The sequence below is a fragment of the Tahibacter sp. genome, from assembly GCF_032229445.1.
Lineage (GTDB): Bacteria > Pseudomonadota > Gammaproteobacteria > Xanthomonadales > Rhodanobacteraceae > Tahibacter.
In genome coordinates, this window is the sequence record NZ_JAVTWC010000060.1 from 1 (window position 1) to 57,024 (window position 57,024).

Below are 57,024 nucleotides of genomic sequence, written 5' to 3' on the forward strand. Positions count from 1 at the left end.
GTTCTCGCGGCAGGCCGATGCGGACCTGACGCGCGAGGATGTCGAGACCTTCGATTTCGCCGAGATTCCAGACTCTCTCGTCAGCCAGGGCAACCTGACCGCCTATCCGGCCCTGGTCGACCTCGGCGACAGCGTCGCCCTGCGCGTGTTCGAGCGCCGCGACGAGGCAAGGGCCTCGCATCGCGCCGGCGTGCTGCGCCTGCTGCGCCGCGCGCTCGCGGACAAGATCAAGCAGGCGCGCCGGCAGTTACCGATCAACCACGCGCTGGCGCTGAAATACGCGGGCGTCGCCAGTGTGGAGTCGCTGCGCGAAGACCTCATCGAGGCCGCGCTTCAGGAGCTGTTCGCCGCGCGCCCACTGGATCTGCGCCGGCGCGAGGACTTCGTCCACGCCGAAACCGAACTCGCGCGCCAGCTGTTCCCGACCGCGATGCAGTGGCTGGGTCTGGTCGAGGACGTGCTCGCGGCCTACGTGGAGCTGGCGCCGTGGCTCAAGCCGCCGCTGATGGGCTATGGCAAGGCCAACTACGACGACTTGCGCGAACAGCTCGCCAACCTCGTCTATGCCGGCTTCGCGCGCGACGTGAGCCGCGCGCGTCTCGCGCACTATCCGCGTTATCTCAAGGCGATGCGCTTGCGCGCCGAGCGCCTGCGCGTGGATGCAAGCCGCGATCAGGCGCGCCTCCTCGCATTGCAGGGCTACTGGCGCGAATACCTGAAACTGCGCGCGAGTGCGGAGATCCCTGGGGCGGAGCTCGACGAACTGCGCTGGCTCATCGAGGAGATGCGCGTGTCGTCGTTCGCGCAGGAGCTGAAGACCGCCGAGGCCGTGTCGCCCAAGCGACTGCAGAAAGTCCTGGAAAACCTGAAACGGGAGAAGTAGGAAAGAGAAGGGAAGAGAATCGGGAAACGAGTGGTGGAGCTACCCCGCCCACTCGTTTTTCTCACTCCTGACTTTCTCTATTTCCTGCTTACTTGATGCGCTTGACGCGCAGGCTGCAGCCGCAACCGTCCACGTACATCAGCCAGCTGCCCAGCAGCATGGGTTTGATGCGCACGGCCGGGCTGTTGAGGCCGAGGTCGGTGCGCATGCCGGACTCGGCCTGCTGCCATACCTGGCCGTTGTCGAGCTTGAAGGTGGTCTTGCCGAGCCAGCCGTCGACGGGTCCGTCGATGTGCGCTTCGATGGGTTGGCGGGCCTTATCGTCCGGGTAATATTCGACGACGCCGTTGCGTGTTCCGCCGACCGCGACGGGTGCGCCCGGCGCGAGGCCGTGAATGCGCAGCCAGTCGTTGAGGGATTTGAGTTGTTCGGGACTCAGGCGGTCCAGGCCCGCCTGCTTGAAGTCGGCTCCGCTCATGCGTTCTTCGAGGGTGGAGAACTCAACGGCCTGGGCCATGCCGATGCCCGTGGCAGACAGCGCGACAGCGAGGGCGAAAGCCCGGAACCTGTTCATGAATCACCTCATTGGATGCCGCGGGCGCGCGGCGAAAGCGGCGATTGTAACGAGTGCCACATCAGTTCACCTCAAGCATCGGAATTTGGTCGAAAATCCGGCGCGACGGGTAACTGCTACTTAACATTGGAGCGGTACGGCATACGTATAATCCGCGTCAATACGACAGTCAGGAAGTGCTCAGCTTGCTACGAGCAGCCCGGCTGTAGGCGGGGACAACGGAACTGGTCCAAAGCTGCGTTCATGGGATCGCGTGGTCATCGCGCGCTCCGTTCAGGCAAATCAGTCACTGGTGATGAATACGATGAGGCAATTCCGGATCAACCGAACGAATGCGCTGATGCTGGGCCTGGTCATGGCCGGCGCCTGCGGAGTCAGCTACGGCGCGGATGTGCCTCTGGTGTTCGAGAACGAAGACGTCGCAACGTTCTCCGCGATGCAGATCAACAAGACCCCGTCGGAGTTGTCGACGACGACGACCTTGCGCATGCTGCGTCCCACGCTCTGCGGCCGGGTGAATTCGGCCGCGCCACCGACTGGCTTTGCCAATCGCATTAACCCGACCTTTGCCGGCCATTACGCAGGCGGTGATTTCAAGTTCGGCTTCGTCAATGGCGGCAACCAGATGTCGATCTCCGGAATCGGGTTCTGGAACTACCGACCGAATGGCCTGACGATTCAGGCGGATGCCGAAACTCTGTGCTATGTGCTGACGGCAGACGGTGTGCGCAAGGCCAGCTCGGGGCTGTTCACGGACAATTTCGACGCCGGCAACCTGCCGGACGCGAGCATTACGACTAGCGTTGCCATGTTGCCGTCCTTCGGCAACTCCTATACCTATACCTACTACATCGATGTGCGTATTCCGGCCGAGTTCGCGAGCGTGAGGTACGCCGTACGCGATGGCTTCGACAGCTCTGTGTTCGCGACCGGCTCCGCACGCTATTGCCCGGCCGCGCCGATCGGCACGACGGAGTGTTTGCCGGGTGCGCTGCTTTCCAATAGCGTCGACATCACGTCGACCGTGCCGCCCGGTGGCCTCGCCGTGCGCTACGTGGTGCTGAGGCAGCTCAACGTCGGCGCGGCCCTGCCGGCCGACACGAGTATCCCGGTGACGTACGCGGCGCTGTTCCTGCCGGACGGCGCCGAGAACAATCTCAGCAATAACGTCTCGTCCGGCCGCAATGCCCTGTCCGATCTGGCACCGGTCATCACGGCGGCAAGCAACATGGTGCCGAACCTTGCCGAGGGCACCGGTGCGACGGGCCTGAGTTTCGTGATCACCGACGACACCAATGAAACCGGACTGCCGGCGCTGAACGCGTCCGTTGCGATCGATTTCGACGGCACGCTGGTCAACGCGACGAACGTCAGTTGCGCGCAGATCGACCCGCCGCAGTCCGGCGAGGCTGTCAGGCGCACCTGCCGTTTCGACATACCGGTCTTCGATGCTGATTTCGCGACTGATGCCTCGACGCCGGGCGTGTACGCACCGGGCGTTCACGCCTCGGTGATCATTACGGCGACAGACAGCCGTTCCCAGACATCGACAACGGCGGTTCCATTCCACGTCGTTTCCTCGGACAACGACGCGGCGATCTTCTCGCTGACGTCGCTCGCTGTGCCCGATGCGACCGAGGGCAAGGTGCCGACGATCACTTGCTCGCTGTCTCGGCCCACTTCGGCCCAGTGTATCGGCGTCTTGCCCGATTTCGTTACTGGCCTCCTGCCTGGACCTGTCAACGCGGCTGATGAAATCGCCACTCAGGGTGCCGTTTTGGGAGCGTTCCCAGGCAACAAGTTGAACTGTACGTGGACTTCGCCGTCCATCTTCTCGTTCAACGGGCTGAATAGCCCGGCCTATGTATACAACGGTGCGCGCATCGATCTCGACTATCGGCTCAGCGGCAACCTTGGTTCGGCCGACTGCTGGGTGAGTGCCGTCGACTACGGCTACCCGTCCAACCAGACGGCAGGCTCGACCAATAAGTTGTTCCGCATCGTTGTGGTGGACTGAGGCACTCTGCGGCAGTTTCTGACGGCAACTCACACTTCGACGCCCGGCCCATAGCGATATGGGGCTGGGCGTTTCTTTTTGCGCGGCTACAATCGCGGCGTGAAAACCGCATCAGGTACTCCGGATTTCGACGCATGGCTGTCGGCGCGGCAGCGCGGCGCCCCGGTGTCGCACGAACTCGGCTCGCTCTGCACGCATCTGCGCGCGGCGCTGGACCGGGCTGAAAGCGCCGACGCGACGTCGCGACTCACCACCCTCGTGGCGACGCTGCAACTGCTCGGCAGCCTCGGGCTCGACGACGAGACGCTGAGCGCGACCATCCTTTACGAACTGTCGCGCGACGGCGCGAGCGTGGACGTTCCCATCTCCACCGGCCTGCGGCTGCTGCTCGATGGCCAGGCCGCGGTCGAGAAGGTCTGGACGCTGTACGCCGCCCGTGACACGAAGACCAGCGCGGAAGGCTTACGGCGCTTGCTGCTGGCCGTCGTGCGCGACCTGCGTGTCGTATTCATTCTGCTCGCGCGCCAGCTCGCGCGCCTGCGCGGGGCGGAACAGCTCGACGACGCCCAGCGCGTCGCGCTCGCCCAGATGACCGCCGACATCCATGCGCCGCTCGCCAACCGGCTGGGTATCTGGCAGCTCAAATGGGAACTCGAAGACCTCGCCTTCCGCCTGTCCCAGCCCGATACCTACCAGCGCATCGCGCGGCTGCTCGACGAGCGCCGCGTTGATCGCGAGCTCTACATTGCTGGCGCGGTCGCCCAACTGCGCACTGCGCTGGCCGAAGCCGGCATCGCCGCGGATATCGCGGGCAGGCCCAAGCACATTTATTCCATCTGGAAAAAACTGCAGCGCAAGGACGGCGATTTCGGCGCGCTCTATGACATCCGCGCGGTGCGCCTGCTCGTAAAGGACTTGCCCGCCTGCTACGCGGCGCTGGGCGTCGTGCATACGCTGTGGCCGTACATCCCGGGCGAATTTGACGACTACATCGCGCGGCCCAAGGGCAATCACTACCAGTCGCTGCATACCGCGGTGGTCGGGCCCGACGGCAAGACGCTGGAAGTGCAAATCCGCAGCCACGACATGCACGCGCATGCGGAACTCGGTGTCGCCGCGCACTGGCGCTACAAGGAAGGCGGCGGCGGCGACGCGAGCTTCGAACGCAAGGTCGCGTGGATGCGCCAGCTACTGGAAGCCAAGGACGACAGTGACGACGACGCGGCGCTGCTCGCCGGCCTGCGTACCGACCTGCACGAGGACCGTGTCTACCTGCTGACCCCGCGCGGCGAAGTCATGGACCTGCCGCGCGGCGCGACGGTGCTGGATTTCGCCTATCACGTCCACACCGACGTCGGTCACCGCTGCCGTGGCGCCAAGGTCAACGGGCGCATCGTGCCGCTCGCGTTCCAGCCCGTCAGCGGCGACCGCATCGAAATCCTCACGGCCAAGGAAAAGGCGCCGCGGCGCGACTGGCTCAGCGCGCAGCATGGCTTTCTGACGACGCACCGCGCGCTGGAAAAAGTGCGCGCCTGGTTCAAGCGCGTCGACCTGACCGCCAACCTCAGCGCTGGCCGAGCCATCCTCGACAAGGAACTCAAGCGCGTCGCCCTGAGCAACGTCGAGCTGGACTCGCTGCCGCCGCGCTTCCATCACAAGACGCTCGAAGACTTCCTCGTGGCGCTCGCGCTCGGCGACGTCAGCGCGTCCCAGGTCTCGCGCGCGCTGCACGAGATGATCGCGCCGCCCAAGCCGGCTCCGGCGCCGGCGCTGCGTCCACCCAAGCCCGGCGCCAAGGACGCGCTGACTATCGACGGCGTGGGCAATCTGTTGACCCAGCTCGCACGCTGCTGCCAGCCCTTGCCCGGCGATGCGGTCATGGGCTTCATCACACGCGGTCGCGGCGTCAGCGTGCATCGGGCCGACTGCACCAGCCTCGCGCGCCTGCGCACGCGTGATCCCAGCCGCGTCATCGAAGTCGAATGGGGTAACCGCCGCGAACAGGCCTACGAGGTCGACGTGCTGGTCCGCGGCTACGATCGCAAATGGCTGCACAAGGACATCACCAACGTGATCGCCTCGGCCAACGTGCATCTGCTCGCCGTCAACACGCGCGTGGATCCCGTTTCCGGTCTCGCCACCATGAACTTCGCATTGCGGGTGACGGATTACGGCCAGCTCTCCAGCCTGCTCGGCAAGCTCGCCGCCGTGCCGAATGTGATCGAGGCGCGGCGCATGGCCTGAGCGGTCAGCGCGCAGCCATTGAAGGCCGCGGCGCGCCGGCATAAGCTGCGCGCCCGCGTACAAACCAGTCAACGGAGGCTTTGTGACAGATCGTGTGTCTCGCCCGGCTGGCGGAACCCGCAGCTACAGCTGATTTCCTGCGCGGCCGTTGCGCGCCGCGTGAAATCCCCCGGTTCCCCAGCTGATCGCCCCGGCCGTGCCTGCATTGCAGGTGCGCTTGTCCGTTCGCGACCACGTTCCGCGTGGCGCATCGCTGGTGAGAACCCATGACATCACACGCCGCTTCCCTGGCCGATCTCGGCTGGTCCCCGTTTTTTTCCGCTCAGCTCGACCTCGCCGAATACGAAACCTGCCTTCCTGTCCGCGTGCTGTCCGTACATCGCGGCCGCCTGCTCACGGCGGGCGCCGGCTTCGAGCAGTCCGTTACCCCCTTCGCTGCGGTCGAAGGCGACGAGCAGACACTCGCTACGGTCGGCGACTGGCTGCTGCTCGATGCAGCCAGTCGCCGTCCGCTGCGCCTGTTGCGCCGTAGCAGCTTGTTCCGGCGCCGCGCCGCCGGCAGCGCGGTGCGGCTGCAACTGATCGCGGCGAATGTCGATACCGTGTTCATCGTTTCGTCCTGCAATCAGGACTTCAATCCGGCGCGCCTGGAGCGCTATCTCAGCCTGGCCCGCGAAGCGGCGGTGACGCCGGTGGTCGTGCTGACCAAGGCGGATCTCTGCGCCGAGACCGCCGACTACGCCGCGGCCGCGGCGCGGCTGCTGCCGGGGCTGCTGGTCGAAGTGGTCGATGCGCGCAGCGAACAGGCCGCTGCGACGCTGCTGCCCTGGTGCGGGCGTGGCAGCACCGTGGCTCTGCTCGGATCGTCCGGCGTGGGTAAGTCCACCCTCGTCAATACGCTGGCCGCGGCGGGGCAGGCCACCCAGGGCATTCGCGAAGACGATGCGCGCGGGCGTCATACAACCACCGCGCGTTCGCTGCATCGCCTGGTTTCGGGCGGCTGGCTGGTCGATACCCCCGGCATGCGAGAGCTGCAACTGGCCGAGGTCAGGAGCGGCCTGGCCGATGTGTTCGCCGACATCCTGATGCTGCAGGCCGGCTGCCGCTTCGGCGACTGCGGCCATCACGGTGAACCGGACTGTGCCGTTGCCGAGGCGATCGCATCCGGTGTGCTGGATCCGGCGCGCTTGCGCCGCTGGCGCAAGCTGGTGGCCGAGGAGGCCCATGCCAGCGAAACCCTGCGCGAGCGCCGGGAGCGCGAGCGTGGTTTCGGCCGCATGGCGCGGGATGCCATCGCGGGCAAGCGCGCCCGCCGAGACGGCTGAATGCTCGGTGGCTCTCCCGGCCTCCGCAGCGCGGCGGCCGGGAGTCTCCGGGTAGGTGACGCGCCGTGTTTTCGTCCGTATTGCGGCGCAATCACGGCCTGCACGCTGCGGCAGGCCGGTGAGGGCCACATGCTATGCTGCGGCGCGATGCCGCCCTGTCGCGGCGAAGCCGACGACCCGCCGCGCATGATCGAGATTCCCGGATACCGCGTATTGCGACCGCTAGGACGCGGCGGCATGGCGACGGTATATCTGGCCATGCAGGAATCGGTCGATCGCGAAGTCGCGCTCAAGGTGATGTCGCCAGCGCTCATGGCCGACCCGACCTACGGCGAGCGCTTCCTGCGCGAGGCGCGAATCGCGGCCAAGCTGCATCATCCGCATGTGGTCGGCATCCACGACGTGGGACGTTACGGCGATTCGTTCTACATCGCGATGGAATACATCGCTGGCGGGCCGGTGCTGCATGACGACGGCAAGGCGCGCGACGTGCCGTTCACGCTGCGCGTCGTGCGTGAGATCGCCAAGGCGCTGCACTACGCCAACAGCAAGAGCTTCGTCCATCGTGACGTCAAGCCCGACAACATCCTGCTGCGCGAGGACGGGTCCTCCGCGCTGACCGATTTCGGCATCGCCCGCGCGAACGATTCATCCACGCGCATGACGCGTACCGGCGCGGTTGTCGGCACGCCGCACTACATGAGTCCTGAGCAGGCGCGCGGCCGCAGCCTGGACGGGCGTTCCGACCTCTACGCGCTCGGCATCGTCATGTACGAGCTGCTGGTCGGACGCGTGCCATATCACGCCGAGGACTCGCTCGCCGTCGGCATCATGCACATCACTCAGCCGCTGCCGCAGCTGCCGGCCGAATACAAGGCGCTGCAGCCGCTGCTGGATCTGCTGCTGGCGAAGGAACCGGACCAGCGCTTCCAGGACGGCGCGGCCGTCGCCGCGGCGATCGAGAACATCGAGCGGCGGCTGGAACGCGGCGAGCTGCGCGAACTGCTGCGCGCACGTCCGACCGCCGGACCGACCATGGCCTTGCCCGCGATCACGCCAGCGGATGTCCGTAGCCGGGCCGAGCCGCACTTCGGCCGCATGGACGTCGTCGACGCGGCGCCTCAGCGCGGTCCACGCGCCGGCGAGGCGCGGCGGCCGGCTCATGGCAAGAGCCAGGGCCGTCGTCTCGGACCATGGATCTTCGCCGCAGCCGTCATCGTGCTGCTCGGCGTCGGCGCATTCGCGCTCTGGCGCAACCAGGACAAGCTGCGCGCACTGCTGCCGCGTACCGAACTCAATGACGTGCTTGCGCGCGCCGACAACGCGCTCGTCCTCGGCAGGCTCAGTGGCAGCGCCGACAGTGCGCGCGAGCTGTTCGAATCGGCCCGCGTCATCGATCCCGACAACGACATCGCCCGCGCCGGGCTGCGCCGTGTCGGCGAGGCCCTGGTCGCCGACGCGGTCGCGGCGACGCAGCGGCGAGATTTTGCCGCGGCTCACGCGCGTCTGGCCGATGCACGCGCGCTGCTGGCCGGCGGCGCCGCGGTCGAGCAGGCGGCTGCAGCGCTGCGGCAGGCCGAATCGGCCAATACCGAGATCGGCGGATTGTTCGACCGGGCCGAGGCCGCGCTGGCTGCCGGCAAGCTGCTCGATGCGGACGGCGCGATCGCGTTGTACGAGCGCGTGCTCGCGTCCGAGCCCGGCAACGCGCCGGCCCAGGCTGGACTGCGCAAGGTCGGCGTGGCGCTTGCGGCACAGACGCGGGAATTGTTGACTCAGGGAAAAGTGGACGAAGCGAGCGCACGCATCGAGGCCATTGCACGCGCGCTGCCCAACGATCCGGTGCTGCCGACGCTGCGCGGCGAGCTGACCGCGGCGCGCGCCAGCGCCGGCGCGGCGATCGAGACGCAGGTCAGGCGTGCGCAGGAACTGCTGCGCAGCGGCCGTGTGCACGGCGACGGCGAGGACAACGCGCTGGCCCAGTTCAAGGCCGTGCTCGCGCGCGATCCGACCAATGCGAAAGCGCGCGCGGGGCTGGCACAAATCGCTCAGGCGCTGGTCGTGCAGGCCACCGCCGCGCTGGAGGAAAGCAACGCCACGGTCGCCGAGCGCCTGCTGCGTCAGGCCGAACAGCTCGCTCCGGGTTCGGCCGACATTGCCGCGGCGCGCGGCCAGCTGCGCGAGTTGCGTGAACGTGTGGAAATTGCTGCATCGCGACCCGTGCTGACGCCTGAGCTGCAGCAGAAGCTCGCCGCGCATCTCGCCGCAGCGGAAAAGGCTGCCCAGGCCGGCGACCTGATCCTGCCGCCGGGCAGTTCCGCCTACGACCGCTACCGCGCCGCACTCGCGCTGGACGGCAGCAACGCGCGGGCGCTGGCCGGACTGCAAAGCCTGCCGCAGATTGCGCGCGACCAGTTCAACGTCGCCATCGGCCAGCGCAAGCTCGATCGCGCGCGCGATTTCGTCGACACGCTCGAGCAGCTCGCGCCGACCGATGCGAGCCTGGCCAATTTGCGTGCGCGCCTGGCCGAAGCCCTGCTCGACGAAGCCGAGCTGCGCGCCGGCGAGAACCGCCCGGGCGACGCACGCCGGGCACTCGATGCGGCGCGCGGCCTGAGCCCGGCCAATCCGCGCCTGAGCGTGCTGGAACAGAAACTGCGCGAACTCTCGCGAGGTGCCGAGGGCGGCAGCCGCTGATGGCTCCACTCGCGCGCCGGGCTTCGAAGAGGCGCTGATCATGTGTCTGCTGCTGGTTGCCGTGGACGCGGTACCGGGTCGGCCACTGCTGCTGCTCGGCAATCGCGACGAGTTCCACGCCCGGCCCAGCGCCGCGGCGGCACCGTGGACCGACCTGCCGGGTGTGAATGGAGGCCGCGACCTCCAGGCCGGCGGCAGCTGGCTGGCCGTTCACGACAACGGCCGCATGGCTGCGGTGACGAACATCCGGTTGCTCAACGTACAGCGCGGCACGCGGTCACGCGGCGATCTGGTGCGCGACTTCGTCGCCGGCAGCGCCAGCGCGGCAGACGCAATCGCGGCGGTGCGGCGGGACGTCAGCGACTACGCGCCGTTCAACCTCGTACTCGCCGACCGCGAGCAGGCTTGGTGCCTGGAAAGCCCGCGCGCACTGGCACAGCGGCTGGCACCGGGTGTACATGTGGTCAGCAACGGGCCGTTGGATGCACCCTGGCCGAAGATGCGGCGCCTGCGTGACCGTTTCGTCGCCACGCTCGCGCAACACGGCGACGATGCGGCGCTGCTCGATCTGCTGGCCGATACGTGGCAGCCAGATGATACGGAACTGCCCGATACCGGCATGGACCTCGAGCGCGAGCGTTTCCTCGCGCCGATTTTCGTGCGCGGCGACACCTACGGCACGCGCGCGAGCACCTTGGCGTGGCGCGATGTGCAGGGAGCCGTGCAGTTGGTCGAACGCCGTTTCGGTCCGGGCGGCATCGCCCTGGCCTGACGGGACTGCGCAAAAACGATGCATTGGCTGTGGCCGGCGGCGGCGCAGTCCAGCTCTATCGTCCTGGCATCACGCGCGACGCGCGCTTGCGGTCCGGATCGTCGACAGCGCCGGTCGGCATGCGCTGCACGAGCGGGCGCCAGTGGATTCACGGCGACGTAATCATCGGCCCGCGCTTTCCCGCGACAACCGGAAAAGCGCGGCCGGACCGCGGCGACCGTTGCGGCCGCCGCGGGAAGTACTTACGGCTTGGCCAGCCCGAACGCGTTGAGAATGAACGCGTAGACGTCGGCGGTTTCGGCGATCTGCTTGGCTGTGGGTTTGCCCTGGCCGTGGCCGGCGCGCACGTCGATGCGGATCAGATGCGGCTTGCCCTTGGGATTGGCAGCCTGCAGCGCGGCGGCAAACTTGAAGCTGTGCGCCGGGAACACGCGGTCGTCGTGGTCGCCGGTGGTGATCAGGGTCGCCGGATAGGCCACGCCGGGCTTGATGTTGTGTAGCGGCGAATAGGCGCGCAGCGCGGCGAACTCGTCGGCGTTGAGTACTGAGCCGAAGTCCGACTCCCAGGCCTTGCCGATCGTGAATTCGCGGAAGCGCAGCATGTCGAGCACGCCGACCGCAGGCACGGCGGCGGCGAACAGGTCGGGACGCTGCAGTTCGGCTGCGGCGACGAGCAGGCCGCCGTTGGAGCCGCCACGAATCGCGAGACGCTGCGGCGAAGTATATTTTTCGCTGATCAGGTATTCGGCTGCGGCGATGTAGTCGTCGAAGACGTTCTGCTTCTTCAGCTTCATGCCGGCGTCGTGCCATTCACGGCCATATTCGCCGCCGCCGCGCAGGTTGGCCACGGCATATACGCCGCCCAGGTCGAGCCAGGTCGCGACCGAGGGAGAGAAGGTTGGCACCTGCGAAATGCGGAAGCCGCCGTAGCCGTAGAGGATGGTCGGGTTCGCGCCGTCGAAGGCCAGGTCCTTCTTGCCGGTGATGAACATCGGCACGCGCGTGCCGTCCTTGCTGGTGTAGAACACCTGGCGGGTTTCGTACAGCGACGGATCGAACGCCATGGTCGGCGTGCGCAGCAGGCTGCTCTTGCCCTTGGCGATGTCGTAGCGGTAGATCGAGGTCGGCGTGGTGTAGCTCGCGAAGCTGTAGAACGCCTGCTTGTCGCCGGGGCGGCCCTTGAAGGTGGCGACCATGCCGATGCCGGGCAGTTCGATCTCGCCCTTGGACTTGCCGTCCAGGCCATAGCGGCGCAGGCGCGAGCTCGCGTCATGCAGGTAGTTCAGCACCAGCTGGCCGCCGACCAGATGCGCCGACTGCAGCGAGTCGTCCCGCTGTTCGACGATGGTCTTCCAGTTCTTGCGCGCCGGCTTGCTCACGTCGATCGCGATCACGCGACCGCGTGGCGCGTCGTCGTCGGTACGGAAATAGAACTTGCCGCCGACGTTGCCGATGAATTCGTATTCTGCGGTCCAGTCGCTGATGAGTTCCTTCAGCGTCGCGGCCTTGCCCTTGGCTTTCAGATCGCGATACAGGACCAGGTTCTTGCGTTCCGTGCCCTGGCCTACCGAGACGATCAGATACCGGCCGTCTTCGCTCGCATCGGCGCTGAAGCTGTAGTCGGGCTGGTCCTTGCGTTCGTAGACGAGCTGGTCGTCGCTCTGCGGCGTGCCGAGCTTGTGATAGAACAGCTTCTGGAATTCGTTCTTCGCCTTGAGTGCATTCTCGCCCTGCGGCTCGTCGTAGCGGCTGTACCAGAAGCCCTTGCCGTCGCGGCTCCAGTCGACCGTGGAGAACTTCACCCACTTCAGCACGTCTTCGGTCGGCTCGCCCTTGGCGACGTCGAGCACGCGCCATTCTTCCCAGTCCGAACCGCCGCTCGACAAGCCATAGGCCATGAACTTGCCGTCAGCGCTGAACGCGGTGTCCTTGAGCGCGATGGTGCCGTCGGTCGACAGGCTGTTCGGATCGAGCAGCACGCGGCCTTCGCTCTCGGGCTTGTCGCCGACGTACAGCAGGGACTGATTCTGCAGGCCGTCGTTCTTGAACCAGAACCACTGCTTGCCTTCGCGGACCGGCACGCCCCAGCGGTTGAAATTCCAAATCTCGGTGGCGCGCGCGGCGATGCGTTCGCGGCCGGGGATTTTCTCGAGGTATGCCGTGGTGACTTCGTTCTGCGCCTTGATCCAGGCGCTGGTGTCGGCCGAGTCGAGGTCTTCGAGCCAGCGGTAGGGGTCGGCGATTTCCTGGCCGTGATAGGTATCGACCTGGGTAACTTTCTTGGAAACCGGATAAACGAGGCGGTCGGCGGTCGGTTCCTTCTTGACCGGCTGGCAGGCGACGACCAGCAGCAGGGCAGGAACCAGGATCAAGGGCAGGCGCATGGGCGCAACTCCGAACAGGGGACGGACAAAACCGCGACGATAGGACGCTTGTGGACACTCGTCCAGTAGCTGAACAGAAACTCATGACGGGCTGCGCGGAATCGGGAATTCGGGATCGGGAATCGGAAAGCTGGCTTGGCCGCGGCGCGCTTTGACGATTCCCCATTCCCGATTCCCGGCTCAAGCGGCGGGCAGGGCCAGCACCTGGCCCTTGCCATAGCCTGCCTCATTCAATCTGCCGTCGCGGATCCAGTCGATGAGCAGCCGGAAATAGCCGTCGGCCACGCGCGTCGGCCGGCGCGATCCGTCCGGCAGGGTCTCGAATTCCACAATGCCATGATCGGTGTCGGGATATTCGACCAGGGTCAACCGGCCGGTCTGCTGCGCGGCCGAAAGCAGGCGCCGGCGGGTCTCCTCGGGCGGCGCCTCGCGGTCCGCGCCGGCGAGTATCCACAGCAGCGGCGGCTTGAGTGCATGCAGCACCGGTAGCGGATCGTAGTTCCACGTCGTGCCCTGGTCGTACATCGGTCCGATCCAGCGCAGCGCGAAAGCGGGATACCCGGCAATGTCGCCGGTGAACTCGCCCTTCATGTCCTTCCACCACGGTTCCTGCGCGTAACGGGCCTTGAGCGCATCAAGTCTGTCGTAGCCGGTTTCGAAACCCGACGCGATGATCGCACCGGTCGCGTCCGTCACTTCGCGCGCCTTGGCCAGTACCTCGGGACCGTGGCCCTTCGCGGTGAGGTCGAGCATGACCTGATCACGGTCTTCAGCCAGCGGGCTGTCGGCCAGGCCGTAGCTGACTGCGACGAAGTCCGCGTCGCTGCGCGTGGCGGCCAGCGGCGCAATCCAGCCGGCCTGGCTGCCGCCGCTGAAACCGACGCGGCCGGCGCGCGCTCCGGCGAGACGGTGGGCCTCCCTGAGCGCCGCGACCGCATCGTTCGCGAGCAGGCTGAAATCCTGCGAGTAGCGGCCGGTACTCGTGCCGGTGCCTCGCTTGTCGTAAACGAAGACGCCGATGCCGTGAGCCGGCAGCAGGCGCTGGAAATAGTTGTAGGTCAGCGCGGAATACGCTTCCGAGCCATGCACGAGCACCGCGATCGGTACCGCCCCGTCGCCGCTCGGCAGCACGAGGCGGCCGGCCAGTTCCTCGCCGTCGCCCGTGAAACGCGTATCGGTCACGGTGAAGTTCAGGCGTTCGCCGGCGTGACCGTCGAAGACGAATCGGGGCTCGGCGCAGCTGCCGGCATCGATCGGTTTGGGGTCGGGATCGCTGCCCCAGCCGACGCGCGCCCGCCAGCCGCCCGCTTGGTTGCGGCTGATGCGTCCGGAACTGCCATCGAGCAGACGCCAGCGCAGCGAGTCGCTGTTGGTCAGCGGGGCCAGGTCGACGAGGCGACCGTCGTCGAGCCGGTAGATGCCGACCCGGCAGGCCAGCGCCGGGTCGACCGGCTTGTATGCCGGTTGTGAATACCACCAGCCGCCGGCCGCCGCAGCGGCCACGATGAGGATGCCGATCACTCGCTTCCAGCGCATGGCTGCGGCTCATTTCGGGAAGAAGCGGCCAGTATCCCATTCCCGACAATGGGCTGTGGTGCAGGGCGGCGGGTCGGCAATCTCCGCACAGCGCGACGTAAACCCGCGGCAACGGAGTGGATTCCACAATGTAAAAGTGCGCTGCCGCAACGTCGTTGACTTGGTCCGGGCACGCGCGCACTGTGCCCGGCACAGGGGCAATCGCGTCAGCTTCAGGGAGTCAGCCTATGTACCGATCGCTCAAGAAAACGGTGTTCGCGCTCGTGCTGCTGGGGCCGGCTGTCGCGCTGGCCGACCAGGTGACCTGCGAGTCGACCGATGGCAAGCAGAAAGAATGCGATATGAATACGCGGGGCGACGTGCGCCTCGTACGCCAGCTCAGCAAGTCGGCGTGTACCGAAGGCGTCAGCTGGGGACTCAACCGCCGCTCCATCTGGGTTTCCAATGGTTGCCGCGGTGTGTTCGCCTCGGACGATCGCGGCGGCGACTCGGACGGCCGCTCGCGGGGGCATGACGATTCCCCGCGCGGTGGTGGCCATGGTGGCGGCCGCGACGACGACCGGGACCGTGGCCGCGATGACAACGACGGTGATCGCCGCGGCCGTGATGACGACAGCGACAACCTGCCGCGCGAGGTGACCTGTGAGTCAAACGACAAACGGCAGGTCGAATGCGCGATGAATACGCGCGGCGACGTGCGCGTGGTCCGTCAGCTCAGCAAGACCGCGTGTGTCGAAGGCGTCAGCTGGGGCCTGTCGCGGCATTCGGTCTGGGTCAAGGACGGTTGCCGCGCGGTATTCGGTCTCCGATGATTCTCGCGCCGCGCGTGCGCGGCGTGACGCAATATCTGACGGGCGGGCCGGCCCGGCCGGCATCGCTCATTTCCCGAAACGATGATGCGGAGGTGCGGCATGGGGTATCGACGTGTTGTGCGAGGAATGAGTTCGGCACTGTTGCTGGCCGGGTTGTTTGCGACCACTGCGTACGCCGCGGACACGCCGGGCGACAGCAGGTCGCGGCTGCTGCAGCGCATGGACCGCAGCGGCGACGGCAAGATCAGCTTTGAGGAGTACCGCAACGCGATGCTGCGGCGCTTCGATGCGCGCGACAAGAATCACGACGGCGTGCTCGACGGCGCTGAGTTCCCGAAGGAATGGCTCGCCGGCGCGGCGACCGAGGACGCGCAGCACAAGATCTCGCGCGACGATTTCAGCGACCAGCTCGCGCCGACGTTTGATCGATTCGACGCCGACAAGGACGGACAGCTCGCGGGCGCCGAACTCGATGCGTTCGCCGCCGCCCGCAAAGCCCGCGAGGAGACCAAGCCATGAAACACCTGATCGGAGTGTTGTCCGCTGTGCTGCTGCTGTTCGCGAGCGCGCGCAGTGAGGCGGAAACCGTGCGCTGCGAGTCCACCGGCGGCGACTATCGTTCGTGTTCCATCGACGGCCGCGCTGGCGTGCGCCTGACGCGCCAGCTCAGCTCGCAGGGCTGCTGGCAGGGCGATACCTGGGGTTATGACCTGCATCGCATCTGGGTCGATCGCGGCTGCCGCGCCGAGTTCTCGGTTGGCGGCAGTTCCAGTTCATCGAACAAGGACAACGCGGTTGCCGCGGCCGTCGTGCTCGGCCTGGTCGGCGCCGCGATCATCGCGAACAAGGACCGCGACCGGCGCCGCGACGACCGTTACGACGATCGCTACGGCTACGGCAACGGCGATCCACGCACGACGATCCGCTGCGAATCCAACGGCAATCGCCTGAGCTACTGCGGCCTGCCATATCGCGGACAAGTGGAAGTTTATCGCCAGATCAGTTCCAGCGCTTGCGTCTATGCGCGCTCCTGGGGCGTGGACCGCAACCGGATCTGGGTCAGCAACGGCTGCCGCGCCGACTTCGCGGTGTATTGATCGTGCGTTGCTGATGCATGTTCGCGCAGGCTCGGCGGAGGTTGCCGGGCCTGTGTGCAGCGGGTTGGCCGCATCGCCCGCTATTCGCGGTAGAAGAAATAGCCGTCGCTCACACGGAGTTCCTGGCCGTCGCTCGCGGTCATGCGGCCCTGGAACCTTGCTTCGATCGTGCCGCCGCCGGCCTGCAGTAGTTCGACCTCGACCGTATAGCCGAAAGGTCCGCCGACCAGATAGCGCTGCTCGCTGAGGTTCGCGAGCTGGATCTGGCTGCTGCTGATGCCCTTGAGGCTCAGGGTGCTGCCGCTCGCCGTGTAGCGGCCGGGTCCGGTCACGCCGAACAGATTGAGATTGAACGCCTGTTCGTGTCGGTCCTTGGGTCCCAGCGACGCGGCCATGAGCACCGCACGATCCATGCCGGGGGGATGGAATGCGCCGAAGAAATCGCGATCGGCCTGCCAGGGTTTGCCGTCGAGCGTCAGACGCAGCTGATTGCCTTGCGCCTGCGGAGCGAGGGCTGCGGTGGCGGGTGCGGTCGCGGACGGGATGGCGGCAGACGTTGCGCCGGTGTTCGTGGCCGGCGGTGCCGGTGCAGCGCAGGCGGTCAGCAGCGCGCAGGTATACGCCATGCAGGCTGGCAGTCGGGCAATTCGGAACATGGCGGGGAACTCCAGGGCAGAGGGTAGTGTGCTCACAGGTCGAAGCCGTTGCGGAACAGCAGGTCGTCGACGGGCTTCAGGCGCGCCGCCAGGAACAGCGAGTTGTAGTTGCCGGTGCGGCCCGCGCCAGCGACGTAGTAGCGGCCGCCGCCTTCGCCCAGGGCAATCCCGCCCAGTGTGTTCGGATAGTTCTTGTCGCCGGTGAACAGGCTGAAGCCTTCGAGGCTGTAGCGCAGGCCGGTATCCGCCGACAGCCGCAGCAGCACGCCGGTCTCGAACACGCGCGCGCCGTTTTCGTCGACGAGGAAGCCGGTCGCCGCGATGCCGATTTCGCCGTCCTGCGCCACGAGGCCGGCCGGATCGAGCGCCGCTTCCGGATCGCAGGGGCCGCCGGGCTGCGACACGTCGTCGCCGAACACCGCGCGTCCCACGCTGCCGAAGGCAGATACTGGCATGCCGCTGGCGCCGTCGAACTTGACCACGCCGATGCCCTGGCTGCAGCGTCGGGCAACCGGTCCCATCATCCAGACCGTGTCGAAATTACCGACCGGGCTGCGCCGCACGATCAGGTCGCTCGCGAAGTCGGCCTTGCTCGAATCCTGCTGATCGAATGCGTACTGGCGGATGCCGTTGAAATCGAATGCGGTATCGAGCAGGCCGGAGGGCGTGAACTTGACCGCGACCATGTCGTGGTCCGTCGACGTGGGCGATTCGCGGCGCACGGTGCCGGACAGGTAGATCGGCTTGTTCGATCCGCCGCCGCCGCCCACCGGGAATGCGATGTCGGTCGAAAAATAGTCGCAGTCGGGATAGCTGCATTCGTCCAATGGCAGCACGAACTCGACGCGGCCGTCGCCGCCGCCGAAGCTCGCATCGAGCTGGATCACGTTGCTCGCGTTGACCAGGTACTTTGCGATTGCGCTACGGAAGCCGCTGACCACGCCGAGCACCGCGATCGCAACGGGATTGGCGATCTGGCCGGTCTCGATGACCGACAGCGCGACGCCGTCTTCGTCGACACTGCCGTTGAGGAAATTGATCGCGTTCACGTAACTGCCATCCTCGCGGAAGATCAGCAGCTGCACGTCGTTGTCGATCGGCGTATCACTGAAGCGCGTCCGCACGAGCACGTAGAAAAACCCGCGCGCGTAGTCGAAATCGATGAGCTTGCGGATCGTGCTGAGGCCGGTGGCGCCGGCGGCCAGGTTCGGATAGACCACGTACTGGTTGCCGGCATGGAAGTACGGGCCGCTGCCGCTCCACACCTGGCGCGTACCGCTCGGGCTGTGGCGCACGAGACCTATGTTCCAGTTCGGCGAAGCGACGGGATCGTTGTCGAGCCGCACGAGGCCGGCGGTGACGACATCGCCACCGGGCAGACGCACGATCTTGCTGCCGTAGCGTTCGGCGCCGGTGGTTTCGCCGGTGGTAAACGCGTCGATCGCGTAGTTGCCGTTGAAGGCGGGGTCGAATTCATAGCTGGCCGCCTGGGCGAGCGCCGCGCCGCCCGGAAAGCAGAGCGCGGCGAGGGCCAGCACCGGGATGACCAGTGAGCCAAGGAACGTGCGGGAGCTGCGCATAGAAAGTCCGTGCTGCCACACCGGAAGCGGTGTGCCTGAGCGGGACATACGCCGCATCTGCGCAAAGCTGCCATGACCGTGCGGCGACGGTCACGGTCCGGTGTTGCACGCCGTGGCGCTGCCGTCGGCGGGTGTGTGCTGCGGGTCGGCGAGCGGGGGCGGTCGCCTTCCACATCAGACCCGCTACGTCAGGCTCGCCAGATAGCGCAAGCCGGTGATGCTCGGAAAAAAGCAGTAAATGCTGCCGCGTGTGATGACCATGCGGCTGAAGCCTTTGAGCGTCGTGTTGTTCTTGCCGTTTGCGCCGGGCTTGGCCAGGGTGAAGGAACTGCTCGACGGGTCGTTGACGCCGAGGAACACGTCCTGGCCGCTGATGTTGAACACCGCGTTGCCGGCGTCGGGATTGCCGGGCTGCGTTGCGGATTTGACGAAGGTCGACAGGTTGTTCCACTGCGAGGTCAGGAATTCGAACTGGTTGGTCAGGCTCGCGTTGATGAAGAACCCGACGAGTCCCCGCGGCGTGTCGTCGGGATTGGCCGGATCGTAGGCCGGGCCGTAGGGCATGGCGCGGCGCACGATGCGGTGATGCGTGCTGTCGGTGCCGACGATGGCACCGTTGCGCGGGTTGTTGCGACGGATATGCGATCCGATCGGGCAGGTGAGGCCGAGCGTGTCGTCCCGTGCCGGCACGGCCGTGTCGACATAGTTGAAATCGTTCAGTTGCGTCTTGGGCAGCACGGTGCCCGGCGCGTCGGGTGCGAGTTCCAGTGGATTGCCGTTGCGCCAGCGGCCGCACACTTTCGCCGCGAGCGTTTCGACGTCGATACCGGCCTTGGACGCATATTCGGCCAGGAAGGCGTCGAAACCGGCGACATCCTGCTCGAGCAGGCGGAACGCGGCATAGCTGCTGTTGGTCGACAGCTGCGTTGGCGTGACCCTGTAAGTTCCACCGGACTCGTTGCCGTAGCCGAGCAGGAACTCCCCGGTCTTGACGGCGGGCTGGTCGTCCGGCACCGCGCGCTTGCTTGGCGGTGCGCCGATCACGGTCGGCTGGGCGATGTTGTCGCGATAGCCGAAATGCACTTGGTTGTCGGGCAGCGCCTGCGCGTCCTGCGCAGACAGTTCGGTCAGGGCGCCGGCGAATGCGGCGCGGAGCTGCGCCGAGAGCGCCTCGAGTTCGGCCGGATCGGCATCGATCCACAGGCTCAGCACGACATGTACCTGGCTGCCGTCGTTCATGCCGCCGATCCAGTTCGTCGGTGCGCTGTCGCCGGTGTCGCCGATCGAGTTGGCGGTCGTGGTGCTCGTCGCGCCGCGCTGGAAGGCGCTGTCGAAGGTCTTGAGATCGCTCGCGGCGATGCCGAGTGCCGCAAGTCCGGTGTTGGTGAAGCTGATATTGAGAAAGCGCGTCGCGTGCATCTTCAGGCCGCTGCGCTGCGCCGTCGTGATCTTCGGCAGACCGTTGTTGCCCTCGACGAGATCGGTGATGAAGCGTCGCGTCGCCGCAACGTCGGCGATGCTCAGAATGAAATGGCGCGCGTAGTCGACGCGGTAGCCGCGCAGCAACGTGCCCTGCACGTCGCCGTAGTCGATGGCGGGATCGGTCATGCGGTGTCTCCACGCGCTGGCGCTGCCGGGCAGGCCGCTGGCTATAGGAATCGGGGCGGCGGCTGCGCAGGTGCGCCGCCGCCGGTACGCGTGCGTGGTGCGGGTGGCTCAGGCCGGCGGGAAGGCCGCGAGAATCTGCTGCACGGTGGTATTCGGATACGCCTGGTACAGGCCCGTGTTCGGCTGGTGCTGCGAGGCGTCGTTGAGGGTGATGAACGCCTCGAAGCCGGCCACGTGGTCGGCGACCGGGATCACCGCCGCGCCACCGACGACGAACTGCAGCAGCGCATCGAACACCTTGCCGACCTGCGAGACGAAATCCTGGATATAGGCGGAGAAGTCGCCGTCGTACTCGGTGATGACCGCGATGATGTACTTCGCGTTCGTCTCCGCGCCGGGCTGCAGGTTCGCGGTCGAGGCGTCGAGCAACAGGGTGCGCGCGTAGTGAACGGTGCCGATCGAGGCCAGGGCGCTGTCGAGCTCCGGCTGGTACTGGGCAAGGGTCTCGGCGATGGTCTGGAGGCTGGTGCCCGGAATGACCGGCATGAGAAGAGTGAGCGGATTGGCCATGATGTTGGTTCACATGTCTAGTAGTAGAGAAATAGACATTACGTCGGGCGCTGCATCCGGTCAACCGGTTGCGTGACGTAAGGGCAGGTAACTGCGGCGCTGACGCTGCTCAATTGCCGCTGTCAGAATTGCAAAGCGCAGTTCCGCGGAAAAACTTCGCAGGTGCGAAAAAATTCATGAATGCGCAGGCGGGGCGCATCATGAGGGAATGCGTTTGGCGGGAAGCTGCTGGCGGGAAACTGCTGCTCGCACAGAAGCACCATCCGCACCCGTCCGACTTCAGCAAGTGAGGGTTGGGTGGGGATGGTGCTGCTCGTGCGGTTGCCGCAAGCGCGGCGGTTTGCCGGTCCGGAAGGGATGCGTTGAATGGCATCCGCCCAGACCGCGAGAGTCCGATCAGTTCACGACCAGGCTGGTGTGGTCGGCCTTGCGCCGTTCCTCGATCAGCGGCTTGGCGTGTACGAGGAAGTAGACGTTTTCGGCGATGTTGGTGGCGTGGTCGCCGATGCGCTCGATGTTCTTCGCCATGAACAGCAGATGCGTGCACGGCGTGATGTTGCGCGGGTCTTCCATCATGTAGGTGAGCAGTTCGCGGAACATCGCCGTGTACAGCATGTCCAGCTGCACGTCGCGCTTCCACACTTCGTGCGCCGCCGCCGCGTCGCTGCGGCGGTAGGCGTCGAGCACGTCGCGCAGCATGCCGCCGGCGACCTCGGCCAGATGCGGCAGGCTCGCCGCCGGGCGCATCGGCGCGGTCTGGTTCAGCGCTATCGCGCGCTTGGCCATGTTCGCGGCGTAGTCGCCGATGCGTTCGATGTCGGCGGCGATGCGCAGTGCAGCGAGCACGTCGCGCAGGTCGCGTGCGATCGGCTGGCGCAGCGCGAGCAGGCGCAGCACGTCATGGCTGACGTCGTGCTCCAGCGCGTCGATTGCGTTGTCGCCTTCGACCACGCGCGCGGCGAGTTCGCTGTTGCGTTCCTCGACCGCGGCGGCGGCCATTGCCAGCTGCTCGCCGGCGAGATGGCCCATGCGCGTGATTTCGTCGAGCAGACGCGTGAGTTCCGCGTCGTAGCTCTTGATGATGTGTTCGTGGGTGGAAGAGGTTTCGCTCATGGGTTCGTTCCGTGCGTGCGTGGGCGCGGGCTCAGCCGCACAGGTCAGCCGAAGCGGCCGGTGATGTAGTCTTCGGTCTGTTGCTTGCTCGGGCGCGTGAACATGGTCTCGGTCTCGCCGAATTCGATCAGTTCGCCGAGGTACATGAATGCGGTGAAGTCCGAGCAGCGCGCGGCCTGCTGCATGTTGTGCGTCACGATCGCGATCGTGAAATCCTTTTTCAGCTCTTCCAGCAGCTGTTCGATCTTACCCGTCGCGATGGGATCCAGCGCCGAGGTGGGTTCGTCGAACAGGATCACTTCGGGTTTGAGCGCGATCGCGCGGGCGATGCACAGGCGCTGCTGCTGGCCGCCGGAAAGACCCAGCGCGCTGCCCTTGAGCTTGTCCTTGGCTTCGTCCCAGATCGCCGCCTGGCGCAGCGCCTGTTCGACCCGCATGTCCATGTCGGCGCGGTTGAGCTTTTCGTAGTGCTTGATGCCGTAGGCGATGTTGTCGTAGATCGACATCGGGAACGGCACCGGCTTCTGGAACACCATGCCGACTTTCGAGCGCAACCGGTTCAGCGGATAGCGTGGGTCGAGGATGTTCTCGCCGTCGAGCATCACTTCGCCGCGTGCTTCCAGTTTGGGATAGATGGAATAGATGCGGTTGAAGATGCGCAGCAGCGTGGACTTGCCGCAGCCGGACGGTCCGATGATCGCGGTCACGCGCTTCTCGGGGATATCCATGCGGATGTCCTTCAGCGCATGGAAGCGGTCGTAGTAGAAGTTCAGGTTGCGCGCCGTGATCTTGATGGTGGACGTGGCCTGCTCGCTGGGCGTGGTCACGTTCAATGAGGCGGCAACGGCCAGATTGAGATTAGTCATTGGCGACCCTCCGGCGGGCGATGATGGCGCGGGCGATGAGGCTGGTGCAAAGAACGAAGACGGTGACCATGAACGCGCCGGCCCAGGCCAGCGAATGCCAGGAGTCGTACGGGCTCATGGCGTACTGGAAGACCACGACTGGCACGCTGGCCATCGGGCCGCTCATGTCCGCGCTCCAGAATTGATTGTTGAGCGCGGTGAACAGCAGCGGGGCGGTTTCGCCGCTGATGCGCGCGAGTGCCAGCAGCACGCCCGTAACGATGCCCGGCAGCGCCGAGCGGTACAGCACCTGCACCGTGACTTTCCACTGTGGAATGCCGAGCGACAGCGCCGCTTCGCGCATCTGGCTCGGCACGAGCTTGAGCATCTCGTCGGTGGTACGCACGACCACGGGGAGCACGATCAGCGCGAGCGTGACCGCGCCGGCGAAGCCGGAGAAATGGCCCATAGGCTTGACGATGAGGGTGTAGACGAACAGACCGAGCACGATGGACGGCGCCGACAGCAGGATGTCGTTGACGAAGCGGATCACTTCGCCGAGCACCGAGCGGCGCGCGTATTCCGCGAGGAAAGTGCCGGCCAGGATACCGACCGGTGTGCCCATGAGGATCGCGAGCAGGCTCATGAGCATCGAGCCGAAGAACGCGTTCGCAAGACCGCCGTCGGAGCCGGGCGGCGGCGTCATTTCGTAGAACAGCTCGGGCTTGAGCGCGGCGACGCCGTTGATCAGCGTGGTCCAGAGGATCCAGACCAGCCAGAACAGGCCGAACACCGTCGCGGCGCTGGCCATCACCAGGGCAAGGCCGTTCTTGATCCGGCGACGCCGGTAGAGCTTTTCCGCCATCGCGCTCATTTGTTGCCCTCGTTGCGGTTCAGGCGCATCAGCATCAGTTTCGCGATCGCGAGCACGATGAAGGTCACGATGAAGAGCAGGAAGCCCAGGGCGATCAGTGACGACAGGTAGATGTCGCTGTCGGCTTCGGAGAATTCGTTGGCGATGGTCGCGGCGATCGAGTTGCCGGGCATCAGCAGCGAAGCCGTGAGGTGATGCGCGTTGCCGAGCACGAAGGTCACCGCCATCGTTTCGCCGAGCGCACGGCCCAGGCCGAGGAAGACGCCGCCGATCACGGCCGAACGCGTATACGGCAGCACCACGTTCCAGGACACTTCCCAGGTCGTCGAGCCGAGCGCGTAGGCCGACTCCTTCAGCCGCGTCGGCACCGTCAGGAACACTTCGCGCATGACCGAGGAGATGAACGGGATCACCATGATCGCGAGAACGATGCCGGCAGTCAGCATGCCGATGCCCAGCGGAGGACCCTGGAACAGCGGGCCGAAGATCGGCAGCGGGCCGAGGTACTCGGTGAGGAATGGAATCACCGTTGTCGACATGACCGGCACAAACACGAACAGGCCCCACATGCCGTAGATGATCGACGGAATGCCGGCGAGCAGTTCGATCGCCGAGGCGACCGGCGTGCGCAGCCACGGCGGCGCGACCTCGGTCAGGAACAGGGCGATACCGAAGCTGACCGGCACCGCGATGATCATCGCGATCAGGGCCGTGACGAGCGTGCCGTAGATCGGCACGAGCGCACCGAACTTCTTGCCGACGGCGTCCCAGTCGGTGGTGGTCAGGAAGTCGATTCCAAACGTGGAAAAAGCGAGGCGGCCGCCCCAGAGCATGGAGACGGCCGCTCCGGTCAGGGCGAGCAGCACGAACAGGCCGGCACCGGTGACGAGATAGCGGAAGGTGCGATCGGCGCGGCGATCCGATTCGGCGCGATTTGCGACGTTTCCCAGCCGCGCGTTCAGCGCGTGGTCGGGCAAGGCTTGGTCGATGCTCATGCGTCAGTCACGGGGCTGGCGTTGAGAAACACGGACGGGGCGAAACGCTTGCGCGTTCCGCCCCGCGGCAGGTCGCACTCAGGCTTTGATCTCGGCAGCCCAGTAGGCTTCGATCTGTTTGACCAGCTCATCGGGCAGCGGCACGAAGTCCAGTGCTTCGGCCTGCGCCTTGCCGTTTTCCAGCGCCCACTTGAAGAACGCCAGCGTGTTCTTGCTGCGCGCGGCGTCCTTGGGCTGCTTGTACATCAGGATGAAGTTGGTGGCGGCGATCGGCCACGAACCTTCGCCCGGCGCGTTGGTGATGATCAGGAAGAAGTCTTTCGAGTTCTTCCAGTCGGCGCTGGCGGCAGCGGCCTGGAAGCTCTCGCGGCTCGGCTGCACGAACTTGCCGGCGGCATTCTGCACGGCGGCGTGGGTCATCTTGTTCTGCAGCGCGTAGGCGAGTTCGACGTAGCCGATCGAGCCCGGGATCTGCTTCACGTAGGCAGCGACGCCTTCGTTGCCCTTGCCGCCGACGCCGACCGGCCACTGTACCGAGGTGCCTTCACCGATCTTGGTCTTCCATTCCGGCGAAACCTTCGACAGGTAGTTGACCCAGTTGAACGTGGTGCCGGAACCGTCGGAGCGATGCACCACGGTGATCAGCGCGTCCGGCAGCGCGACGCCGGCATTCACGGCGACGATCTGCGGATCGTTCCACTTGGTGATCTTGCCGAGGAAGATTTCGGCGAGCAGCGGACCGGTGAACTGGATCTTGCCGGGCTCGATGCCCTTGATGTTGATCACCGGCACGACGCCGCCGATCACCGAGGGAAACTGGCCGAGGCCGGCTTCGCTGAGTTCCTTGCTTTCCAGCGGCTTGTCGGACGACCCGAAGTCCACCGTGCCGGCCTTGATCTGGGCGATGCCGCCGCCCGAACCGATCGACTGGTAGTTGATCTTGTTGCCGGTGGCCGTGCTGTAGTCGGCCGACCATTTGGACATGACCGGGTAGACGAAGGTGGCGCCGGCGCCGGTGATGTCGGCGGCCTGGGCGGAGGTGGCACCCGCTGCGATGAGGCTGGCGAGCGCGAGGCGCGTCGTGAAAGTCTTGAACACAGTGAACTCCTTGAGAGCGGCTGAGCTGCAGGTATCGCCGCGCTTTTTACGCGCGCTGTGTTGCAGTCGCGTGGGAGTTTTGTTTCAACTGTGTTACAGCGCGGCCCTGGGCCGGCGGGAACTGCGACCGGATTGGCGCCAACACGGGGTTTGCGCGCGCCGTGGCTGTAATCCGCGTGAAATATTCACGCCGTGCCAGATGCGCCCGGACTCGTGGTCCGGGCGCGGCGCGTCACTTGCCGGTGAACGCCGCCTTGCGCTTCTCCAGGAAGGCCTGCGTGCCCTCGCGCATGTCGGCGGTGGAGCAGCACAGGGCAAAGGCCTGGGTCTCGAATTCGAGCGCCGGATCCATCGCGCAGTCCGCTCCGAGGGTTACCGCGTCGAGGATACCGGCCAGGGCGATGGGTGCGGCAGCGGCGAGCTGGTCGGCGACGGCGGCAATCGTGTCGTCGAGCTGGTCGGCCGGAACGACGCGGTTGAGCACGCCAAGCGCCTGGCCGCGCGCGGCGTCTATGGTCATTCCCAGCAGGCACAGCTCGAGCGCGGCGCTGCGTCCGGCCAGGCGGGTCAGGCGCTGGGTGCCGCCGAAGCCAGGTATCACGCCGAGATTGATTTCCGGCTGGCCGAGCTTTGCCTTTTCGCTGGCGATGCGCAGGTGGCAGCTCATGGCCAACTCCATGCCGCCGCCCAGCGCGAAGCCCTGGATGCGGGCGATTACCGGCTTGGTCGTTCGTTCGATGCCGCGCATGAGGACCTGTCCGGCGCGCGAAAAGGCCTGCGCCTGGACCGGACTCAAGGTGGCGAGTTCGGCGATGTCGGCTCCGGCGACGAAGGCTTTCTCGCCCGCGCCGGCGAGTACGATCACGCGTACCGTTGCATCCTCGCGGGCGCCGCGGAAAGCCGCATCCAGCTCCTGCAAGGTCAGCAGATTCAATGCGTTGAGCTTGTCCGAGCGATTGATCGTGATGCTGCGGACGGCGCCGCGATCGCTGACGAGCAGGTTCTGGTAGTCCATGGGCGGCTCTGCGCAAAAGAAACCATGGTAGCAGCCGCATGCGGGTGCTGTTCAGCTCCGCGGCGGCAGTCTGCCGCGGGCTTCGCGGCCCGGAATTGCCGTCGCCGACCGCATTCGCTGCGGTAGCCGCTGGCCTGACGCTCCGCTATCATGACGAGCTATTTTTTACGGCCGCCGCGCCCTGGGCCGGCCGATTCCGGCAGGATTTCCATTGGAGGTAAGCATGAATTTGCGTTGGTCTGTCGCCGCAGCGGCGCTGCTCGTGACCGGTGCCGTCGTTGCACAGGACACCACAAGTGAGAAAGGCAAACTGAGCTACTCCATCGGCTACCAGATCGGCAACGATTTCGTCGAGCGCAAGATGGATGTGGACATCAACACCATCATCCGCGCGATGCAGGATGGCTACAGCAAGAAGAACCCGGCCGTCTCGCAGGAACAGATGCGCGACGTGCTCGGCAAGATGCAGCAGAAGATGATGACCGAGGCCAAGGCCGAGTTCGACAAGATATCGTCGGAAAACAAGGCCAAGAGCCAGAAGTTCATGGCCGAGAACAAGGCCAAGAAGAACGTCGTCGCGACGCAGTCGGGCCTGCAGTACCGCGTCATCGAAGAAGGTACCGGCGCCCGCGCAAACCTCAACAGCGACGTGACCGTGCACTACCGGGGCTCGTTGGCCTCGGGCCTCGAATTCGACAGCTCCTTCGCTCGCGGCGAGCCGGTGCAGTTCAAGGTCAAGGACGTGATCAAGGGCTGGCAGGAAGCGTTGCCGTTGATGCGCGTCGGCGATCACTGGCAGCTGTTCGTTCCGCCGGAACTCGCCTACGGCGAGCGCGGCCAGCCGCCGCGTATCGGCCCGAACGAAGCGCTGGTGTTCGAGATCAAGCTGGTCGACATCAAGCAGTAAACGAAAAAGCCGCGCGAATGCGCGGCTTTTTCGTTGGGAATCGGGAAGGACAGGGCAGGGTTTCTAGGCCCTGGATTCTTCGCGGGTTCCCGCGAGTTCCTCGAGCGCGATCTCCATCTCGGCCTTGATGCGGTTGATCAGGCGCATGGCTGGCTCGGCGTCGCCCTGATCGGTGCCGATGCCGCTCGCGACAGCGGCTCCGCGGGCGATCGTATCGGCGTCGCCGTCGTCGACAAACTGCGCAAGGTATACATAGCCGCGAGCGAGTCCTTCACGCAGTTCCGGATGGTCGGGTGCCACTTCGTGCAGCAGGAAACGCAGCGCGGCGCGGATGCGGTCTTTCGGATAGGGCAGCAGCGATTGGGGCAGACCGTACACGCCCGGGGAGACGTGGGCGAGCACCTTGCCGTAATCACTGACGACCCGGGTGGCAAGTGCGAGCATGCTCAACCGTTCCGCAGTTCAGGGTTGTTGTAATCTAGCAACGTAATCGCCACATTCCTACGACGATGTTCTCAGTTAACCCTCCTGCCGTGATCCTGACGCCCTGCATCGGTGTGTGCGCACTCGATGCGCGTGGCTATTGCGAAGGCTGCCATCGCACCGGTGCAGAGATCGCCGCGTGGCGTGGACTCAGCGACGCGGAACGCCGTCACCTGATGTTCGACGTGCTGCCGCAACGGGAGCGGCAGCGCTCATGAGCGACTGCGCCACTGCCGGCGCAACGCTGCTTTCCTCCCTGCGCCGGCTCGACGATCCGCCGTCGCTGCCTGGCTGGAACCATGCCGAACTCGCCGATCTGCTCGGCGACACGGTGCGTACGCCGGCTGCGGTGCTAGTGCCGCTCGTACGCCGCGGCGCGATGAGTTCCCTGCTTTTCACGCGACGCAACGAAGGCATGCGCACGCATGCAGGGCAGGTGAGTTTTCCGGGCGGGCGCATCGAACGCGACGACACCGACGCGATCGCCGCGGCGCTACGCGAGACCGAAGAGGAAACCGGCATCGCGCGCAGCCTGGTGCGGCCGCTGGGCTTCCTCGACTGCTTCGAGACCATCAGCGGTTTCGGCGTGACGCCGGTCGTGGCTGAGGTCGCGTCCGACTATGTGCTCGCGCCGGATCCGCGCGAAGTGGCCGAAGTGTTCGAGGTGCCGCTGCCGTTCCTGCTGGATGTGGCCAATCTGCGCCGTAGCGAGATCGACTGGCGCGGACGCCGGCGCGAAATCTACGAATATGACTACGACGGTCGCCGCATCTGGGGTGCGACTGCCGCGATGCTGGTGAATCTGCTGCGCCGGATGGAGGCTTTGCCATGAATTTCACGACACTGATATCGCCGCAGGAACTGGCCGAGTTCTGCGGTTCTCCGGAACTCGTGGTCATAGACTGCCGCTTCGACCTGGCCGACACGCGCAAAGGGGAGAATGCCTGGCGCGCGTCGCATCTGCCGAATGCGCACTACGCGAGCCTGGACCATGATCTTTCGGACCTGTCCAAACAGGGGCTAGGCCGTCATCCGCTGCCGGACATCGAGCGGTTCGCCGCGGCACTGCGGCGCTGGGGCTGGCGGCCGGACCAGCAGGTTGTCGTCTACGACGATGCGACGGGCTCGACCGCAGCGCGACTGTGGTGGATGCTGCGGCTGATCGGTCATCGCCGCGCGGCCGTGCTCGACGGCGGTTTCGCCGCGTGGTCCTCCGCGTGTCTGCCGCTGAGCAATGAAGTCCCGGCGCAGGCCGGCGGCACGATCGAACTGGCGTTCGCGGCGGACCAGATCGTCTATGCCGACGAACTCGTTGCCGGCCTGCATGATGCGAGCGTACTGCTGCTCGACGCGCGTGCAGCAGCGCGTTTTCGCGGCGAGGTGGAGCCGCTGGACCCGGTTGCCGGGCACATTCCCGGTGCGCGCAACCGACCGTTCAGTGACAACCTCGCGGCCGGCGGGGTCTTCAAGCACGCCGACGAATTGCGCGACGAATTCCGGGCCGTGATCGTGGGCTACGAGCCGGAGCAGGTGATCCATTCCTGCGGTTCCGGCGTGACCGCCTGCCACAACCTGCTCGCGATGGAGCACGCCGGCCTGGAAGGTTCGCGCATCTTCGCGCCGTCGTGGAGCGGCTGGATTTCCGACGCCTCGCGTCCGGTTGCACGCGGCGCAACATAGGGCGCGGGCTTCGCTGGCGCCGCAGGGTTGCCGACGCGACGTGAGCTTGATTGAAAACCCCGCCGATTGCGCGGGGTTTTCAATGTCCGCATGTGCCTTATTTCACTCTTCTGCAATGCCCGCGATCAGGCTTTGGACTTGAGCTTCGCCACCAGTCCTTGCAGCACCCGCTGCGATTCCTCGCCGAACCAGCCGTCGACGAATTCGTCGACGTTGAGCGTTGCGATGTCACCAAAGGCGTCGGCGAGATCGGCGCGGGCGAAGCGCCGCGTCTCGCCCATGGCACGCGGCGGCAGGGCCAGCAGTTCGCCGAGCCAGATCTGCGCTCGGGCGACGACGTGGTCGACATCGACGAGTTCGTCGACGAAGCCCGCGGCAAGCGCCTGTTCGGAGTCGAGCATCGCGCCGGCGACCATCAGGCGCTCGGCACGGTAACTGCCGACCAGGCGGCGCAGACCGCGCTGGATCGGTTCGGGCACGACCAGGCCGACCTGCACCTCGTTCAAGCCGATGCGGTAGGCGCCACGCGCCATGACGCGGTAGTCGCAGAAGATCGACAGCACCGCGCCGCCTGCCGGGCTGTGGCCGGTGATTGCGGCGACTGTGGGAATGGTCGAACGCGCGAGCGCGGCGCAGGTGCCGAACAGGTCGCGCCAGACCTCGGCCATACCGGCCCGGTCCAGCTGCAGCAGCGAGGGTACGTCGAGCCCGCCAGAGAACATGCCGCTGCGGCCCGACAGAATGATGCCGCGTGCGCCTTCGCTCGGCGCGGCCTCGATCGCATCGCGCAGGGCACGGATCAGGCCGGCATCGAGCGCGTTGACCGGTGGCCGCGCCAGGCGCAGTTCAAGAATGTCGTCGTGACGGATCAGGTCGAGCATGGGGATCTCCAGGATGGGCGCGCCGGGTCGGCCAAGGCTGCGACGCCGCGTCGCAGCCGCCGGCCGCGCAAAACGTGACGGGTGGCAATTATCATAGCCACATGACGGCGGATGGAAGGGAGCGGAGCATGTGGCGCGTTAGCGGGTCGTGCGCGGGCCGATGGCTTGCGGGATGGGTTGTGGTGGCCTCGATCGCGGGTACGGCACAGGCTGCAGGACAACTGGTCGTCGAGGATGCGTGGATACGTACGGCTCCACCGGGCGCGGCGATGCGCGCGGGCTATGCGATCCTGCGCAATACCGGCGATGCGCCGCTCGTCGTTCGCGGCGCGATGAGCGAGGCCTTCGGCGACGTCAGTATTCACGCGACGACGATCGAGAACGGCATGGCGCGCATGCGCGAGCTCGCGCGGATTCCGCTGGCAGCCGGCGAAAGCGTCACGTTGGAACCCGGCGGCAAGCACCTCATGCTGATGCGTCCGGTCCGCGAGCTGGACCCGGGTGCGAAGGCCGTAATCCGGTTTGAAATCGAGGGCGGATCTTCAGCCGAGGCCGAGTTCGTCGTGCGTGACACCGCCGCATCCGCGGACGACCACGCGCATCATTGAATCGACGGCCGGCGAGATTACATGCAGAAAACGACCGGCGGACTGATCGTCCGGCCCTGGCGGGCGGCTGACGCGGAAAGCCTGTATCGCGCGGTCGATGCCTCGCGCAGCGAGCTGACGCACTGGCTGCCCTGGTGCTCCGACGGCTATGCGCCGGCCGATGCGCTGGCCTGGGTGGATTTTTCGCTACGCAGCTGGCGCGAACGCAGCCAGTTTCCCTTCGGCGTATTCGACGCGCGCAGTGGCGATGTCATCGGTGGCACCGGCATCAATCACCTGGATCTGCCGAACCGGCGGGGGGCATTGGGTTACTGGGTGTCCAGCGCGCACACCGGTCGCGGCGTCGCGCGCCGCGCGGCGGCTGTCGCGGCGGAGTTCGGCTTTAGCGAACTCGCGCTGTGCCGTATCGAAATCATCGTGCTGCTCGACAACCACGCCAGCCATCGTGTCGCTCTTGCACTGGGCGCGCGCCGCGAATGCGATGCGCGTCATCGCGTGCAACATCACGGCGAGGGGGTCACGGCATCGGTGTATGCGCTGCTGCCCGATGAGTTGCGCCAGGTGGATCGCTAGCCCGCAGCGTGATCAATGCGGCATTTCAGCGGCCAGTTCGCGCATGCGGTCGCGATGGATCAACCGGAACAGCAGGCCGATGACGAAGCCCGCGGCTGCGCCGCCGATATGTGCGACATAGTTCGTGTTCGATGCGCGGTCACCGAAATAGTGGCTGTAGATATCCCAGCCGACGTACCACGCAGCGAGCAGCAGCAGCGGAATCCGGAAGCGGCGCACGAACAGCAGGAACCAGAAGAAGCAGCGTACGCGGGCGCGCGGCATGAGCACCGTGATCAATGCCAGCATGCCCATGACGACGCCAGACAGGCCGACGCTGGGTAACGCTTCGCTGCTCGCGCCGACACTGTAGCTGTAGGCCAGGCTCGCGGCGACAGCGATGACGACGAACGCGACGGCGTAATAGACGTAGCCGATCGCGCTTTCGACGAACGACGCAAAGATGAAAAAGAAGATCAGGTTGCCGATCAGATGGCTCCAGCTCGCATGCGCGAACGTCGATGTCATCATGCGCACTACGTCGAATCGCGATGGATCGTAGGCCAGCTCGCCGGTCAGCGGCGGCGGCACCGCGAGATCGAAATCGCTGACTGCCTGGGTCAGCTTGGCCGTCTTGTACTCCAGGTCCTTGGCGCGGTCGGGGTAAAACACGAGATCGCGCGGCTGCACGGCGAGGGCCGCGATCATCGACTCGCGGTCGCTGGCGTCGCGCAGCGCGAGCAGCGTCGTCACGCAGCCGCCGCGTTCGCCGTCGACGCTGACCTGGGCGAGTATCGCCTGCAGGTTCGGATCGATGCCGCTGCGGCAATGCTGGACGATGCGCTGACCATAGTCCGAATCGGCAGAACGCTGCTGGACGAACACCAACACGCAGGCCAGGCAGACGAGCACGGTCAGGAATGGCACGCGATAGAGATCGGCGTCGAGCTTGTACGGAAAGAAAAGCATGGCCGTGCCCGCGATCAGGGTTCGCCGATTCTGCCCGAGCCGCGGCGTGGCGTCAGCGCTGCCGGCGTTCGCTAGACGGGTTGCTCGCAGGCGCGGCGCACGGCGGCGGGCAGCGCGACTGACGCGCCGCTGGCGGGATCGGCCCAGACCACCACGACGCTGCCGTCACCGTAGAGCAGGTCCGCGTCGTCGGCCGAGACGATCCGATGCGCGATCGTCAGCGAGCTGTTGCCGATGCGCTGCACCGACAGCTCGACCATGACTTCGCCCGGCCAGCCGAGCTGGCGGCGGTAGTTCAATTGCGTCGCCGCGAGCACGGGCATGAACGCCTCGCCGGTCCACTCGCCGTCGATGCCGCTGAGCCAGACCAGGCGCGCTTCCTCGAGAAAAGTCAGGAAGCTCGCGTTGTTGACATGATTGAAGGCGTCGAGATCGCGCCAGCGCACGCGGATTGGCACACGTGCGAGCTGCTTGAGTGCCGCGGCGGATGCATCCGCTGCGGCCGGGGCCCGATCCGACGCGGTCATGCCGCTTGCTTCTTCTTGCCGTTGCCGGCGAGCAGGCGCGCGAGGAATCGGCCGGTATGCGAGCGCTTGTCGGCGGCGATCTGCTCGGGCGTGCCGCTGGCGATGATCTCGCCGCCACGGTGGCCGCCTTCGGGGCCGAGATCGATGACCCAGTCGGCGGTCTTGATCACGTCGAGGTTGTGCTCGATCACGACGACGGTATTGCCGTCTTCGGACAGGCGCTGCAGCACCTGCAGCAGTTGCTCGATGTCGTGGAAGTGCAGGCCGGTGGTGGGCTCGTCCAGGATATACAGCGTGCGTCCGGTGTCGCGCTTGGACAGTTCGCGCGAGAGCTTGACGCGCTGCGCCTCGCCGCCCGAGAGCGTGGTCGCGCTCTGGCCGAGCTTGATGTAGCTCAGGCCCACGTGCATCAGCGTCTCGAGCTTGCGCGCCAGCGTCGGCACGGGCTCGAACAGCTTGTGCGCGTCCTCGACCGTCATCTGCAGCACGTCGGAGATGTTGTAGCCCTTGTAGGTGATGTCGAGCGTCTCGCGGTTGTAGCGCTTGCCGTGGCACAGGTCGCAGGGCACGTAGACGTCGGGCAGGAAGTGCATCTCGACCTTGATCAGGCCATCGCCCTCGCAGGCTTCGCAGCGGCCGCCCTTGACGTTGAAGCTGAAGCGGCCGGCGCCGTAGCCGCGCGCGCGCGATTCCGGCACCTGCGCGAACAGTTCCCGCAGCGGCGTGAACAGGCCGGTATACGTCGCCGGGTTCGAGCGCGGCGTGCGGCCGATCGGCGACTGGTCGATGTCGACGACCTTGTCGAACAGGTCCAGGCCCTGCACCTTCTTGTAGGCGGCAGGTTTCTCGCCGGCCCCGTTGAGTTCGGCCGCGGTCAGTCGGTACAGCGTGTCGTTGATCAGTGTCGACTTGCCCGAACCGGATACGCCGGTGATGCAGGTGAACAGGCCGGCCGGGATTTCCAGATCGACATTTTTCAGATTGTTGCCACTGGCTCCGGTGATTCGCAGCATGCGCTTGGGATCCGGCTTGCGCCGCTGCTTCGGAATGGCGATGCGGCGCTTGCCCGACAGATACTGGCCGGTCACCGAGCGCGGGCTCTTGAGTACGTCCTTGAGCGAGCCCTGGGCCACGATCTCGCCGCCGTGCACGCCGGCACCGGGGCCGATGTCGAGTATGTAGTCGGCTAGGCGGATCGCGTCTTCGTCGTGTTCGACCACGATGACCGTGTTGCCGAGATCGCGCAGGCGCGTCAGCGTACCGAGGAGGCGCTCGTTGTCGCGCTGGTGCAGGCCGATCGAGGGTTCGTCGAGCACGTACATGACGCCGACGAGGCCGGCGCCGATCTGGCTGGCCAGGCGAATACGCTGCGCTTCGCCGCCGGACAGGGAATCAGCCTGGCGGTCCAGCGTGAGGTAGTCCAGGCCCACGTCGACGAGGAAGCGCAGGCGTTCGCGGATTTCCTTGACGATCTTGGTCGCGATCTCGCCGCGCCAGCCGGCCAGGGCGAGCTTCTGGAAGAAATCGAGCGACTGGTCGATCGGGAGCGCGGTCAACGCCGACAGGTTGCTCTCGGCGACGAAGACGTTGCGCGCGGAGCGGTTCAGGCGCTGGCCGCTGCAGTCGGGGCAGGGGCGGCCGCTGATGAACTTGGCCAGTTCCTCGCGCACGGCAGGCGACTCGGTTTCCTTATAGCGACGCTCGAGGTTGTTGACGATGCCTTCGAAGCGGTGCTTACGCGTGACGTTTCCGCCGGCATCGGTGAGATAGCGGAAAGTGACGACGTCCTCGCCGGAACCGTAGAGCACGGCGTTCTGGTTCGCCTTGGACAGCTTTTCCCAGGGCGTGTCGATGTCGAAGCCGTAGTGCTTGGCCAGCGAAAGTATTAATTGGAAATAGTACGCATTGCGTCGGTCCCAGCCGCGCACCGCGCCGGCGGCCAGGCTGTGCTCGGGATGCACGACGATGCGGCCCGGATCGAAGAATTGGCTGACACCGAGGCCGTCGCAGCCCGGGCACGCGCCGAGCGGCGAATTGAACGAGAACAGGCGCGGTTCCAGTTCCGGCAGCGAGTAGTCGCAGATGGGGCACGAAAAGCGCGACGAGTACAGCGTTTCCGGCGTGTCGGTCGCATCGAGGTCGGCGACCAGCACGAGACCGTCACCGAGGCGCAGCGCGGTCTCGAAGGATTCGGCCAGCCGCTGCTTGAGATCGGCCTTGGGCCGGAAGCGGTCGACCACGACTTCGATCGTGTGTTTCTGGCGCAGGGCCAGCGCGGGCACCGCATCGAGCTCGTAGACGGTGCCGTTGACGCGGGCGCGCACGAAACCTTGCGCACGCAGCTGCTCGAATACTTGCACATGCTCGCCTTTGCGCTCGCGCACAACGGGGGCGAGCAGCATGTAGCGGTGTTCCGGCTTCAGGGCCAGGGTGGCGTCGACCATCTGGCTGACGGTCTGCGCTTCGAGCGGAATGCCATGGTCGGGACAGCGCGGCGTGCCCACGCGGGCGAACAGCAGGCGCAGGTAGTCGTAGATCTCGGTGATGGTGCCGACGGTCGAGCGCGGGTTGTGCGAAGTCGACTTCTGTTCGATAGAAATCGCCGGCGACAGGCCTTCGATGTGATCGACGTCAGGCTTTTCCATCACCGACAGAAACTGGCGTGCATAGGCCGACAGCGACTCGACGTAGCGGCGCTGGCCTTCAGCATAGATGGTGTCGAACGCGAGCGACGACTTGCCCGAACCCGACAGCCCGGTGATCACGATCAGGCTGTCGCGCGGCAGGTCGACATCGATGTTCTTGAGATTGTGGGTGCGCGCGCCGCGGATGCGGATCGTGTCCATGTGGGGATTGGGCATGGGGGTCAGCGAAGTAGTTTGCGCCGCGACGGGTCGGCGGCGCGTGACAGGTGAGGGCGGCACGACGGGAATCCAATCAGGGCAAGAACGAACCTATAAAACTGAATGCGGACCGATTCCGCCCTGATTTGACGCGGCGGTTGCGAAAGGTCGCTACGCTGGAGTGATTCATGATCGCAGATGGCGGCGCATCGCGAGGTCTGGCCCACCGTCTTACCTGCTTACGAATTGACCAGAATCGCCAAAGCCGTTATCCTCGCGCGCCCCAAAAAGGGACAGGCTTTCGTCCAGGCCTGGCAACAGCAGAATAACTACAGAGGAATTCCCATGTACGCAGTCATCGTCACTGGCGGTAAGCAATACCGCGTGATGAAGGGTGAGACCATCCGCGTCGAGCTGCTCAAGGCCGACGTCGACTCCACCTTTACCTTCGACCAGGTCTTGCTGGTCGGCGAAGGCGATTCGATCAATATCGGCGGCCCGCTGCTCGGCGGCGCGTCGGTCACCGCTACCGTGAAAAAGCACGGCCGCGCCGACAAGATCCGCATCGTCAAATTCCGCCGCCGCAAGCATTTCCGCAAGGAAACCGGCCACCGTCAGCATTTCACCGAAGTCGAGATCACCGGCATTACCGCCGGTTGAATCTGAGGAGCAGCAGTCATGGCATCAAAGAAGGGCGTAGGCTCAAGTCGTAACGGCCGCGATTCGAATCCGAAGTATCTCGGCGTCAAGGTCTATGGTGGCGAAGCCATCAATGCCGGCAACATCATCATTCGCCAGCGCGGCACCCAGTTCCATCCGGGTACCGGCGTCGGCCTGGGTCGCGACCACACCATCTTTGCGCTGATCGACGGCAAGGTGGAGTTCGCGGTCAAGGGTCCGAAGAGCCGTCGCACGATCAGCGTCGTTCCGGCCTGATCCGCGCAGCACACGATGACGCAGAAGCCCCGCTCTGGCGGGGCTTTTGTTTTGTAGGTCCGGCGGCGACGTCCGCGCCGGCTGCCTGAACGCGGCCCCTGCCTTGCCGTGGCCCCTGTTTTCCTTCGCGCGTCAGCAGCTCGGGCGTGCGCTACCTTATGCCTTTCGATGGGCACTCTTGAATCCCTATGAAATTCGTCGACGAAGCTGAAATCCATGTCCACGCCGGCAACGGCGGCAATGGCTGCGCCAGTTTCCGGCGCGAGAAATTCATTCCGTTCGGCGGACCCGACGGCGGCGACGGCGGTGCCGGCGGCAGTGTGTTCCTCGTCGCCGACGAAAACCTCAACACCCTGATCGATTTCCGCCACCAGCGCGTCTACCGCGCCGGTCGCGGTGAAAACGGCATGAGCCGGCAGATGCACGGGAAGGCCGGCGAAGAGCTGATCATCCGCGTACCGGTCGGCACCGTGATCATCAATATCGATACCAACGAGACCATTGGCGACCTGACTGAGCACGGCCAGCGCCTCAAGGTCGCCCAGGGCGGTGACGGCGGCCTGGGCAATATCCACTTCAAGAGTTCGACCAATCGCGCGCCGCGCAAGGCGACGTCGGGGTTTCCCGGCGACTCGCGCGAGCTGCGCCTGGAGCTGAAGCTGCTCGCGGACGTCGGTCTGCTGGGTTTTCCGAATGCGGGCAAGTCCACGTTCATCCGCGCAGTGTCGGCGGCAACGCCGCGCGTGGCGGACTACCCGTTCACGACGCTGCATCCGAACCTCGGCGTGGTGCGCATCGATACGGACCAGAGCTTCGTGGTGGCTGACATCCCGGGGCTGATCGAAGGCGCGGCCGATGGCGCGGGCCTGGGCATCCAGTTCCTCAAGCACGTCGCGCGTACCAGCCTGTTGCTGCATCTGGTCGATATGGCGCCGCTCGATGGCGAGACCGACCCGGTCGCGCAGGTCAAGGCGATCGAGGCCGAACTCAAGCAGTTCGATCCGGGCTTGCTCAAGCGCCCGCGCTGGCTCGTGCTGAACAAGGCCGACCTGCTGCCCGAGGAAGACCGGCTCAAGGCCGCCAAGGACATCGTCAAGCGGCTGAAGTGGAAAGCGCCGTGGTTCCTCGTGTCGGCCATTGGCCGCGAAGGCACCTGGCCGATCTGCCTGGAAGCGCAGAAGTTCTTCGACGAGGCCAAGCGGGTGGAGCGGGAAGAGCGCGAAGCACAGTAACGAGGGTGAAGGAGTGAGAAATGAGTGAGTCCGGCGTTCGACACCTACTCGTTTCTCACTTCTCTAAACTCATTGCTTAGCTCAATCGCCTGATTCCAGTCACAAAAAAAGCCGGCTTGCGCCGGCTTTTCGTTGCAGCTTGTCCAACGTGGATCAGGCAAGTGCCTTGATATGGTTGGTCAGGCGGCTCTTGTGACGGTTGGCTTTGTTCTTGTGGATCAGGCCACGGCTGCCGTAGCGATCCATGATGGGCTCGGCGACCTTGTAAGCGGCTTCGGCGCCAGCCTTGTCCTTCGATTCGATGGCCTTTACGACCTTCTTGATTGCCGTGCGCAGCATGGAGCGGGCACTGACGTTGCGCTGACGGCGCACTTCAGACTGCTTCGCACGCTTCTTTGCGGATTTGATATTGGCCAAGGTAAGACTCCAGACGCACGGCTTTGGAAAAAGACGCGCGAGTTTAAGGACGATGTCCGGCCACGTCAACCGCGCGATCGGGAAGGAGGTGCCCGCGGTGCTGGGCGCCGGGCGTATGTGGTGCCGATTTCGGGTTGCTGGACCGAAAACCCCGAATCCCCGCATCGGCGAAATGCCCGACAAGACGGGATTCGATCTCTTGCCGTTGAAGCCCTTTTGAGTCAGGGGGCGGCCAGGCGCCCGTCAAGCGGAAGTCTGGCGGAGTTGTGGTGGTCGGGTGCGATGCGAAAACGGCGGTGCAAACGTTGGTTCGAACTTCCCTAGAATAGAACGCTTGTGCCCGCAGCCCTGGCCCCGCCGCAGCGGGGCGGCCGGCGGAGGATGGAGTCCTGCGTGTGAAAGCCCCGAGTCTGCTGCGTTCCCTCATGTCCTTCAGCGGCATGACCTTCATCTCGCGCCTGCTCGGACTGGCGCGCGAAGTGGCCATGTCGGCAGCGTTCGGTGCCGGCATGGTAACCGACGCGTTCAACGTTGCGTTCCGTATTCCGAATTTCCTGCGCCGGCTGTTCGCCGAGGGTTCGTTCTCGCTGGCCTTCGTGCCGGTGCTGACCGAGGTCAAGGAGAAGCAGTCCCCCGAGGCATTGCGCGAACTGATCGCGCGCGCAGCCGGCACGCTGGGCGCGATCCTGCTCGTCGTGACCGCGATCGGCGTGCTCGGCGCCGACTGGGTCGTGCGCCTGTTCGCCTCCGGCGCGGTCGACGAACCGGAGAAGTTCGCACTGACCACGGATCTCCTGCGCGTGACGTTTCCGTTCCTGCTGTTCGTGTCGCTGACTGCACTGGCGGGCGCCGTGCTCAATGCGTTCAACCGTTTCGCGCTGCCGGCGCTGACGCCGGTGATCCTCAATCTGTGCTGGATCGCCGGTGCGCTCTGGCTCGCGCCGCATTTCGACGCCCCCATCATGGCGGTGGGCTGGGCGATCTTCGTGGCTGGCCTGCTGCAGTTGCTGTTCCTGCTACCGGCCCTGCGCCGGCTCAACATGCTGGCGTGGCCACGCTGGGGCTGGAGCCATCCGCAGGTCAAGCGTATCCGCCAGGTCATGCTGCCGACCCTGTTCGGCTCCTCGGTCGCCCAGATCAACCTGCTGCTGGATACTGTCATCGCGTCCTACCTGATCACCGGATCGCAGACCTGGTTGGGACAGAGCGACCGGCTGCTCGAATTCCCGCTTGGCCTGTTCGGCGTCGCGCTGGGCACCGTGATCCTGCCGAGCCTGTCACGCCACCATGTCAGCACCGACGCCGCGGCGTTCGCGCGCGCGCTCGACTGGGGGCTGCGCACCGCCTTGCTGATCGCGCTGCCGGCCATGCTCGGTCTGGTGCTGCTGGCCGAGCCGCTGGTCGCCACCCTGTTCTTCCATGGCAAGTTCACGCCGCATGATGTGGACATGGCCAGCCTCAGCCTGTCGGCGCTGAGCTTCGGCCTGCCGGCCTTCGTCCTGGTCAAGGTGGTCGCGCCGGCATTCTATGCGCGCGGCGACACACGCACCCCGGTGCGTGCCGGCGTGGTCGCGATGGTGGCGAACATGCTGATGAATCTGATTTTCGTCGCGGCGCTGTTCGCGCTGTGGCACCGGCCGGCAGACCTCGACGGCGGCTGGGTCGCCGCGCTCTCCCGCGTGCCGGGGCTGCATGTTGCGCTGGCGCTGGCGAGCGCGCTGGCCGGTTATCTCAACTTGGCCCAGCTGTGGCTGGCGCTCGCGCGCAGCGGCGTGTTCCAGCGCCAGGCGGGCTGGGCGAGGCACCTCTGGCGTGTTGGCCTGGCCTGCGCGGCGATGGCTGCGGTGCTGCTGCTCGGGCTGCGTTTCGCCGAGGGTTGGACGCAGATCCCGACCTGGCAGCGCATCGTCCAGCTGGGCGTGCTGGTGATCCTTGGTGCCGGCGCCTACCTGCTGGCCCTGTTCGCGCAGGGCTTCCGTCTGCGCGAACTGCGTGCGCATTGACGGAATGCCCGTGATCCATCGTCCGTTGCCAGTCGCTATACTCCGGCCAATGCATACGTTGTCCCGTGACGTCGCCGGCCCCGTGCTCGCGCCGCGCGGCAGCGTGGTCTGTATCGGCGCATTCGACGGCGTGCATCGCGGTCATCGCTATGTGCTCGACCATGTCTGCCTCCGCGCCGCCGAGTTGAATCTGGAGCCGGCCGCCATCAGTTTCGAGCCGGTGCCGCGCGAATTTTTCGCGCGTGGCAGTCTGGCGCGCCTGTCATCGGCGCGCGACAAGGTCGAGCAGATTTTCGATGCCGGCGTCAGCCATTTGTTGTTGCTGCGATTCAACGCGGCGCTTGCGGCGATGAGCGCCGAGGATTTCGTGAAGCAGGTCCTGGTTGACCGGCTCGCGGCACGCGAAGTGCTCGTGGGGCAGGGTTTTCGCTTCGGCCATTCGCGGCGTGGTGATGTGCTCGCGTTGCAGCGTCTCGGTGCCGACCACGGCTTCGTGGCGCGGGAACTGTCGCCGTTTGCGGCGCAGGGCGAGCGGGTGTCGAGTTCGGCGATTCGCGACTTGCTCGCGCACAGCCGCTTCGACGCGGCGGCGGCCTTGCTGGGTCGTGCGTTCGCCATCGGCGGCAAGGTCGTGCACGGGCGCCAGCTCGGCCGCCAGCTCGGCTATCCGACGGCCAATATCCGCCTCGGCCGCCGGCTCGCCCCGCTGCAGGGCATTTTCGCCGTGCGCGTGAGCGGTGCCGGGCTCGTCTCGCATCCGTCGGTCGCGAGCCTCGGCGTGCGACCGACCGTTGCCGGCAAGGAGCCGCTGCTTGAGGCGCACCTGTTCGATTTCGACGGCGATCTCTACGGCCAGCGTATCGAAGTGGAATTTGTTGCAAAACTGCGTGACGAGGAAAAATTCCCGGACCTGACCAGCATGGTCCGGCAGATCGACTCTGACGCCGCCAGCGCGCGGCGCATCCTGGGCGCAACCGCCATCGCGGACGCCGGAGCCTGAACCGTGACGACCGACTACAAGCACACCATCAACCTGCCCGAGACGACCTTCGCGATGAAGGCGGACCTGGCCAAGCGCGAGCCGGCCATGCTGGCCGAGTGGGAAGCCAGGCAGCGCTATCACCAGATCCAGCAGAAGACCTCCGGTCGCGAGCGCACCTTCGTGCTGCACGACGGTCCGCCGTACGCGAACGGCGTGATCCATCTCGGCCACGCGCTGAACAAGATCCTCAAGGACACGGTGGTCAAGTCCAAGCTGATGGCGGGCTACCGCTCGCCCTACGTACCGGGCTGGGACTGCCACGGACTGCCGATCGAGATCGCGGTCGAAAAGAAGATCGGCAAGGTCGGCCAGAAGGTCGATGCGGTCACCTTCCGCCAGAAATGCCGTGAATACGCGAGCCAGCAGATCGACCTGCAGCGTACGGACTTCAAGCGTCTCGGCGTGTTCGGCGACTGGGACAACCCGTATCGCACGATGGATGCGAAGTTCGAAGCCGACATGGTGCGCGCACTCGCGACGATCTATTCGAACGGCCACGTCACGCGCGGCTTCAAGCCGGTGCACTGGTGCTTCGACTGCGGCTCGGCGCTGGCCGAGGCGGAGATTGAATACGCCGACAAGACCTCGCCGGCGATCGATGTGGCGTATGACGTCGTCGACAAGGATGCCGTGCTTGGCGCGTTCATCGGGCCGCGCAGCGCCGACGCAGCCCTGTGGCAGCAGTTTGACTCAGTGATCGTCGCAGTGCCGATCTGGACGACGACGCCGTGGACTCTGCCAGCGAGCGTCGCCGTCACGCTGGGACCGGAACTCGACTACTGCCTGATCGAAGGGCCGGCGCGCGAGGGCAAACGCCTGCTGCTCGTCGTCGCGGCGGCGCTGGCCGATCGCTGCGCGGCGCGCTACGGCAGCGCGGTCGATGGTATTACGCTCACCCACGGCCGTGCGGTGCGCGGCACGGAGATCGAGAACCAGTTGTTGCAGCATCCGTTCTACGATCGCCAGGTGCCGGTGCTGGTCGGCGACCACGTCTCCGCCGACGACGGTACTGGCGCCGTGCACACTGCGCCGGGTCATGGCGTGGAAGACTTCGCGGTCGGCCAGAAATATGGATTGATCGACAAGTATACGCCGGCCGAGTTGAACCCGGTCGGCGGCAACGGCGTCTACCTGCCGGGCACTCCGCTGGTCGAAGGGCAGTACATCTGGAAGGCCAACGACTCCATCGTCGAACTCCTTGCCGAGCGCGGCAAGCTGCTCGCATCAGCCAAGATCCAGCACAGCTATCCGCACTGCTGGCGCCACAAGACGCCAGTCGCATTCCGCGCCACGCCGCAGTGGTTCATCAGCATGGAAAAGGCCGGCCTGCGCGCCGACGCGCTCGCGGCGATCAAGCGCGTGCGCTGGATCCCGGGCTGGGGCGAGGAACGCATCACGAGCATGATCGCCGGTCGTCCGGACTGGTGCATCTCGCGCCAGCGCACCTGGGGCGTGCCGATCACGCTGCTCGTCGACAAGGCCACGCAATTGCCGCATCCGCGCAGTGTGGAATTGTTCGAAACTATCGCGCGGCACATGGAACAGGGCGGCATCGACGCCTGGTACGCGCTCGAAGTGTCCGACCTGATCGGCGAGGAAGCTGCGCAGTACGAGAAGGTCACCGATGTGCTCGATGTCTGGTTCGACTCGGGCGTGACCCATCGCGGCGTGCTCGCCGAGCGGCCGGAGTTGCGCACCGACGGCCCCGACGACAAGGTCATGTACCTGGAAGGCTCGGACCAGCACCGCGGCTGGTTCCACTCCTCGCTGCTGACTGCGACGGCGATGTATCGCCATGCGCCGTACAACGAGGTGCTGACCCACGGCTTCACCGTGGACGAGAACGGCCGCAAGATGTCCAAGTCGCTCGGCAACGGTGTCGAGCCGCAGGACGTGATGAAGAACTACGGCGCCGACATCCTGCGCCTGTGGGTGGCCTCGACCGATTATCGCAACGAAATGTCGATGTCGAACGAGATCCTCAAGCGCGTCGCCGATGCTTACCGGCGCATCCGCAACACAGCCCGCTTCCTGCTCGGCAACCTGCATGGCTTCGATCCGGCGCAGCACCTGGTGGCGGTCGAGGATTCGCTGCTGCTCGACCAGTGGGCGGTGCAGCAGGCGTTTGACACGCAGCAGGCCATCATGGCCGCCTACGAGCGCTATGACTTCCCGGAAATCGTTCAGCGCGTGCAGAACTTCTGCACCAACGAGATGGGCGCGCTGTACCTCGACATCACCAAGGACCGCCTCTACACGATGCCGACGGCCAGCCATGGCCGGCGCTCGGCGCAGAGCGCGATGTATCGCATCCTTGAGGCGCTGGTGCGTTGGCTGGCTCCGGTCCTCACGTTCACGGCCGAGGAAATCTGGGCGGCGATGCCCGGTGCACGCGATGAGTCGGTGTTCTTCGCGACGTTCTACGACGGCCTTGCTGCGACCCAGGCGTCGCCGCAGCAGCGGCAATGGTGGAGCGACCTGCTCGCCATCCGTTCGGCGACGTCCAAGGTGCTCGAAGGCATGCGCGTGCTCGGCGTGATCGGCGCCTCGCTCGAGGCCGAGGTCACGCTGTACGTCGATGCGGACGAGCGCGAACGGTTCGCCGAGGTCGCCGACGAACTGCGTTTCGGTTTCATCACCTCGCAGCTCGAACTGGCCGCGCTGCGTGACCGGCCGGTCTATGACCAGGTCGCCGCGAAGCTCGGTTTCGAGTCCTTCGTCGACGACGACGCCCAGCCGACGTCGCTTGCCGCCAGGGCCGATCTGGCTACGCACGAAGTCTGGATCGTGGCCAAGGCCAGCAGCGCGACGAAATGCGTGCGCTGCTGGCACTACCGCACAGACGTGGGCAGCCACGCGGCGCATCCGGAACTGTGCGCGCGCTGCGTCGACAATGTCGACGGCAGCGGCGAACAGCGGCGCTATTTCTGATGGCCGCGCTCGCTACGCGCGTCTCCCGGCGGGCCAATGCGCTGGTCTGGCTGGTCCTGTCCGCGATACTCATCGTGCTGGACCAGTGGACCAAGCATGTCGTGCTGGGACATCTGCAGGAAGGCGTGCCGATTCCGGTTGTGCCGGGTTTCCTGAACTGGATGCTCGCGTTCAACACCGGCGCGGCCTTCAGTTTCCTGGCTGACGCGGGTGGCTGGCAGCGCTGGGGGTTCAGTGCGCTGGCCGTGCTGATCAGTCTGGTGCTGACCGTGTGGCTTGCGCGCACGCCGCGGCGCGACTGGTTGACGGCCCTGCCGCTGTCGCTCGTGGTCGGCGGAGCGATCGGCAACCTGATCGATCGCCTGCGCTTCGGTCATGTCGTCGACTTCATCCAGGTCTATCACGGCGACTGGACGTTTCCGGCGTTCAACGTTGCCGACTCGGCCATCTCGGTCGGTGCGGTGCTTCTGGCCCTGGCCAGCCTGCGCAGTGCGAAAGAGGAGGGTCTGGGGCGGTAATCGGCGCTCACGCCGTATCGGCTCCGTTCAATGCCATGGAAGTTCTGCTAGCCAATCCACGCGGTTTCTGCGCCGGCGTCGACCGTGCCATCGAGATCGTCGAACGCGCGCTCGAGGTCTTCGGTGCGCCGATCTACGTGCGCCACGAGGTCGTGCACAACCGCTTCGTCGTCGAGGGGCTGCGTGCACGCGGCGCCATCTTCGTCGACGAACTCGTCGAGGTGCCCGATGACGCGACCGTGATCTTCAGCGCACACGGCGTTTCGAAAGCCGTGCGCGCCGAAGCCGACGAGCGCGGCCTGCGCGTGTTCGACGCGACCTGTCCCCTGGTCACCAAGGTGCACATCGAGGTATCCAGCCACTGCAAGGCTGGCCGCGACGTCGTGCTGATCGGCCACGCCGGGCACCCGGAAGTCGAAGGCACGCTGGGCCAGTGGATGAAGTCCGGCGCGCTCGGCGAAATCTACCTCGTCGAGACGCCCGAGGACGTGGCGCGCCTGCGGCCGCGCAATCCGGAACATATCGCCTACGTGACCCAGACTACGTTGTCTGTCGACGATACCAAGGCGGTCATCGACGCGCTGCGCCGGCACTTTCCGAAGGTGCTTGGACCGCGCCACGATGACATCTGCTACGCGACGCAGAATCGCCAGGACGCGGTGCGCGATCTTGGCCAGCAATGCGATCTCGTGCTGGTCGTCGGATCGATCAACAGCTCGAACTCCAACCGCCTGCGCGAACTCGCGGAAAAGCAGGGCGTGCCGGCCTATCTGATCGACGGCGCGGACGATATACAGGACGAATGGCTACACGGGCGCGCACGCGTCGGTGTGACTGCCGGCGCATCGGCGCCGGAGACCCTGGTCAAGGACGTGATCGCGCGCGTCCAGTCGTTCGGTGGCGGGCAGGTACGCGAGCTCAGCGGTGCCATCGAGACGATCACCTTCGCGCTGCCGCGCGAGCTGCGCATCCAGCTGCTGCCCTGACGCCTGTCGCGGCCCCGTGCCTCGCCGCCGCCGCCCTTGCGCAGCCGGGCGGCTGTTGCGCGCGCTGCGCAGGCGCCGGGCCAGATTGCAGGTCGCAGCGCCGCTTCCGCGCCACCCTGTTCCGCTCATCCGACATTTCCTACCTCGCGCAGCGCTCAGCCTTGCCTGACTCCCGGGGCACGCATAGCTTCCAGCCTCGGATAGCCCTGCGCTATTTCGTCTTCGCAGAGGGACTTATGGCATTTCTCTATAGGCGCGACCGACGTCTTCGCGGGCTGAAGGCCGAGCGTGGTTTCACCATCATCGAACTGTTCGTGGCCATGCTCGTGCTCGCCATCGCGCTTGGGCTCGCCACGCCCATGTTTCGCGACGTCATCCGGAACACGGCGGTATCGAATCAGGCGAACGACCTGGTCACGTCGCTCGCTGCGGCGCGCTCTGAAGCGGTACGGCGTGGTCTGCAGGTCGCAGTCATCTCAGTCAGTGGTGGTGCCGACTGGTCAACCGGCTGGCAGGTCATTGCGGATACCGATCGGAATGGCACGTTTGCCGGCGCGGACGACATCATCTCGACGTCGCCGCCGCTCGCGTCGCAATACCACGTATATGCCCGCAGCACCGGCGGAGTCGGTGCCGACAGTCAAGTAGTGTTCGCCATTAATGGAGCACTGACCAACGCCGGCTTCGACATCAACGTCTGCTTCCCTTCCGGCGACGCGACAAAGTCGCGTCGCATCCGGGTTCGCGCCAGCGGCAGTGCGTCTTCGCACAAGAACACAACCGGCTCCACCGCAACCGCATGTCCGGCGGGATCCTGATCATGACGAAGCAGAGATACAGCGGTTTTTCGCTGCTCGAGGTGATGATTGCACTCGTCATCTTCAGCGTGGGCATTCTGGGCATGGCAGGCCTGCTGATGTTGTCGGTACGCACGAACCACAGTGCCTATCTGCGCAGCCAGGCCGGTTTCCTCGCTCAAGGAATGGCTGACCGGATGCGCCTGAACATGCCAGCGCTGTGGGCCGACAGCTACAACCTGGCTTATCCGGTCACGGGTACGGTACCGGGCTGCACGGCCGCCTCGCCGTGTACGATCGGGCAGATCGTCACTCGCGACAGCGTCGTCTGGAGCAATTCATTGAGCCAGTTGCTGCCCGCGCCCACCGCACAGATCGGTTGCGCGCTCAACGCGGGGGCTTTGACGCCGACGGCCGCGGAAATCGTCGATCGCGCGCCGTTCAATGGTCTGTGCACCGTGACGATCACCTGGTCGGAGGCGTCGCTCAATAGGGATACTCCTGCCAACCTCCAGACCTTTGCCTGGGTATTTCAGCCATGAGCAAGCGTGGATACTCCGCCGGTGCCGTGATGCCAGGCAGCCAGGCGTTCCGTCGTCAGCGTGGTCTGACCCTGCTGGAGTTGATGGTTGCCATGGTGCTGGGCCTGTTGGTCAGCGGGGGCATCGTCGCGCTGTTCAGTGCGACCAGTCAGACCAATCGCGTACAGGCGGCATTGAGTCGTGTGCAGGAGAACGGTCGTTTCGCGATGGGGCGAATGGAAGCGGACCTGCGTATGGCCGGCGCCTTGTTCCGGCAGACCGCCGGCACAAAAAACTGGATGCCACGTGCGCAGGCGGCGCTGTTGCCGCGCAATGCGGTCCTCGTGAACGCGACCGGTTTCGTCGTGCGTGACATGGGAACCGAGACGGGCCGCCTGGCCGGATGGACGAATGCCGAGGTCTATCCGTTGAGCGCCGCCTACTTCATGCGTGGCTACGAATGTGGCACCGGCACTTGTACTCCCACAGTTCCTACCGGTGCCAATGGTTTTCCGGTGGCGGGAACGGCACTGGGGAATCGTGTCGTCGGCACCGATGTTCTTACCCTCAAGTACGTGCGCGGCATCGGATGGAGCTATACCGTTCCCGCAAACGCCACCGGCTATGGTGCGGTGTTTACGGTCGACACGACCAGCGGCGACGGTACCCCCAACTTCGTCACGGGTGACCTCGTACTGGTGTCCGACTGCAGCGGATCCTCCCCGATGATATTCCGCGCCACCGTCGCCGGCGCGACCATCACGCCGACGGCGGCTTCGCTGATCCAGCCCGCTCAATTGCGGCCGGGTACAGGCGACGCGAACTGTGACGCGCGCCTGTTCAATTTTTCGCGCGATTTCGTCTCGGTGAGCTATTGGCTGCAGTTAGCTGCCGATGCGAACCCGGATGCGGTCGGCCGCCTGATTCCAACGCTCATGCGCTCGGAAAACGGTGTGGCGCAGGAGGTGGCGCAGGGCGTCGAACGCCTGGATTTTCTCTATGGCGTCGCGATGATGAGCAACGGCGGCATGGCCTACCTCGATGCGACGCAGGTCAGTGCGAGCAGCAACGCAGTCAATTGTCCGCAGCCGTCTTCGGATTTCGAGCGCGTCTTTGTCGCCCCGTACACGTGGCGCGAGCCCGACTGTTTGTGGCGTTCGCTGCGCTCGATCGAGGCGCACGGATTGTTCAACACGGTAGACGAGTTTGGTGCGATGTCCGGCCCGGACATGGCGTACTGGTATAGCGTCGATGGCGGTACCGGGCCGGTAACGCCTGGCGCGACCATGCCGGTTACCGGTCGACCGACGGGACGCATGATACGGCGTGAGTTCGTGTCGCTGGTTTCCATTCGCAACGGCAGCAACTGAAAGGCGATGCCATGAGCAAGTTCTCTGCTTTCCCTAACTTTCGCAGTGCGCAACGGCAGCGTGGCGCGGTGCTGTTCGTCGCGCTGACGTTTCTCATCCTGCTGACACTGCTCGGCCTTGCGGCTTCCGGCAACTCGGTGTTGCAGGAGCGAATGACCGGTGGTGTGCGCAATCGCCAGCTCGCGATGATGGGCTCGGAAAGTGCGGCGCGCGGCGGCGAAGCGATGGTCTGGAGCGCGCCGGCCAACGCGAACCTTTCCGCCGGTGGCATGGCGTTTCCGACCTGTCTGGGCGGCGCGCCGCAACCCTGCGTCTGGGATCAGGTCGGCGTATCGATCCACAACGGGGCGCGGCTGCCGGTCAAGGATTTCCGCACGTCGCGCAACTGGGTTACCGCAGGCACCATGCCTTACGGACCTGCCCTGTCGGGCCTCACGGGTACCCTGGAGACCGCTTCGATCGCACAGCAGCCGCGGGTGATGTTCGAGGATCTTGGTCTCGACACCGGCGGCCTGGCGGGCTCGGGACGCATGAGCGGTTCGAACGAGCAGGAGCAGGGCGGAACGACGAACACCCAGCGCCGTCTGTACCGCATCACGGCTCGCAGCCAAGGTGGCAGCGGTGAGGCGGCAATTCGCGTTACTGAAATCGTGTATTCGGCATTCAGCACGGGTGGTTCGTTCACCGGGCGCTGAAATCTTGCCAAATGTCTTTGTTGCTTCAGCTGCATCGTAAGGATCACTTATGAATCTGCGCAATCGTGTGTTTTCCCTGCGCTGGCTCGGGACCGGATTTGTCCTCTGCCTCTGCGCCGTGCATCCGCAGGACGCCAGGGCATGGAGTACCGACCTGCTCGCGACGCCGCCGGAACTCACGGCCGCAGTCGCGCCGAATCTGGTATTGACCTTCGACGATTCCGGCTCGATGGCCAGCGACTACATGCCGGATCAGCGTCCCTATGACCCGAACAATACGGGCTGGGGCAATCCGTACCGCTGCGCCGGCGTCATCGATTCGAATGTCACCGACGAGACGAACGTGCGCTCACGTTCGATGAACGGAGTCTATTTCAATCCGAACAACACCTACGACCCTCCGATCGAGGGCGACCTGACGAACAGCCCGTCGATGCCGACCCAGACCTGGCCAACGGCGCAGAAAAACGGCATCGCGCATAACCGGTCGCAGAATCCCAACACCGGCCTGGGTACGATTAACGCAACGACGACCTCGTTCTGCGGCAACACGGGTGCCGGTTACTATCGCTACAAGACAACGGCGCCGGCGCTGCTGCTCGATGCGAACGGCAAGATCACGAATTATGGCACCTTGTATACTGCCGGTAACTGGGAATGGATCAGTCTGACCGCGACGAGTCCTGCGCTGCCGCCGGGCGTCACGCTGGCGCAGGCGCGGCAGCGTTTCGTGAACTGGTATTCGTACTACCGTACGCGCCAGTACGCCGCCATTTCTGCTGTGTCGCACGCCTACCGCACGTTTGGCCCGGAAGTGCGCGTGGCCTGGCAGAACATCAATTCAAACCTGATCAACAACGCCACTGAAATTCGCCAGTTCGAGCTGCAGCCGACGTCTGGCGGTATCCGTGACCGTTTCTACGACTGGCTGTTCAACATTCCGGCCAGCGGCGGCACACCCAACCGCAGTGCCGTAGTACGTGTCGGCGGGATGTTTCAGCGCACCAGCGGAACGTATACGAATCCGTATTGGGATCCGGAGCTGAACCGCGAACTGGTCTGCCGGCAGAACTTCCATATCCAGATGACAGACGGTCTGTGGAATGGCGACAGCGGCATGACGGTCGCACGCAAGGATACGGTCCCGACGACATTGCCGGACCACACGCCGACGAACCCATCTCTTTACCAGGTCAATACGGACGTCAACAAGATATTCTGGAACGAAGCCAACGCCACGGCGACGACCATGGCAGACCTCGCGTTCTACTATTGGTCTACTGCGCTTCGTACTGATGGTCCCTTCGCCGGCGCAGGCGGGCTGAAAGTACCGCCGTATTTGCCGGACCGTTCGACCAGCCTGTTCGGTCCGCCGCTTTTGAGCGGCGAGGATCCGTTGAAAAATCCGGAAATCTACTGGAATCCGGCCAACGACCCAGCGCGCTGGCCGCATCTGGTCCAGTTCATGATCGGCTTCGGCGCGTCGGGCACGCTGCAGAACGATGATGCGACGTACGCAAAGCTGCGTGGTTCGTCGGCTACGCCGGCCTCGGTTCAGTGGCCCGCGCCGGCCGAAGGTACCGACGACGGTCGCAAGATCGACGACATGTGGCATGCGGCGATCAACAGCCGCGGCAAGTTCTTCATTTCCAACAACCCGGCCGAACTGGCCCAGGCTCTGGTCGACATCGTCAGCAGCATTACCGCGCGTCGTGCTACGGCAACTGCCGCAACGGTTTCGCTGCCAATCATCACGGCGAGCACCGAGGCGTTCAAGGCGAGCTTCGATACGTCCGACTGGACCGGCACCGTGACGAAGTTTCCCGTCGACCCGGTTACGGGTCAGGCGACCGGCACGTCCGAGTGGGACGCGGGAGCGTTGCTGACCGCGCGCGCGCCGGCTACCCGGAACATCTTTACCTGGGACGGCACGAGCGTTCCGAAAAAGGGCGTTCCGCTCGCTTGGGCAAGCCTCAACAACGCTCAGCAGACGGCGTTCAACAATAATCCGGCTACAACCGCGATCGACAATGACGGATTGGGCTCGCAGCGCGTCGACTACCTGCGCGGCGACCGTACGAGGGAAACGGCGATTCCGTTCATGCGTCGACGCTCGACCCTTATGGGTGCCATCATCAATTCTCAGCCGACGTATGTGTCCGGGCCGGTCGGATTGTTCCAGGATAATTTTCCGGTCGGTTCGCCGGAGCGCACCGCGGCAGGTACGACGGGCACCGGGCCCACTTACGCGAAATTCGCGGCGTCCATCCGCGCGCGCCCACCGACCGTGTATGTCGGGGCGAACGACGGCATGTTGCATGCGATCAACTCGGTCAACGGTCAGGAACGCTTCGCCTACATGCCGAGCATGCTGATAACCAACGGCAAGGCGGCTGAGTATACGAACCCGACTCACGGCCAACTCGTCACGGGCGTCGACTCGCGCGTGCGCGTCCAGGACGTCTTCATCCGGGGCCAATGGCGTACCGTGCTCGTGGGCTCCATGCGTCTTGGCGCGCGAGGCGTCTTTGCGCTCGACATCACCGACCCGACGTCGTTCGGCGCGTCCAATGTGTTGTGGGAATTCACCAATACGTCGGCAGGCGGCGCCGCGCTCGGCTACACCTATGACTCAGCCAACATCGTTCGCCTGAATACCGGCAAATGGGCTGTGCTGGTGTCGAGCGGCTATTTCCCGACGACTAACCTCGATCCGCGCGGCGAGCCTGACCCGGCCAGCCTAGATGTGAACAAGGATAAGACGTCGCTGTTCGTGCTCGACCTCGAGACCGGTGCGCGCATCGCCGAAATCCAGACCTCATCGGCGCCGCAGTCCGTGCCGCTGAGCTTCGGCCTGTCGACGCCGGGCGCGTACGACAGCAACGGCGATCAGATTGACGATATCGCGGTGGCCGGCGATCTGGTTGGGAACCTGTCCCGCTTCGATCTGACGAGTGTCGATCCGGCCCAATGGAAGGTCGATCTGATGTTCAAGACCTATACGACCACACCGACTCAGGCCACTGAGTCGAGCTTGCCTCGGCAGCCGATCTCCAGCATGCCTGTTGCTTTCCGCGATACGGTACGGAACGGCGATCCGATCTGGGTATTCGGAACCGGGAAATATCTCGGCAAGGAAGATCGTACGGCCACCGGTATCGCCTCCAACGTCGGGCCGCAGGCGATCTACGGTGTGCGCGACTACGGTACGACGTCGTCAACCAACGTTACCGGCTATCCGTCGCTTCCGTCCCAGATGACCACGCAGACGCTGACCCAAGGTGCGACGAGCCGAACTCTGACCACCAACGCCGTCCCGACGACGATGCGTGGCTGGAAGGTTCCGCTCAACGTGACGGCCGAGCCGGGCGAGCGCGTTGTATTTACGGCCAAGCCGATATACAGCCTGAACCTCGCGGTCATCAATACGCTTATCCCGCGCGGCAGCGACCCCTGCAATCCCAGTTTCCGTGGCGCATCGATCTTCATCGACGCGGCCGGCGGCGGATCGCCGCGACTTCCGCCGCCACGAGTGGGTCCGGGGTGGATTGCGGATGACCCGATGCCGCAGCCGCTGCCGCAAGATGGCGACGACTCTCGCGATCCGACTCCCCGACTGTCGGGTGGCGACTTCCTGTTGCCGAACGGCCTAGGATTCCGGGCGCCGCCGTCACATCGCGGCTCGTGGCGCGAATTGCTCGAAGTCATGTAATCACGCAGACGACGCGCGCCGCCTTCCGGCGCGCGTCTTTTTCACTGGGGAAGCAAGATGCACATGCGCAGCAAGCTCGGTGGCTTCACGTTGCTGGAACTTATGATCGTTGTCGTCATCATCGCCATTCTGGCGTCATTTGCGGTTCCGGCTTATCAGCGCTATGCCCAGCGTGCGCGTCGCGCGGACGGGAAGGAGTTGCTTATGCGCGTGGCGGCGGCGCAGGAGCGCTTCTATACAAACTTCAATCGCTACGCGACGAATCCATTGAGCGCCGCCACGAGCCTCGGCATGTCCACGCTGACCTCCGAGCAGGGTTACTACACGATCACCTCTGCCAACGGGCCGACCGGCGACACTCAGAGTTATGTGCTCACAGCGACCCCGGTGGTGGGCAAGGCACAGGCGGACGACCAGTGCGGAGGACTGGGCTTGAGCAGCACCGGCGTGAAGACACCGATCGCCACCGCCATGCCGCAGAATTCCAACGGCGCGTGCTGGTAGCCATTTCCCTGCGCGGTGCTGGCCGGCCCCGCGCCTGCTCTGCTCCCCGTGCTTGTTGTCGCTCCAGCGCGCCGCTATAATCGCGCGCTCGGTTTCGCCGACGTAGCTCAGTTGGTAGAGCAACTGATTCGTAATCAGTAGGTCGGGGGTTCGATTCCCTTCGTCGGCACCAGTTGCATCGTTTGACCATCCGGCGCCGACTCGATAGAGTCCGCGCCCTTGGGCGGTTAGCTCAGCGGTAGAGCACTGCTTTCACACGGCAGGGGTCACAAGTTCGAAACTTGTACCGCCCACCATTAAATTCAGTGTGATACGCGAAGGCCTGGGAAACCGGGCCTTCGTCGTTGTGGTGTTGGGTCAACCCGCATTAGTCGTCTCTCACCAGACCTTAGCCCGAATTTGTCACGACTCCTCTACTGCGGCCGCCGATATGCCGTCCTGACGCGCGCTGCTCCCTCGCGTCGGCTTGACGTAGCGTCGACTACGCCTTCGCCGCCACTCAGCCCGCGGCGCGTATCAGGGCGGCATCGACGGCCTCGCTGCGAAGATGCGCTAGAAATCCGTGCCAGTGCCGGATGCGATGCTGCGCTGGACCAGCGCGATGAGCGCTGACAGGGTCGGCGCGGTTCCGCCGCTGCCGCTGAACGGCGGAATCCTGCCGCTCGGCATCGCGGTGTGCGCAGTCGCATGGGCCGGTGCGGGGCGGCGACTATACTGGCCGCGGATTTCGACCTGGGGTTTGCCATGTTCCTTTCACTGCGCACCAGCGTACTGTTCGCCTTGATCGCGCTGCCGTTTCTCGCCGCAGCGGTAACCGATGAATCCGCTTCCACCGATGTTGGTCGCAAGAGTTCCGTGGCGAGGGAAGGCTCGGAGATTCAGCACTTCTGTACTGAGATGGAAGAGGTGCAGTTTCTTGGCAACAACAACCGTATCGAGACCTTCGGTCCCTGCCATTCGATCACCGTGCAGGGCTCCGGCAATACGGTAGACGTACAGTCGCTGGCGACGCAGATCGCCGTCAACGGCGACGGCAATACGGTGACCTGGCCGGCGGCGGATCGGCCCAAGCCCGTCACGAAGGTCACCGGCAAAGGCAATATCGTCGAGCAGCAGAAGATCAACTGACGCCACGACGACTGCCGCCGTTCGAGTCTGACAAATTCGATTCACCACAAAAAGCCCGCCTCCGGCGGGCTTTTTGTGGTCTGCCATCCGCATCACGCCACGGGCAGGCTCGCCAGCCAGTCCTCGTCCGAGCCTTCGTTGACGCCTTCGAACAGGAAGGTCGACAGGTAGCGCTCGCCCGTGTCCGGCAGCATGGCCAGGATCACGTGGCCGGGCTGTGCCGCCCGCGCGACTTCCAGCGCTGCGGCAAAGGTGCCGCCCGCCGAGATGCCACAGAAAATGCCCTCCTGCGTCGCGAGCTGGCGTGCGGTGTCGCGTGCGAGCACGTCATCGACCGTCACTATGCGATGCGCGACGTCACGCTTGAGCACGGCAGGCACGAAATCCGGCGTCCAGCCCTGGATCTTGTGCGGCTTCCATTCCGCGCCGGCCAACAAAGAAGCGCCGGCCGGTTCGGTCACGACGATTTCGACCTCGGGCCGCGCCAGGCGGATCATTTCGCCAGCGCCCGTCAGCGTGCCGCCGGTGCCCCAGCCAGTGACGAAGGTGTCGAAGCGGCGGCCGGCAAAGTCCTGCAGGATTTCCGGGCCGGTGGTGTTGCGGTGATAGGACGGGTTCGCTTCGTTCTCGAACTGGCGCGCGAGGAATGCATCATGTCTCGCCGCGAAGTCCTCGGCGCGACGCACCATGCCGCTGCCGCGTTCGGCCGCTGGCGTCAGGATCACCTTGGCACCGAGCGCGCGCATGATCTTGCGCCGCTCGATCGAGAACGTCTCGACCATGAAGGAAACGAACTGATAGCCCTTGGCGGCGCAGACCATCGCGAGCGCGATACCGGTATTGCCCGAGGTCGCCTCGACGATCATCTGTCCGGGCCTGAGCAAACCCTTGGCTTCGGCATCCAGCACGATGGCCAGGGCCAGGCGGTCCTTGACCGAGGACATGGGATTGAAGGCTTCGAGCTTGACGTACATCTCGATGCCGGCCGGCGCGAGCCGGTTGATGCGCACGACCGGCGTGCGGCCGATGGTGTCGAGAATGCTGGCATGGATCATGGCTGTGTTCTCAGGGAGCTTGCGCCACCCTACGCAGGTTTGTGGAGTCCGCCAAGGGCGGGATGATCGCGATTCGCGGCGGCGCAGCCGCCGCCGTCAGGGACGGTTCGCTCTGCACCATCGAGCAACAACGCGATCAGGAAAGAATTCGCGACAGCGCCTTCTTCGCCGCGTCGAAGGAAAAGTGCCGCTCGACGTTGGCCAGACCATTGGCCGACAGGGTGTTCCACAGCGTCTCGTCGCCGTAGAGCTGCACGATCGCCGCGGCAAACGCCTCCGCGTCGGCCGCGACGAGCACGTCGCTGCCCGCCCGGATATGCATGCCTTCGACCGCGGACGGCGTGGCCACGACAGGCAGCCCGTAGCTCATCGCCATGTTGACCTTGCCCTTGACGCCGGCGCCATAGCGCAGCGGTGCGACCGAAATGCGGCAGCCGTCCATATAGGGCTCGAGGTCGGCGACGAAGCCGTGCAGGATGAGATCCTCGGCCGCGAGCTCGCGCAGTGCCTGCGGCACCGGCTGCCCGATCACATGCAGGCGCAGGCCGGGCAGGGCATTGCGCAGGCGTGGCAGGATGTCGCGCGCGAACCAGACCACCGCGTCCTCGTTCGGCGGATGCTGGAAGCTTCCGACGAAGACGAGGTCGCTGCGCTCGGCGAACGCGCGACGGCAGCCGAACACTTCGTGCACATTGGAAAGAATCTCAACGCGCGCCTGCGGCAACTCGCGCGCAAGCAGCTCCTGCTCCACCGGGCTGACCACCAGGGTGGCGTCGCAGGCGCGGATCAGCTTCTGCTCCTGCGCGCGCGTGCGTTCCGCCTTGCGGCGCAGTTCGTCGCTGCCTTCGAGGTCGGCGGCGCGCTGCTCGCGCAGGTAGTGCAGGTCCACGGTATCGAAGATCAGTCTGGCCTTGGGCGCATAGAGGCGGCTGAGGCCAAGGTAGTTGATCGCGATGTAGTGGCGCGACAGCAGGATGGCGTCGAACTCGGCCCCGCGCTGGCGGAACAGGCGGATCGGGTCGTTCATGTACG

Annotated in this window: 49 protein-coding genes, 2 tRNA genes and 1 pseudogene (1 of these 52 only partly in view); 31 read left to right on the top strand and 21 right to left on the bottom strand. The window is 65.4% G+C overall.

Annotated features, from left to right (window positions below; all coding sequences use genetic code 11):
• A partial coding sequence (locus RUU78_RS11735; RefSeq protein ID WP_313916789.1) for a DUF3418 domain-containing protein occupies window positions 1-883 on the top strand: 883 nt, incomplete at its 5' end.
• Window positions 884-971: 88 nt separating this feature from the next.
• On the opposite strand, the gene RUU78_RS11740 is transcribed toward RUU78_RS11735, so the two are convergent.
• Window positions 972-1,457, bottom strand: a complete 486-nt coding sequence (locus RUU78_RS11740; RefSeq protein WP_313916790.1) for a hypothetical protein — start codon at window positions 1,455-1,457, stop codon at window positions 972-974.
• Between the two features lie 304 nt (window positions 1,458-1,761).
• On the opposite strand from RUU78_RS11740, the gene RUU78_RS11745 reads away from it, so the two are divergent.
• The 5 genes from RUU78_RS11745 (at window position 1,762) to RUU78_RS11765 (ending at window position 10,512) form a co-directional block, all read left to right on the top strand.
• The gene (locus RUU78_RS11745) at window positions 1,762-3,474 is read left to right on the top strand and encodes a hypothetical protein (protein WP_313916792.1); all 1,713 of its coding nucleotides are present in this window, start codon (window positions 1,762-1,764) and stop codon (window positions 3,472-3,474) included.
• 99 nt (window positions 3,475-3,573) lie between these two features.
• Window positions 3,574-5,718, top strand: coding sequence for a bifunctional (p)ppGpp synthetase/guanosine-3',5'-bis(diphosphate) 3'-pyrophosphohydrolase (locus tag RUU78_RS11750; RefSeq protein WP_313916794.1), 2,145 nt, complete (start codon window positions 3,574-3,576; stop codon window positions 5,716-5,718).
• Window positions 5,719-5,984: 266 nt separating this feature from the next.
• Entirely contained in the window at window positions 5,985-7,043 is a 1,059-nt protein-coding gene (gene rsgA / locus RUU78_RS11755) for a ribosome small subunit-dependent GTPase A (protein ID WP_313916795.1), read from the top strand.
• A gap of 186 nt (window positions 7,044-7,229) precedes the next feature.
• On the top strand, window positions 7,230-9,740 hold the full coding sequence (locus RUU78_RS11760) for a protein kinase (RefSeq protein WP_313916797.1): 2,511 nt from the start codon (window positions 7,230-7,232) through the stop codon (window positions 9,738-9,740).
• Between the two features lie 40 nt (window positions 9,741-9,780).
• Window positions 9,781-10,512 (top strand): NRDE family protein, encoded by a 732-nt coding sequence (locus RUU78_RS11765; protein WP_313916799.1) that lies wholly within the window; start codon window positions 9,781-9,783, stop codon window positions 10,510-10,512.
• A 242-nt stretch (window positions 10,513-10,754) separates the two neighbouring features.
• Here RUU78_RS11765 and RUU78_RS11770 read toward each other — a convergent pair whose 3' ends face one another.
• Both RUU78_RS11770 and RUU78_RS11775 read right to left on the bottom strand, forming a co-directional pair.
• A complete protein-coding gene (locus RUU78_RS11770) occupies window positions 10,755-12,896 on the bottom strand; it encodes a prolyl oligopeptidase family serine peptidase (protein ID WP_313916801.1) in 2,142 nt (713 codons plus the stop codon).
• A gap of 180 nt (window positions 12,897-13,076) precedes the next feature.
• Complete coding sequence (locus tag RUU78_RS11775) at window positions 13,077-14,432, bottom strand: alpha/beta hydrolase (protein WP_313916803.1); 1,356 nt, start codon at window positions 14,430-14,432, stop codon at window positions 13,077-13,079.
• 227 nt (window positions 14,433-14,659) lie between these two features.
• On the opposite strand from RUU78_RS11775, the gene RUU78_RS11780 reads away from it, so the two are divergent.
• The 3 genes from RUU78_RS11780 (at window position 14,660) to RUU78_RS11790 (ending at window position 16,341) form a co-directional block, all read left to right on the top strand.
• Window positions 14,660-15,244 (top strand): DUF3011 domain-containing protein, encoded by a 585-nt coding sequence (locus tag RUU78_RS11780; RefSeq protein ID WP_313916804.1) that lies wholly within the window; start codon window positions 14,660-14,662, stop codon window positions 15,242-15,244.
• Window positions 15,245-15,343: 99 nt separating this feature from the next.
• Entirely contained in the window at window positions 15,344-15,763 is a 420-nt protein-coding gene (locus RUU78_RS11785; RefSeq protein ID WP_313916806.1) for an EF-hand domain-containing protein, read from the top strand.
• Entirely contained in the window at window positions 15,760-16,341 is a 582-nt protein-coding gene (locus RUU78_RS11790) for a DUF3011 domain-containing protein (protein WP_313916809.1), read from the top strand. Before RUU78_RS11785 ends, RUU78_RS11790 begins: the two co-directional genes overlap by 4 nt.
• Before the next feature lie 80 nt (window positions 16,342-16,421).
• Here RUU78_RS11790 and RUU78_RS11795 read toward each other — a convergent pair whose 3' ends face one another.
• The 10 genes from RUU78_RS11795 to RUU78_RS11840 all read right to left on the bottom strand — a co-directional run bounded on the left by RUU78_RS11795 (window position 16,422) and on the right by RUU78_RS11840 (window position 26,695).
• Window positions 16,422-16,997: a hypothetical protein gene (locus RUU78_RS11795; protein WP_313916811.1), complete on the bottom strand. Its 576-nt coding sequence runs from the start codon at window positions 16,995-16,997 to the stop codon at window positions 16,422-16,424.
• Between the two features lie 32 nt (window positions 16,998-17,029).
• Entirely contained in the window at window positions 17,030-18,577 is a 1,548-nt protein-coding gene (locus tag RUU78_RS11800; protein ID WP_313916813.1) for a hypothetical protein, read from the bottom strand.
• A gap of 183 nt (window positions 18,578-18,760) precedes the next feature.
• Complete coding sequence (locus tag RUU78_RS11805) at window positions 18,761-20,185, bottom strand: hypothetical protein (protein WP_313916815.1); 1,425 nt, start codon at window positions 20,183-20,185, stop codon at window positions 18,761-18,763.
• 108 nt (window positions 20,186-20,293) lie between these two features.
• Window positions 20,294-20,755, bottom strand: coding sequence for a hypothetical protein (locus RUU78_RS11810; protein ID WP_313916817.1), 462 nt, complete (start codon window positions 20,753-20,755; stop codon window positions 20,294-20,296).
• A gap of 396 nt (window positions 20,756-21,151) precedes the next feature.
• The gene (phoU, locus tag RUU78_RS11815) at window positions 21,152-21,868 is read right to left on the bottom strand and encodes a phosphate signaling complex protein PhoU (RefSeq protein WP_313916818.1); all 717 of its coding nucleotides are present in this window, start codon (window positions 21,866-21,868) and stop codon (window positions 21,152-21,154) included.
• Window positions 21,869-21,912: 44 nt separating this feature from the next.
• Window positions 21,913-22,734 (bottom strand): phosphate ABC transporter ATP-binding protein PstB, encoded by an 822-nt coding sequence (gene pstB / locus RUU78_RS11820; RefSeq protein WP_313916820.1) that lies wholly within the window; start codon window positions 22,732-22,734, stop codon window positions 21,913-21,915.
• Window positions 22,727-23,587 carry a phosphate ABC transporter permease PstA gene (pstA, locus tag RUU78_RS11825; RefSeq protein WP_313916822.1) on the bottom strand — a complete coding sequence of 287 codons (861 nt, stop codon included), beginning with the start codon at window positions 23,585-23,587 and terminating at the stop codon, window positions 22,727-22,729. The genes pstB and pstA overlap by 8 nt, the downstream gene beginning before the upstream one ends.
• Window positions 23,584-24,582: a phosphate ABC transporter permease subunit PstC gene (gene pstC, locus RUU78_RS11830; protein WP_313916824.1), complete on the bottom strand. Its 999-nt coding sequence runs from the start codon at window positions 24,580-24,582 to the stop codon at window positions 23,584-23,586. Before pstC ends, pstA begins: the two co-directional genes overlap by 4 nt.
• A gap of 78 nt (window positions 24,583-24,660) precedes the next feature.
• The gene (pstS, locus tag RUU78_RS11835) at window positions 24,661-25,680 is read right to left on the bottom strand and encodes a phosphate ABC transporter substrate-binding protein PstS (RefSeq protein ID WP_313916825.1); all 1,020 of its coding nucleotides are present in this window, start codon (window positions 25,678-25,680) and stop codon (window positions 24,661-24,663) included.
• A 232-nt stretch (window positions 25,681-25,912) separates the two neighbouring features.
• Window positions 25,913-26,695, bottom strand: coding sequence for an enoyl-CoA hydratase-related protein (locus RUU78_RS11840; RefSeq protein WP_313916827.1), 783 nt, complete (start codon window positions 26,693-26,695; stop codon window positions 25,913-25,915).
• Between the two features lie 223 nt (window positions 26,696-26,918).
• On the opposite strand from RUU78_RS11840, the gene RUU78_RS11845 reads away from it, so the two are divergent.
• The gene (locus RUU78_RS11845; protein ID WP_313916829.1) at window positions 26,919-27,602 is read left to right on the top strand and encodes an FKBP-type peptidyl-prolyl cis-trans isomerase; all 684 of its coding nucleotides are present in this window, start codon (window positions 26,919-26,921) and stop codon (window positions 27,600-27,602) included.
• A 63-nt stretch (window positions 27,603-27,665) separates the two neighbouring features.
• Here the strand turns inward: RUU78_RS11845 and RUU78_RS11850 are convergent, their stop codons facing one another.
• Window positions 27,666-28,046 (bottom strand): hypothetical protein, encoded by a 381-nt coding sequence (locus RUU78_RS11850; protein ID WP_313916831.1) that lies wholly within the window; start codon window positions 28,044-28,046, stop codon window positions 27,666-27,668.
• A 65-nt stretch (window positions 28,047-28,111) separates the two neighbouring features.
• Here RUU78_RS11850 and RUU78_RS11855 point away from each other — a divergent pair.
• Both RUU78_RS11855 and RUU78_RS11860 read left to right on the top strand, forming a co-directional pair.
• Window positions 28,112-28,917, top strand: a pseudogene (locus RUU78_RS11855) (CoA pyrophosphatase).
• The gene (locus RUU78_RS11860) at window positions 28,914-29,765 is read left to right on the top strand and encodes a sulfurtransferase (RefSeq protein ID WP_313916833.1); all 852 of its coding nucleotides are present in this window, start codon (window positions 28,914-28,916) and stop codon (window positions 29,763-29,765) included. The pseudogene RUU78_RS11855 and the gene RUU78_RS11860 overlap by 4 nt, the downstream one beginning before the upstream one ends.
• A 125-nt stretch (window positions 29,766-29,890) precedes the next feature.
• Here the strand turns inward: RUU78_RS11860 and RUU78_RS11865 are convergent, their stop codons facing one another.
• On the bottom strand, window positions 29,891-30,646 hold the full coding sequence (locus tag RUU78_RS11865) for an enoyl-CoA hydratase/isomerase family protein (RefSeq protein ID WP_313916835.1): 756 nt from the start codon (window positions 30,644-30,646) through the stop codon (window positions 29,891-29,893).
• 182 nt (window positions 30,647-30,828) lie between these two features.
• Between RUU78_RS11865 and RUU78_RS11870 the strand changes: the two genes are divergently transcribed.
• The gene (locus tag RUU78_RS11870) at window positions 30,829-31,254 is read left to right on the top strand and encodes a copper chaperone PCu(A)C (protein WP_313916837.1); all 426 of its coding nucleotides are present in this window, start codon (window positions 30,829-30,831) and stop codon (window positions 31,252-31,254) included.
• Between the two features lie 21 nt (window positions 31,255-31,275).
• The gene (locus RUU78_RS11875) at window positions 31,276-31,827 is read left to right on the top strand and encodes a GNAT family protein (RefSeq protein WP_313916839.1); all 552 of its coding nucleotides are present in this window, start codon (window positions 31,276-31,278) and stop codon (window positions 31,825-31,827) included.
• 12 nt (window positions 31,828-31,839) lie between these two features.
• On the opposite strand, the gene RUU78_RS11880 is transcribed toward RUU78_RS11875, so the two are convergent.
• From RUU78_RS11880 to uvrA, 3 genes are all read right to left on the bottom strand, one after another.
• On the bottom strand, window positions 31,840-32,775 hold the full coding sequence (locus RUU78_RS11880; RefSeq protein WP_313916841.1) for a rhomboid family intramembrane serine protease: 936 nt from the start codon (window positions 32,773-32,775) through the stop codon (window positions 31,840-31,842).
• 71 nt (window positions 32,776-32,846) lie between these two features.
• The gene (locus RUU78_RS11885) at window positions 32,847-33,302 is read right to left on the bottom strand and encodes a thioesterase family protein (protein WP_313916842.1); all 456 of its coding nucleotides are present in this window, start codon (window positions 33,300-33,302) and stop codon (window positions 32,847-32,849) included.
• Window positions 33,299-36,148: an excinuclease ABC subunit UvrA gene (gene uvrA, locus RUU78_RS11890; RefSeq protein WP_313916883.1), complete on the bottom strand. Its 2,850-nt coding sequence runs from the start codon at window positions 36,146-36,148 to the stop codon at window positions 33,299-33,301. The genes RUU78_RS11885 and uvrA overlap by 4 nt, the downstream gene beginning before the upstream one ends.
• A 342-nt stretch (window positions 36,149-36,490) precedes the next feature.
• Between uvrA and rplU the strand changes: the two genes are divergently transcribed.
• From rplU to cgtA, 3 genes are all read left to right on the top strand, one after another.
• Window positions 36,491-36,805, top strand: coding sequence for a 50S ribosomal protein L21 (gene rplU, locus RUU78_RS11895; RefSeq protein ID WP_313916885.1), 315 nt, complete (start codon window positions 36,491-36,493; stop codon window positions 36,803-36,805).
• Between the two features lie 18 nt (window positions 36,806-36,823).
• Window positions 36,824-37,081: a 50S ribosomal protein L27 gene (gene rpmA, locus RUU78_RS11900; protein WP_313916844.1), complete on the top strand. Its 258-nt coding sequence runs from the start codon at window positions 36,824-36,826 to the stop codon at window positions 37,079-37,081.
• A gap of 188 nt (window positions 37,082-37,269) precedes the next feature.
• Window positions 37,270-38,313, top strand: a complete 1,044-nt coding sequence (gene cgtA / locus RUU78_RS11905) for an Obg family GTPase CgtA (protein ID WP_313916846.1) — start codon at window positions 37,270-37,272, stop codon at window positions 38,311-38,313.
• 153 nt (window positions 38,314-38,466) lie between these two features.
• Here the strand turns inward: cgtA and rpsT are convergent, their stop codons facing one another.
• Complete coding sequence (rpsT, locus tag RUU78_RS11910) at window positions 38,467-38,730, bottom strand: 30S ribosomal protein S20 (protein ID WP_313916848.1); 264 nt, start codon at window positions 38,728-38,730, stop codon at window positions 38,467-38,469.
• Between the two features lie 395 nt (window positions 38,731-39,125).
• Here rpsT and murJ point away from each other — a divergent pair, with 395 nt between their 5' ends.
• The 14 genes from murJ (at window position 39,126) to RUU78_RS11980 (ending at window position 54,937) form a co-directional block, all read left to right on the top strand.
• Window positions 39,126-40,733 (top strand): murein biosynthesis integral membrane protein MurJ, encoded by a 1,608-nt coding sequence (gene murJ, locus RUU78_RS11915; protein ID WP_313916850.1) that lies wholly within the window; start codon window positions 39,126-39,128, stop codon window positions 40,731-40,733.
• Between the two features lie 49 nt (window positions 40,734-40,782).
• Window positions 40,783-41,733, top strand: a complete 951-nt coding sequence (locus tag RUU78_RS11920) for a bifunctional riboflavin kinase/FAD synthetase (protein ID WP_313916852.1) — start codon at window positions 40,783-40,785, stop codon at window positions 41,731-41,733.
• A 3-nt stretch (window positions 41,734-41,736) separates the two neighbouring features.
• Window positions 41,737-44,706 (top strand): isoleucine--tRNA ligase, encoded by a 2,970-nt coding sequence (gene ileS / locus RUU78_RS11925; RefSeq protein WP_313916854.1) that lies wholly within the window; start codon window positions 41,737-41,739, stop codon window positions 44,704-44,706.
• A complete protein-coding gene (gene lspA, locus RUU78_RS11930) occupies window positions 44,706-45,224 on the top strand; it encodes a signal peptidase II (protein ID WP_313916856.1) in 519 nt (172 codons plus the stop codon). Before ileS ends, lspA begins: the two co-directional genes overlap by 1 nt.
• A 35-nt stretch (window positions 45,225-45,259) precedes the next feature.
• Window positions 45,260-46,210 carry a 4-hydroxy-3-methylbut-2-enyl diphosphate reductase gene (gene ispH, locus RUU78_RS11935; RefSeq protein WP_313916857.1) on the top strand — a complete coding sequence of 317 codons (951 nt, stop codon included), beginning with the start codon at window positions 45,260-45,262 and terminating at the stop codon, window positions 46,208-46,210.
• A 236-nt stretch (window positions 46,211-46,446) separates the two neighbouring features.
• Window positions 46,447-47,028, top strand: a complete 582-nt coding sequence (locus RUU78_RS11940) for a GspH/FimT family pseudopilin (protein WP_313916859.1) — start codon at window positions 46,447-46,449, stop codon at window positions 47,026-47,028.
• Between the two features lie 2 nt (window positions 47,029-47,030).
• Entirely contained in the window at window positions 47,031-47,549 is a 519-nt protein-coding gene (pilV, locus tag RUU78_RS11945; protein ID WP_313916861.1) for a type IV pilus modification protein PilV, read from the top strand.
• Window positions 47,546-48,898, top strand: a complete 1,353-nt coding sequence (locus tag RUU78_RS11950) for a prepilin-type N-terminal cleavage/methylation domain-containing protein (RefSeq protein WP_313916863.1) — start codon at window positions 47,546-47,548, stop codon at window positions 48,896-48,898. The genes pilV and RUU78_RS11950 overlap by 4 nt, the downstream gene beginning before the upstream one ends.
• An 11-nt stretch (window positions 48,899-48,909) precedes the next feature.
• Window positions 48,910-49,593 (top strand): PilX N-terminal domain-containing pilus assembly protein, encoded by a 684-nt coding sequence (locus RUU78_RS11955; RefSeq protein WP_313916864.1) that lies wholly within the window; start codon window positions 48,910-48,912, stop codon window positions 49,591-49,593.
• Between the two features lie 49 nt (window positions 49,594-49,642).
• Window positions 49,643-53,305 (top strand): PilC/PilY family type IV pilus protein, encoded by a 3,663-nt coding sequence (locus RUU78_RS11960; RefSeq protein WP_313916866.1) that lies wholly within the window; start codon window positions 49,643-49,645, stop codon window positions 53,303-53,305.
• A 63-nt stretch (window positions 53,306-53,368) separates the two neighbouring features.
• Complete coding sequence (locus RUU78_RS11965) at window positions 53,369-53,809, top strand: type IV pilin protein (RefSeq protein ID WP_313916867.1); 441 nt, start codon at window positions 53,369-53,371, stop codon at window positions 53,807-53,809.
• Between the two features lie 96 nt (window positions 53,810-53,905).
• A tRNA-Thr gene (locus RUU78_RS11970) sits at window positions 53,906-53,981 on the top strand.
• Between the two features lie 49 nt (window positions 53,982-54,030).
• Window positions 54,031-54,105: transfer RNA gene (locus RUU78_RS11975), tRNA-Val, on the top strand.
• A gap of 379 nt (window positions 54,106-54,484) precedes the next feature.
• Window positions 54,485-54,937 (top strand): DUF3060 domain-containing protein, encoded by a 453-nt coding sequence (locus RUU78_RS11980; RefSeq protein WP_313916869.1) that lies wholly within the window; start codon window positions 54,485-54,487, stop codon window positions 54,935-54,937.
• Between the two features lie 92 nt (window positions 54,938-55,029).
• Here RUU78_RS11980 and cysK read toward each other — a convergent pair whose 3' ends face one another.
• Window positions 55,030-55,992 (bottom strand): cysteine synthase A, encoded by a 963-nt coding sequence (cysK, locus tag RUU78_RS11985; protein WP_313916871.1) that lies wholly within the window; start codon window positions 55,990-55,992, stop codon window positions 55,030-55,032.
• A 136-nt stretch (window positions 55,993-56,128) separates the two neighbouring features.
• Window positions 56,129-57,024: the end of a glycosyltransferase gene (locus tag RUU78_RS11990; RefSeq protein ID WP_313916873.1), read on the bottom strand. The gene runs 3,475 nt beyond the window's last position; the window shows 896 of its 4,371 coding nt (coding positions 3,476-4,371); its start codon lies off the right edge, out of view; its stop codon occupies window positions 56,129-56,131.

Excerpts from the sequence above, each read along its gene's own strand:
- RUU78_RS11740 (WP_313916790.1), bottom strand. The coding sequence starts at position 1,457 with ATGAACAGGTTCCGGGCTTTCGCCCTCGCTGTCGCGCTGTCTGCCACG.
- RUU78_RS11745 (WP_313916792.1), top strand. The coding sequence starts at position 1,762 with ATGAGGCAATTCCGGATCAACCGAACGAATGCGCTGATGCTGGGCCTG.
- rsgA (WP_313916795.1), top strand. The coding sequence starts at position 5,985 with ATGACATCACACGCCGCTTCCCTGGCCGATCTCGGCTGGTCCCCGTTT.
- RUU78_RS11760 (WP_313916797.1), top strand. The coding sequence starts at position 7,230 with ATGATCGAGATTCCCGGATACCGCGTATTGCGACCGCTAGGACGCGGC.
- RUU78_RS11765 (WP_313916799.1), top strand. The coding sequence starts at position 9,781 with ATGTGTCTGCTGCTGGTTGCCGTGGACGCGGTACCGGGTCGGCCACTG.
- RUU78_RS11770 (WP_313916801.1), bottom strand. The coding sequence starts at position 12,896 with ATGCGCCTGCCCTTGATCCTGGTTCCTGCCCTGCTGCTGGTCGTCGCC.
- RUU78_RS11775 (WP_313916803.1), bottom strand. The coding sequence starts at position 14,432 with ATGCGCTGGAAGCGAGTGATCGGCATCCTCATCGTGGCCGCTGCGGCG.
- RUU78_RS11780 (WP_313916804.1), top strand. The coding sequence starts at position 14,660 with ATGTACCGATCGCTCAAGAAAACGGTGTTCGCGCTCGTGCTGCTGGGG.
- RUU78_RS11785 (WP_313916806.1), top strand. The coding sequence starts at position 15,344 with ATGGGGTATCGACGTGTTGTGCGAGGAATGAGTTCGGCACTGTTGCTG.
- RUU78_RS11790 (WP_313916809.1), top strand. The coding sequence starts at position 15,760 with ATGAAACACCTGATCGGAGTGTTGTCCGCTGTGCTGCTGCTGTTCGCG.
- RUU78_RS11795 (WP_313916811.1), bottom strand. The coding sequence starts at position 16,997 with ATGTTCCGAATTGCCCGACTGCCAGCCTGCATGGCGTATACCTGCGCG.
- RUU78_RS11800 (WP_313916813.1), bottom strand. The coding sequence starts at position 18,577 with ATGCGCAGCTCCCGCACGTTCCTTGGCTCACTGGTCATCCCGGTGCTG.
- RUU78_RS11805 (WP_313916815.1), bottom strand. The coding sequence starts at position 20,185 with ATGACCGATCCCGCCATCGACTACGGCGACGTGCAGGGCACGTTGCTG.
- RUU78_RS11810 (WP_313916817.1), bottom strand. The coding sequence starts at position 20,755 with ATGGCCAATCCGCTCACTCTTCTCATGCCGGTCATTCCGGGCACCAGC.
- phoU (WP_313916818.1), bottom strand. The coding sequence starts at position 21,868 with ATGAGCGAAACCTCTTCCACCCACGAACACATCATCAAGAGCTACGAC.
- pstB (WP_313916820.1), bottom strand. The coding sequence starts at position 22,734 with ATGACTAATCTCAATCTGGCCGTTGCCGCCTCATTGAACGTGACCACG.
- pstA (WP_313916822.1), bottom strand. The coding sequence starts at position 23,587 with ATGAGCGCGATGGCGGAAAAGCTCTACCGGCGTCGCCGGATCAAGAAC.
- pstC (WP_313916824.1), bottom strand. The coding sequence starts at position 24,582 with ATGAGCATCGACCAAGCCTTGCCCGACCACGCGCTGAACGCGCGGCTG.
- RUU78_RS11840 (WP_313916827.1), bottom strand. The coding sequence starts at position 26,695 with ATGGACTACCAGAACCTGCTCGTCAGCGATCGCGGCGCCGTCCGCAGC.
- RUU78_RS11845 (WP_313916829.1), top strand. The coding sequence starts at position 26,919 with ATGAATTTGCGTTGGTCTGTCGCCGCAGCGGCGCTGCTCGTGACCGGT.
- RUU78_RS11850 (WP_313916831.1), bottom strand. The coding sequence starts at position 28,046 with ATGCTCGCACTTGCCACCCGGGTCGTCAGTGATTACGGCAAGGTGCTC.
- RUU78_RS11860 (WP_313916833.1), top strand. The coding sequence starts at position 28,914 with ATGAATTTCACGACACTGATATCGCCGCAGGAACTGGCCGAGTTCTGC.
- RUU78_RS11865 (WP_313916835.1), bottom strand. The coding sequence starts at position 30,646 with ATGCTCGACCTGATCCGTCACGACGACATTCTTGAACTGCGCCTGGCG.
- RUU78_RS11875 (WP_313916839.1), top strand. The coding sequence starts at position 31,276 with ATGCAGAAAACGACCGGCGGACTGATCGTCCGGCCCTGGCGGGCGGCT.
- RUU78_RS11880 (WP_313916841.1), bottom strand. The coding sequence starts at position 32,775 with ATGCTTTTCTTTCCGTACAAGCTCGACGCCGATCTCTATCGCGTGCCA.
- RUU78_RS11885 (WP_313916842.1), bottom strand. The coding sequence starts at position 33,302 with ATGACCGCGTCGGATCGGGCCCCGGCCGCAGCGGATGCATCCGCCGCG.
- uvrA (WP_313916883.1), bottom strand. The coding sequence starts at position 36,148 with ATGGACACGATCCGCATCCGCGGCGCGCGCACCCACAATCTCAAGAAC.
- rplU (WP_313916885.1), top strand. The coding sequence starts at position 36,491 with ATGTACGCAGTCATCGTCACTGGCGGTAAGCAATACCGCGTGATGAAG.
- rpmA (WP_313916844.1), top strand. The coding sequence starts at position 36,824 with ATGGCATCAAAGAAGGGCGTAGGCTCAAGTCGTAACGGCCGCGATTCG.
- cgtA (WP_313916846.1), top strand. The coding sequence starts at position 37,270 with ATGAAATTCGTCGACGAAGCTGAAATCCATGTCCACGCCGGCAACGGC.
- RUU78_RS11920 (WP_313916852.1), top strand. The coding sequence starts at position 40,783 with ATGCATACGTTGTCCCGTGACGTCGCCGGCCCCGTGCTCGCGCCGCGC.
- lspA (WP_313916856.1), top strand. The coding sequence starts at position 44,706 with ATGGCCGCGCTCGCTACGCGCGTCTCCCGGCGGGCCAATGCGCTGGTC.
- ispH (WP_313916857.1), top strand. The coding sequence starts at position 45,260 with ATGGAAGTTCTGCTAGCCAATCCACGCGGTTTCTGCGCCGGCGTCGAC.
- RUU78_RS11940 (WP_313916859.1), top strand. The coding sequence starts at position 46,447 with ATGGCATTTCTCTATAGGCGCGACCGACGTCTTCGCGGGCTGAAGGCC.
- pilV (WP_313916861.1), top strand. The coding sequence starts at position 47,031 with ATGACGAAGCAGAGATACAGCGGTTTTTCGCTGCTCGAGGTGATGATT.
- RUU78_RS11950 (WP_313916863.1), top strand. The coding sequence starts at position 47,546 with ATGAGCAAGCGTGGATACTCCGCCGGTGCCGTGATGCCAGGCAGCCAG.
- RUU78_RS11955 (WP_313916864.1), top strand. The coding sequence starts at position 48,910 with ATGAGCAAGTTCTCTGCTTTCCCTAACTTTCGCAGTGCGCAACGGCAG.
- RUU78_RS11960 (WP_313916866.1), top strand. The coding sequence starts at position 49,643 with ATGAATCTGCGCAATCGTGTGTTTTCCCTGCGCTGGCTCGGGACCGGA.
- RUU78_RS11965 (WP_313916867.1), top strand. The coding sequence starts at position 53,369 with ATGCGCAGCAAGCTCGGTGGCTTCACGTTGCTGGAACTTATGATCGTT.
- cysK (WP_313916871.1), bottom strand. The coding sequence starts at position 55,992 with ATGATCCATGCCAGCATTCTCGACACCATCGGCCGCACGCCGGTCGTG.